Origin of the sequence: Paenibacillus sp. PastM-3, from assembly GCF_029893965.1 — a bacterium.
Lineage (GTDB): Bacteria > Bacillota > Bacilli > Paenibacillales > Paenibacillaceae > Paenibacillus_AQ.
Window position 1 is genome coordinate 402687 of sequence record NZ_JARXXP010000003.1, and the last position, 57671, is coordinate 460357.

General features: G+C 52.8%; 56 protein-coding genes (2 of these 56 cut by a window edge). 50 read left to right on the plus strand and 6 right to left on the minus strand.

Annotated elements, in window-relative coordinates:
• The 14 genes from hisC to M2108_RS08580 all read left to right on the plus strand — a co-directional run.
• Positions 1-73, plus strand: partial view of a histidinol-phosphate transaminase gene (gene hisC, locus M2108_RS08515; protein WP_277468398.1) — the 3' portion only. 1025 nt of this gene lie to the left of the window's left edge; only the last 73 of its 1098 coding nucleotides appear in the window; its start codon lies beyond the left edge, outside the window; it ends in the stop codon at positions 71-73.
• Between the two features lie 48 nt (positions 74-121).
• On the plus strand, positions 122-1216 hold the full coding sequence (locus M2108_RS08520) for a prephenate dehydrogenase (RefSeq protein ID WP_277468397.1): 1095 nt from the start codon (positions 122-124) through the stop codon (positions 1214-1216).
• Between the two features lie 673 nt (positions 1217-1889).
• Positions 1890-2477, plus strand: coding sequence for an RNA polymerase sigma factor (locus tag M2108_RS08525; protein ID WP_090719818.1), 588 nt, complete (start codon positions 1890-1892; stop codon positions 2475-2477).
• Between the two features lie 5 nt (positions 2478-2482).
• Positions 2483-3076, plus strand: coding sequence for an anti-sigma factor (locus M2108_RS08530; protein ID WP_277468396.1), 594 nt, complete (start codon positions 2483-2485; stop codon positions 3074-3076).
• A gap of 153 nt (positions 3077-3229) precedes the next feature.
• Positions 3230-3817, plus strand: coding sequence for a histidine phosphatase family protein (locus M2108_RS08535; protein ID WP_277468395.1), 588 nt, complete (start codon positions 3230-3232; stop codon positions 3815-3817).
• 91 nt (positions 3818-3908) lie between these two features.
• On the plus strand, positions 3909-4997 hold the full coding sequence (locus tag M2108_RS08540) for a hypothetical protein (RefSeq protein ID WP_277468394.1): 1089 nt from the start codon (positions 3909-3911) through the stop codon (positions 4995-4997).
• 11 nt (positions 4998-5008) lie between these two features.
• Positions 5009-5515, plus strand: a complete 507-nt coding sequence (locus M2108_RS08545) for a gamma carbonic anhydrase family protein (RefSeq protein ID WP_277468393.1) — start codon at positions 5009-5011, stop codon at positions 5513-5515.
• Between the two features lie 18 nt (positions 5516-5533).
• On the plus strand, positions 5534-5713 hold the full coding sequence (locus tag M2108_RS08550; protein WP_277468392.1) for an IDEAL domain-containing protein: 180 nt from the start codon (positions 5534-5536) through the stop codon (positions 5711-5713).
• A 90-nt stretch (positions 5714-5803) separates the two neighbouring features.
• Complete coding sequence (locus tag M2108_RS08555; RefSeq protein WP_277506119.1) at positions 5804-6229, plus strand: DUF2487 family protein; 426 nt, start codon at positions 5804-5806, stop codon at positions 6227-6229.
• Between the two features lie 218 nt (positions 6230-6447).
• Positions 6448-7002: a Rieske (2Fe-2S) protein gene (locus tag M2108_RS08560; protein WP_277468390.1), complete on the plus strand. Its 555-nt coding sequence runs from the start codon at positions 6448-6450 to the stop codon at positions 7000-7002.
• A gap of 5 nt (positions 7003-7007) precedes the next feature.
• Complete coding sequence (qcrB, locus tag M2108_RS08565; protein WP_042178168.1) at positions 7008-7679, plus strand: menaquinol-cytochrome c reductase cytochrome b subunit; 672 nt, start codon at positions 7008-7010, stop codon at positions 7677-7679.
• Between the two features lie 28 nt (positions 7680-7707).
• The gene (locus tag M2108_RS08570; RefSeq protein ID WP_277468389.1) at positions 7708-8586 is read left to right on the plus strand and encodes a menaquinol-cytochrome c reductase cytochrome b/c subunit; all 879 of its coding nucleotides are present in this window, start codon (positions 7708-7710) and stop codon (positions 8584-8586) included.
• Between the two features lie 96 nt (positions 8587-8682).
• Entirely contained in the window at positions 8683-9330 is a 648-nt protein-coding gene (locus M2108_RS08575) for a DUF1405 domain-containing protein (RefSeq protein WP_277468388.1), read from the plus strand.
• 56 nt (positions 9331-9386) lie between these two features.
• Complete coding sequence (locus M2108_RS08580; protein ID WP_277468387.1) at positions 9387-10223, plus strand: sporulation protein YpjB; 837 nt, start codon at positions 9387-9389, stop codon at positions 10221-10223.
• Between the two features lie 810 nt (positions 10224-11033).
• Here M2108_RS08580 and M2108_RS08585 read toward each other — a convergent pair.
• Positions 11034-11903: a YitT family protein gene (locus M2108_RS08585; RefSeq protein WP_277468386.1), complete on the minus strand. Its 870-nt coding sequence runs from the start codon at positions 11901-11903 to the stop codon at positions 11034-11036.
• Between the two features lie 158 nt (positions 11904-12061).
• Here M2108_RS08585 and M2108_RS08590 point away from each other — a divergent pair, with 158 nt between their 5' ends.
• The 23 genes from M2108_RS08590 (at position 12062) to M2108_RS08700 (ending at position 34464) form a co-directional block, all read left to right on the plus strand.
• Positions 12062-12391 carry a nucleotide pyrophosphohydrolase gene (locus M2108_RS08590; protein ID WP_068723335.1) on the plus strand — a complete coding sequence of 110 codons (330 nt, stop codon included), beginning with the start codon at positions 12062-12064 and terminating at the stop codon, positions 12389-12391.
• Positions 12392-12450: 59 nt separating this feature from the next.
• Positions 12451-12972: a tetratricopeptide repeat protein gene (locus M2108_RS08595; protein WP_277468385.1), complete on the plus strand. Its 522-nt coding sequence runs from the start codon at positions 12451-12453 to the stop codon at positions 12970-12972.
• Positions 12973-13007: 35 nt separating this feature from the next.
• Positions 13008-13811 (plus strand): 4-hydroxy-tetrahydrodipicolinate reductase, encoded by an 804-nt coding sequence (gene dapB / locus M2108_RS08600; RefSeq protein ID WP_277468384.1) that lies wholly within the window; start codon positions 13008-13010, stop codon positions 13809-13811.
• Between the two features lie 17 nt (positions 13812-13828).
• Positions 13829-14251: a methylglyoxal synthase gene (mgsA, locus tag M2108_RS08605; protein ID WP_277468383.1), complete on the plus strand. Its 423-nt coding sequence runs from the start codon at positions 13829-13831 to the stop codon at positions 14249-14251.
• Entirely contained in the window at positions 14251-14961 is a 711-nt protein-coding gene (bshB1, locus tag M2108_RS08610; protein WP_277468382.1) for a bacillithiol biosynthesis deacetylase BshB1, read from the plus strand. Before mgsA ends, bshB1 begins: the two co-directional genes overlap by 1 nt.
• Positions 14962-15045: 84 nt before the next feature.
• Positions 15046-16203 (plus strand): N-acetyl-alpha-D-glucosaminyl L-malate synthase BshA, encoded by a 1158-nt coding sequence (gene bshA, locus M2108_RS08615; RefSeq protein WP_277468381.1) that lies wholly within the window; start codon positions 15046-15048, stop codon positions 16201-16203.
• Positions 16204-16213: 10 nt separating this feature from the next.
• Positions 16214-17497, plus strand: coding sequence for a CCA tRNA nucleotidyltransferase (locus tag M2108_RS08620; protein ID WP_277468380.1), 1284 nt, complete (start codon positions 16214-16216; stop codon positions 17495-17497).
• Positions 17487-18287, plus strand: a complete 801-nt coding sequence (locus M2108_RS08625) for a biotin--[acetyl-CoA-carboxylase] ligase (protein ID WP_277468379.1) — start codon at positions 17487-17489, stop codon at positions 18285-18287. Before M2108_RS08620 ends, M2108_RS08625 begins: the two co-directional genes overlap by 11 nt.
• A gap of 327 nt (positions 18288-18614) precedes the next feature.
• Entirely contained in the window at positions 18615-19481 is an 867-nt protein-coding gene (gene panB / locus M2108_RS08630; RefSeq protein ID WP_277468378.1) for a 3-methyl-2-oxobutanoate hydroxymethyltransferase, read from the plus strand.
• Between the two features lies 1 nt (position 19482).
• A complete protein-coding gene (panC, locus tag M2108_RS08635; protein ID WP_277468377.1) occupies positions 19483-20373 on the plus strand; it encodes a pantoate--beta-alanine ligase in 891 nt (296 codons plus the stop codon).
• Positions 20366-20749, plus strand: coding sequence for an aspartate 1-decarboxylase (gene panD / locus M2108_RS08640; protein ID WP_068728666.1), 384 nt, complete (start codon positions 20366-20368; stop codon positions 20747-20749). The genes panC and panD overlap by 8 nt, the downstream gene beginning before the upstream one ends.
• A 114-nt stretch (positions 20750-20863) precedes the next feature.
• On the plus strand, positions 20864-21505 hold the full coding sequence (locus tag M2108_RS08645; RefSeq protein ID WP_277468376.1) for a tetratricopeptide repeat protein: 642 nt from the start codon (positions 20864-20866) through the stop codon (positions 21503-21505).
• A gap of 115 nt (positions 21506-21620) precedes the next feature.
• Complete coding sequence (gene dinG / locus M2108_RS08650; RefSeq protein ID WP_277468375.1) at positions 21621-24479, plus strand: ATP-dependent DNA helicase DinG; 2859 nt, start codon at positions 21621-21623, stop codon at positions 24477-24479.
• A gap of 117 nt (positions 24480-24596) precedes the next feature.
• Positions 24597-25250, plus strand: a complete 654-nt coding sequence (locus M2108_RS08655; RefSeq protein WP_221797995.1) for a redox-sensing transcriptional repressor Rex — start codon at positions 24597-24599, stop codon at positions 25248-25250.
• A complete protein-coding gene (locus M2108_RS08660) occupies positions 25237-26538 on the plus strand; it encodes an amidohydrolase (RefSeq protein ID WP_277468374.1) in 1302 nt (433 codons plus the stop codon). Before M2108_RS08655 ends, M2108_RS08660 begins: the two co-directional genes overlap by 14 nt.
• Before the next feature lie 56 nt (positions 26539-26594).
• Complete coding sequence (locus M2108_RS08665) at positions 26595-27113, plus strand: cell wall elongation regulator TseB-like domain-containing protein (protein ID WP_277468373.1); 519 nt, start codon at positions 26595-26597, stop codon at positions 27111-27113.
• 507 nt (positions 27114-27620) lie between these two features.
• Positions 27621-28163, plus strand: a complete 543-nt coding sequence (locus M2108_RS08670) for a hypothetical protein (RefSeq protein WP_277468372.1) — start codon at positions 27621-27623, stop codon at positions 28161-28163.
• A complete protein-coding gene (locus M2108_RS08675) occupies positions 28156-29658 on the plus strand; it encodes an AAA family ATPase (protein ID WP_277468371.1) in 1503 nt (500 codons plus the stop codon). Before M2108_RS08670 ends, M2108_RS08675 begins: the two co-directional genes overlap by 8 nt.
• 132 nt (positions 29659-29790) lie before the next feature.
• A complete protein-coding gene (locus M2108_RS08680; RefSeq protein ID WP_277468370.1) occupies positions 29791-30663 on the plus strand; it encodes a 3-hydroxyacyl-CoA dehydrogenase family protein in 873 nt (290 codons plus the stop codon).
• A complete protein-coding gene (locus M2108_RS08685; protein ID WP_277468369.1) occupies positions 30660-31868 on the plus strand; it encodes an acetate/propionate family kinase in 1209 nt (402 codons plus the stop codon). The genes M2108_RS08680 and M2108_RS08685 overlap by 4 nt, the downstream gene beginning before the upstream one ends.
• A gap of 21 nt (positions 31869-31889) precedes the next feature.
• Positions 31890-33185 carry an asparagine--tRNA ligase gene (gene asnS, locus M2108_RS08690; protein WP_277468368.1) on the plus strand — a complete coding sequence of 432 codons (1296 nt, stop codon included), beginning with the start codon at positions 31890-31892 and terminating at the stop codon, positions 33183-33185.
• Between the two features lie 22 nt (positions 33186-33207).
• Positions 33208-33939 carry a DnaD domain protein gene (locus M2108_RS08695; RefSeq protein WP_277468367.1) on the plus strand — a complete coding sequence of 244 codons (732 nt, stop codon included), beginning with the start codon at positions 33208-33210 and terminating at the stop codon, positions 33937-33939.
• Between the two features lie 303 nt (positions 33940-34242).
• Positions 34243-34464, plus strand: a complete 222-nt coding sequence (locus tag M2108_RS08700) for a hypothetical protein (protein WP_277547183.1) — start codon at positions 34243-34245, stop codon at positions 34462-34464.
• A 238-nt stretch (positions 34465-34702) separates the two neighbouring features.
• On the opposite strand, the gene proC is transcribed toward M2108_RS08700, so the two are convergent.
• From proC to proB, 3 genes are all read right to left on the minus strand, one after another.
• Positions 34703-35578 (minus strand): pyrroline-5-carboxylate reductase, encoded by an 876-nt coding sequence (proC, locus tag M2108_RS08705; protein WP_277468365.1) that lies wholly within the window; start codon positions 35576-35578, stop codon positions 34703-34705.
• A gap of 211 nt (positions 35579-35789) precedes the next feature.
• The gene (locus tag M2108_RS08710; protein WP_277468364.1) at positions 35790-37037 is read right to left on the minus strand and encodes a glutamate-5-semialdehyde dehydrogenase; all 1248 of its coding nucleotides are present in this window, start codon (positions 37035-37037) and stop codon (positions 35790-35792) included.
• 44 nt (positions 37038-37081) lie between these two features.
• Positions 37082-38185 (minus strand): glutamate 5-kinase, encoded by a 1104-nt coding sequence (proB, locus tag M2108_RS08715; protein WP_277468363.1) that lies wholly within the window; start codon positions 38183-38185, stop codon positions 37082-37084.
• Positions 38186-38624: 439 nt separating this feature from the next.
• Between proB and M2108_RS08720 the strand changes: the two genes are divergently transcribed.
• Positions 38625-38822 (plus strand): hypothetical protein, encoded by a 198-nt coding sequence (locus M2108_RS08720; RefSeq protein WP_277468362.1) that lies wholly within the window; start codon positions 38625-38627, stop codon positions 38820-38822.
• A 134-nt stretch (positions 38823-38956) separates the two neighbouring features.
• On the opposite strand, the gene M2108_RS08725 is transcribed toward M2108_RS08720, so the two are convergent.
• Entirely contained in the window at positions 38957-39868 is a 912-nt protein-coding gene (locus M2108_RS08725) for a LysR family transcriptional regulator (RefSeq protein ID WP_277468361.1), read from the minus strand.
• Between the two features lie 106 nt (positions 39869-39974).
• Positions 39975-40544: a hypothetical protein gene (locus tag M2108_RS08730; RefSeq protein ID WP_277468360.1), complete on the minus strand. Its 570-nt coding sequence runs from the start codon at positions 40542-40544 to the stop codon at positions 39975-39977.
• A gap of 220 nt (positions 40545-40764) precedes the next feature.
• On the opposite strand from M2108_RS08730, the gene leuC reads away from it, so the two are divergent.
• From leuC to M2108_RS08790, 12 genes are all read left to right on the plus strand, one after another.
• Positions 40765-42189, plus strand: coding sequence for a 3-isopropylmalate dehydratase large subunit (gene leuC / locus M2108_RS08735; RefSeq protein WP_277468359.1), 1425 nt, complete (start codon positions 40765-40767; stop codon positions 42187-42189).
• Between the two features lie 33 nt (positions 42190-42222).
• Complete coding sequence (gene leuD / locus M2108_RS08740) at positions 42223-42828, plus strand: 3-isopropylmalate dehydratase small subunit (RefSeq protein WP_277468358.1); 606 nt, start codon at positions 42223-42225, stop codon at positions 42826-42828.
• A 190-nt stretch (positions 42829-43018) separates the two neighbouring features.
• Positions 43019-44623 carry an N-acetylmuramoyl-L-alanine amidase family protein gene (locus M2108_RS08745; protein WP_277468357.1) on the plus strand — a complete coding sequence of 535 codons (1605 nt, stop codon included), beginning with the start codon at positions 43019-43021 and terminating at the stop codon, positions 44621-44623.
• Positions 44624-44785: 162 nt separating this feature from the next.
• Positions 44786-46228 (plus strand): N-acetylmuramoyl-L-alanine amidase family protein, encoded by a 1443-nt coding sequence (locus M2108_RS08750; protein ID WP_277468356.1) that lies wholly within the window; start codon positions 44786-44788, stop codon positions 46226-46228.
• Positions 46229-46338: 110 nt separating this feature from the next.
• Positions 46339-47007 carry a GerMN domain-containing protein gene (locus M2108_RS08755; RefSeq protein WP_277468355.1) on the plus strand — a complete coding sequence of 223 codons (669 nt, stop codon included), beginning with the start codon at positions 46339-46341 and terminating at the stop codon, positions 47005-47007.
• An 80-nt stretch (positions 47008-47087) separates the two neighbouring features.
• The gene (locus tag M2108_RS08760) at positions 47088-49838 is read left to right on the plus strand and encodes an S-layer homology domain-containing protein (protein WP_280767971.1); all 2751 of its coding nucleotides are present in this window, start codon (positions 47088-47090) and stop codon (positions 49836-49838) included.
• A gap of 188 nt (positions 49839-50026) precedes the next feature.
• The gene (gene nth, locus M2108_RS08765) at positions 50027-50737 is read left to right on the plus strand and encodes an endonuclease III (protein WP_277468353.1); all 711 of its coding nucleotides are present in this window, start codon (positions 50027-50029) and stop codon (positions 50735-50737) included.
• A gap of 2 nt (positions 50738-50739) precedes the next feature.
• The gene (locus tag M2108_RS08770; protein WP_042178089.1) at positions 50740-51006 is read left to right on the plus strand and encodes a hypothetical protein; all 267 of its coding nucleotides are present in this window, start codon (positions 50740-50742) and stop codon (positions 51004-51006) included.
• 80 nt (positions 51007-51086) lie between these two features.
• Complete coding sequence (locus M2108_RS08775; RefSeq protein ID WP_277468352.1) at positions 51087-51482, plus strand: hypothetical protein; 396 nt, start codon at positions 51087-51089, stop codon at positions 51480-51482.
• An 860-nt stretch (positions 51483-52342) separates the two neighbouring features.
• Positions 52343-56038 carry a dynamin family protein gene (locus M2108_RS08780; protein ID WP_277468351.1) on the plus strand — a complete coding sequence of 1232 codons (3696 nt, stop codon included), beginning with the start codon at positions 52343-52345 and terminating at the stop codon, positions 56036-56038.
• Between the two features lie 149 nt (positions 56039-56187).
• On the plus strand, positions 56188-57378 hold the full coding sequence (purT, locus tag M2108_RS08785; RefSeq protein ID WP_277468756.1) for a formate-dependent phosphoribosylglycinamide formyltransferase: 1191 nt from the start codon (positions 56188-56190) through the stop codon (positions 57376-57378).
• Positions 57368-57671 carry the 5' portion of a GNAT family N-acetyltransferase gene (locus M2108_RS08790; RefSeq protein WP_277468350.1) on the plus strand. Its footprint extends 161 nt past the window's final position, so 304 of the gene's 465 nt are visible here — the first part of the coding sequence; its start codon is at positions 57368-57370; its stop codon lies off the right edge, out of view. The genes purT and M2108_RS08790 overlap by 11 nt, the downstream gene beginning before the upstream one ends.

Below are 57671 nucleotides of genomic sequence, written 5' to 3' on the forward strand. Positions count from 1 at the left end.
TTCAGCGGAACAGAACAAGGCTTTTATCAGTGCACTGGAACAGACGCTGTCTGAACAGGAAGTACGGGCTTAAACAGATTCGGAACAAGACGAAATAACAGAAGGCAGGTAGTACAAAGATATGACGACAAAAATAGCAATCTTCGGTGTCGGTCTGATCGGAGGCTCACTGGCCCTTTGCTTCAAAGGCAAGGAGGGCCTGACCGTCGTCGGCCATGCCCACCGTCCTGAATCTGCGGTGAAATATGTCAGTAGGGGAGTGGTGGATCATGCTACTCTGTCTGTTGAGGAAGCGGCGCTTGACGCCGATTATATCTTCCTGTGCGTGCCCGTCGGCATGCTGGAGGGGTACCTGCAGCAGCTGAGCAAGCTTCCGCTCAAGCCGGGCTGCATCATTACGGATGTCGGCAGCACCAAGGCCAGCATTGCAGCCTGTGCAGTTTCCCTCGATATTCCCGGCGTCCATTTCATTGGCGGCCATCCGATGGCCGGCTCGGAACGTTCCGGTGTGGAAGCTGCTTCTTCCCTGCTGTTCGAGAATGCCTACTATGTGCTGACCCCGCCGCCCGGAGTGCCGGAGGAAGCCTATGAGGCACTGAAATCCCTGTTATTACATACGAGAGCACAGATCGTCCGGCTTGATCCGGAACGTCATGATGAAATTGTCGGGGCCATCAGCCATTTGCCGCATATTATCGCTGTAGCTCTTGTGAATCAGATTCATGCCTATGATACAGAGGATTCGCTGTACAGCACACTGGCTGCAGGGGGATTCCGGGATATTACCCGGATTGCCTCCAGTGATCCGATTATCTGGCGCGACATTCTGCTGAATAACCGTGAAGTGATGCTGCGGCTTCTGAAAGACTGGAATGAGGAGGTTTCTTCCTTCATTCAGATGCTGGAGAGCTCAGATGGCGCCGGTATCGAGGAGGCTTTCCATGAAGCGGGCGGCTTCCGCAGCCAGCTGCCCGAACGCCGCAAGGGTATGATTGCCCCGCTGTTCGATTTGCACATTGATGTTCCCGATCATCCGGGGATTATCGGCCGCATCGCCACTGAACTCGGGGATCAGGGGATTAACCTCAGCAACGTCCAGATTATTGAGAGCCGTGAGGATGTGCCGGGGATCATGCGACTGTCGTTCCGCCAGGAGAACGACATGGAGCGGGCCAAGGTGCTTCTGCAGCGTAGCGATTACACAGTATACGTATAGACAGCAGCACTGCTGCCAGGATCATTTAAGTGCAGGAGACAGAAGCTGTCCATGAGAAACAGCGCGTGCCGGTTAAGCCGGTACGCGCTGTTTTTGATTATAGCCTGAAAGCTTGAGAAGCCTCCGGGTAGCAGAGGGTAAAAGGTTTTTAACAAAAAAAAGAACCGCTTACAAAGTAAGCGGCTACAATTCACAATGGATATTGGAATCGTACAGTGTTTGGATAGGAGTGGAGAGAAACCATACTGTACTTTTATTATATGTATCCGTTTACATTTTGTCAACACTTTATTTAAAACTAATTTGAGTCCAGCGGCTTCTCCGGATTTCGACTTTTCCTGCCATTTGGTAAAGAATAGGTTTACAAAAGTCTACTAATTTCATCCTGATAGAATGTATGCTATACTGGTTAAGTATGTTTATAGATTACATTTGGAAATATTTGAATGTGCATTTATATTTCTGTATTTACATACAGCATTTCTTAATTGCCGGAACGCTGAATATACATAGGAAGTATTGCGTTATTAAGTTAAACTTACCGATTTTAATTTTAGGATTTACGGAATTGCAAATTTGGAGGATTCACCGCAACTTTTTTACCCCAGGCCGGTATATACAGTTACGGACCTGACGGGTTAATCGTGCAAGGGCGAGGAGGGCTAAACTCACCATGACGGATTCCCAGTTGATCCAGTTAATCAAGCAAGGAAACACAGAACTATATTCGGAACTGATGCGGAGATACCAGCGAAAGATACTGGCTTTTGTATACCATATGCTCAAGAATTCGCATATGGAGCTCATTGCAGAGGATCTCTGCTCGGAGACATTCTACAAAGCATTCCGGAGCCTGCATTCCTTCCGTGAAGTGGATGCTTCGTTCTCAACATGGCTGTACACGATCGCCCGCAACACCGTGCTCAGTGAACTGCGCAAGAACCGTGCAGGAAATGTCTCACTCGAAGAGAGCGGCTATACGCCTGTAGCACCGGCGGAGGTGGCACCAGAACAGGCTGCACTGCGCAAGGAACGGATGAATCTGGTCCGTGAAGCAATCAATAATCTCCCGGAGAAGCAGCGCTCGGCGCTGATTCTGCGTGAATATGATCAGATGGACTATCAGGAAATTGCCGTCATTTTGGATCAGAGTGTCAGCTCCGTGAAATCACTGTTGTTTCGTGCAAGGAGCAGTGTGAAGCTCCAACTCGAATCCTATTTTTATGAGCCTGAAGTGGAAGAGCAGGCTGAGAGGGTGTAAGGCCTATGAACTGCAGGGAAGCGCAGGATTTCATTCCGCTTTTGTGGGATGCTCCCCCCACTGATCCTAAGCGGATTGAGCTTGAAAGACATATCGCGGGTTGTTCTTACTGTGCCGCTGAATGGGCTATCTGGCAGGAGAGCAACGAGCTTATGCAGGACCTGAGAATGGAGATCAGCGCGGAACGCGCTGAGGCCGTCAATCAGAAGGTTATGGAGCGGATTTATCTGGAGAGCCCGTGGCTGATGCCGGGGGACGGGAAATCTGCCGGCAATACTGCTGTTTTCCGCCGCAGGCTGAGCCTGTGGATCGCCTGCTTTCTGGCCGTGTTTTTATCGAGCTTCTTATATTTCACCTTGTTCAAAACATCTTCCAATACAAGCTCGGCACAGAGCGGTATTATTGATTCAGGTGTAGCCGGACTTACGCTGGAATGGTCTTCATCCTATCCTGCTACAGAGTCCGGGGGAAGAATTATTGAGCCGCTTGTAGTGAGCATGGGGCCCACGCATCCGCAATACTGGATGGTATTATCCATGCTGGGCGTAGCGCTGTCCATCTTTCTGCTGACAAGGCTGAACCGTTACCGCAGACAATGACAAGGTCCCTTTACCCCGGGTAAAGCGGACCTTTTTGTTGCTTCCGGCACTGAACCCCCTTCAAAGATGTTCATAATACATCATAAAGAAGACATTTGTTTGCATTCATGATACATTATTAAGCAAACATACTGGATGGAAGGGTGATAGGCGATGCTGGTCGGCTTGATACGCCATGGACTGACGGATTGGAATGCAGCAGGCAAAATACAGGGACAAAGTGATATTCCGCTTAATGATGAAGGCCGGAGGCAGGCTGAAATGCTGGGTGAGCGGCTGCTGGATGAACCCTACCGCTGGGATTTCTGCATAACAAGCGGTCTGTCGCGGGCAGAAGAGACGGGGAAGATTATTGCCGGGAAGCTGGGTATCCCTCTGATCGAGCCGGATGAGCGGATCCGGGAACGTGCTTACGGACAGGTGGAAGGGATGACGGCTCTGGAGCGAGAGGCCCAATGGGGCAAGGACTGGAATCTGCTTGAGCTGGGACAGGAAACCGATGAGCAGCTGCAGCTGCGGGGGCTTGCGTTTATGGAGGACATTACCGCCCGCTACCCTGACAGTAATATACTGGTTATCTCCCATGGCGGATTTCTCGCCCAGCTCTATGTAGCGTTATACAAAGACAAGTACACAGAACGTCTCGGCAATCTGTCCCTGACCATTATTGAGAAAAGCGAACAGGAATGGAATGCGCTTTTGTATAATTGTACTCGCCATATTTTACAGAATCAGCGGTGACCCGAGCTTTCGGGTTATTTTTTTTTGAGAAAAAAGGAATAAAAAGGGCTGTATTTCCCATAATGGTAGTAAAACAGTGAGGCGATGAATGATGAATCTGGCGGATATGCTCACATACGCGGACATTGGCCAGCTTACCGCGATAGCGGGACGCTACCAGTGCGATTGCAAACGAAACTCGAAACATGATTTGATCCAGAGTCTTCTCATCCTGCTTGGAAGCCGGGATTTCATGGATTCTCATATCCGGAGCTGTAAACCGGAGGAATTGCGGTTTCTGAACACACTGCTTTTTGATGAACGCAGCCACTTTAGTCTCGAGGATCTGCTGGCAGCAGCGAAACAGGCATCCTTTGATATTCCGGACGGCAAAGACGGCGGATATCGTGAAATGGTCAGCCGTTTCAAAAATGGAGGCTGGCTGTTCAGCGGTACCTCACAGCAGAGCAAGTATCTGTTTCAGGTTCCGGAGGATTTGAAGCGCCGTTTCATTGAACAAATGGGCAGTTATATCAGGGGAAAAGTAGTGTACGCCAGTGAGCCTGGCGTGTACCGGTCCGAAGGGGATTTACTGGCTGGCGATCTGCTGCTGTTTATGCGTTATGTGAAAGAGAATGAGCCTGAGCTGAACCAGGAGGGTGCACTCTATAAACGTTATCAGCAGGGGCTGATGAATGCGCTCCAGATACCCGAGCCGTTGCTTAGCAAAGGCGGATGGAGATTCGGTTACGGCAGAGCGTGCGAGCACTATCCGCCCAGAATGGCCCTTTTGTATGATTATGCCAGACACCGCCGTTATATTTCCGAAGAGGGCTTCCGTTTGACGCTGGCTGCTGCCGGAGAGACACTGCTCGCCGAAGGAAAAACCGAAAGACTGATGCAGATATTCTTCTTTTGGTTAAAACTCTATAAAGGTGCTGTTCCCAATCTTCCATCAATCGTATACTGGATTAGTAAGAGCGCCGGAGAGTGGGTAAGCATCTCTTCCTTGACGGAAGGAATAGGCTGGCTGATCAAACCGTTCTACTATGACGATGCGGCCTCCATTCTGGAACAGCGTGTTCTAAGGATGATGCTTCATCTGGGGATGGTTCGGCTGGGGGAGACCCCTGACGGCCCGGTCATTATGATGACCCCATGGGGAATGGAAGCGGCCACTCCAAGGCGGCTGCCTAAGTAAGGGGGAGGAATATGCGGATTGCTTACGGGAATTACATACCGCGGACTGACGAATCTGTATACGTGGCGGAAGGCGCCAAGCTGGTAGGCGATGTGACGGTAGGGCAGCAATCAAGCATCTGGTTCAATGCAGTGCTCCGGGGAGATCTTGCTCCGGTAGTTATCGGGGAACGCTGTAATATTCAGGACGGGGCTGTAGGGCATGTCGGCAATGGCTTGCCGCTGATTCTCGAGGACGGGATATCGGTCGGACATTCCGCAATCATTCACGGCTGCAGGATAGGCAGGGGCACATTAATCGGAATGGGTGCAATTGTTTTGAACGGAGCAGAAATTGGTGAATATGCTTTAATAGGAGCCGGTTCAATTGTAACCGAAAACAAAAAAATCCCGCCGTATACATTGTGTTTAGGTTCTCCTGCAAAAGTCGTCCGCGAGCTTACGGAGCAGGATCTGCTCCGGATGAAGCAGACCAGTGAAAGTTATGTAATCAAAGCAAAAGAATATGGAATCTTCTAAACAGCGGAGGTGTATCGAATGGACAAAATGAAGGCTACCTATGAAGTGATGCTAGGACTTGCGGCAGAAATGGTGTGGGATGAAGCGCTGCGAAAGCGTCGTACCGACATCTTGTACCGGGAGATCGACACGGCGCTGGCGGCCGGAGATAAAGCGGCATTCTGTTATCTGACTGAAGAACTGAAGAGTCTTGCATAAGAAATGCGCTTAGCGCATTTCTTTTTTTGACTTATCCGGCAAGTCCATATTAAATAGATTAAAAGGAATCCATGTGAAGGGATGATCACGTTGAAATTCAGTGAATTTACAGAGGAAAGCTGGAAAGAACATGGAAAATACTTTGATACCTGCCTGCTGCCGTTCACCGGACTGTCGGGTGAGGAGAGCCCGCCTGAGGCAGCAGCCGTGCTGGAGAAGCTCCGTGATCTGCTGGATCTGATCGAGCAGCCGTTCCGGGGCCGCGTAGTTGTATATCCGGCTATACAGTATGCAGCAGGTCAAGATACAGACTATTTGAACGAAGTGTGCAGGAAAGTCAAATCCAGTCTCTTCCAGTATGTGGTTGTTGCTTCAGCCGTTCCCGGAATGTCGGCAGAAGATATTTATGAAAGCGATTTAGTCTTTGCTGTGTCTGGATTCGGACCGGATTGTAAAGGCCCGGAAAAGTCCGAAATAAATGAAAAAATCCATACTTTATGGCAAAGTGCAACATGAGTTAATTGTGACAAAAAATCAACAATTTAATAAAAGAGAGTGCAGATGCCTGTCACAAAATAGACAAAATTCTTGACGGGTATTGGGGCCTAAGCTATGATAAGGGTGAATTGATATGACATGTGATTTATGTCATTGTAACCGGATTCTTTACATTAAATGACTATGCAAGACCTGCAGGTGCCTTCTCCATTTTTGAAAAGGGGGTTACACACCGTATGAGCAGTTACATTGAAGAGCCTGAAGTTAATCCGCCCAAACCGCCCAGCCGCAAGGAGATGTCCCGCAGGCAGTTTCTGACCTACACCCTCGGCGGAGCCACCGCATTTATGGGAGCTGGAGTCCTTCTTCCCATGACGCGGTTTGCTGTAGACCCTATTTTACATAAGCGGGGGGAAGGGGATTTCATCAAGGTTGCAGAAGTCTCGCAGATTACCGATGTTCCGCAGGAGTTTAACTTTGAGCTCAAGCAGCAGGACGGCTGGTATGCCAGTACAGCTACACTGACAGCGTGGATCCGGAAAGATGAGGGCGGAAATATTTATGCGCTTTCACCGATCTGCAAACATCTGGGCTGTACGGTAGGCTGGAACAATGATAAGGCTTTTCCCGACGAATACCATTGTCCCTGCCATGGCGCACGTTACACGAAGCTGGGCAAGCAGCTGGCGGTTGCAGCTAAGCCGCTCGACCAGTACAAGACCAAGATTGAAGGCGGATGGGTGTATCTGGGTGATATTGTACCTAATACCGAAGCCAATAAGGAGGCGTAGCCCTGATGTTTAAAAATATCTATAACTGGATTGATGAACGTCTGGATATTACGCCGATCTGGAGAGATGTTGCGGATCATGAGGTCCCCGAGCACGTCAACCCGGCCCATCACTTCTCGGCATTCGTGTACTGCTTCGGCGGTCTTACCTTTTTTATCACCGTCATTCAGATTCTGTCAGGCATGTTTCTGACTATGTATTATGTACCGGATATTATTAATGCCTATGCCAGTGTGGAATATCTGCAAACCAAGGTTGCTTTCGGGCAAATCGTCCGCGGTATGCACCACTGGGGGGCAAGTCTGGTTATTGTTATGATGTTTTTGCATACGATGCGCGTTTTCTTTACCGGCTCGTACAAAGCGCCGCGGGAGATGAACTGGGTAGTGGGGATGCTGATCTTTTTTGTCATGCTGGGCCTGGGTCTGACCGGTTATCTGCTGCCTTGGGACAACAAAGCTTATTTTGCTACCAAAGTAACGCTGGAAATCGCCAATTCCGTGCCGGTTATGGGTCCTGTGCTAAAAGAGCTGATGCAGGGCGGAACGATTGTCGGTGCAGAGACGTTGACCCGCTTTTTCGCTCTTCATGTATTCTTCCTCCCCGCAGTGCTGCTTATACTGCTCGTTGGACACTTTATTATGATCCGCAGACAGGGTATATCCGGACCGCTGTAAGCCAAACGACGAAAGGAGGGAGAACGGAATGGTACATAAGGGCAAGGACGAATCCGGGGAAAAGGTAGTGTATGTCGGCGACTCCCGTGTAAGAAAGGGCAGCGGATTTATTACGCCGCCTGACTATACGGCTTACCCGGGGAAATCGGAGGCGTTCATTCCGAACTTTCTGCTCAAGGAATGGATGGTCGGGGTAGTTGTGCTGGTAGGCATTCTTGTGCTCACGATTTCCGAGCCTGCGCCGCTGGGATTCCCGGCAGACGCCAGAGCTACCGTTATTCCGATTCCTGACTGGTATTTTCTGTTTCTCTATCAATATTTGAAGCTCCCTTATGCATCGGGTGATTATATCGTGCTGGGAACCCTGGGAGTCACGGGTGTGGCGTTCGGCGCTTTGCTGCTTGCCCCTTTTCTGGACACCGGCCGGGAGCGGCGCTTCTATAAGCGGCCGATTGCCTCTTCGCTGATGCTCCTGTCACTGGCGGCGATCGTCTATTTAACCAATACGGCCTGGACTGAATACAAGCATGAAATGGCCGAAACCGGCCAGATCCCGGAAGATGTGCAGCGTGAGGAGAAAGCAGCTGAGAACAGGGCCAAAGGCTTGCCCACCACCAGTGCGGTACAGACTGAGGATATCGCAATCGTGGACAAGGATGATCCGGCAATGGCACTATTCAAGCAGGCGACCTGCGTTACCTGTCATGCTGTGGACCTGAAGGGCGGGGGCGGACCTTCGCTGCGCGGGGTAGGAGATACCCACGATCAGGCGGCTATTCTGGCCATTATCAAAGAGGGCCAGGGCCAGATGCCGCCGATGTATGAAACGGCGCTTGGTGCCGGGCTTACCGACCAGGATATCGACTCTCTGGCGGCGTGGCTTGCCAAACAAAAAAGCGAACAGTAAAATAATGATAACGCGAACCTGATCGTATTCTTGCGGTCAGGTTTTTGTCTGTGTAGTGGAAGTGATATGTTCCTACTCGGGAGGGAGAAACTGTGTATGCCGGTTAATATGTTAGACAAGCTGTTCAAGCACCGGGGAGTCATATGGCTGCTCTTTATCGTCAATGTCCTCGGAACGATTTACGGATACATATGGTATGGCAATCAACTGGAGTATACTGCGCAGAACTATCCGGCTTGGCTGCTGCCGTTCGTGCCGGACAGCCCGACAGCCAGTCTGTTTTTTACAATTGCGCTGTTACTGCTGCTGTATCCCCCGAAAGGCTTGAAGGGAACGCTGGTGCGTGAGCTGATCGAAGCGCTGGCTGTAGTTACTTCTGTCAAGTACGGCATATGGGCGGTTGGCGTTATTTTTGCCGGTGGATATCAGGGAGATACAGTCAGCTGGAAGGATTGGATGCTGGTGGTGTCGCATACCGGAATGGCGGTAGAGGCCTTGATCTATGCCCGGTTCTTCTCGTTCCGGCGGATGCTGCCGGTGGCTCTGCTCTGGACGCTGGCTAATGATATGGTTGATTACTCAGCAGGAGTCTATCCTTGGCTGCCGTCAGTATTGGAAGACGATGTTACCCAGGTGCAGAATCTCACGATTCTCCTGACTCTGCTGAGCGCTGCGGCAGCCTGGGCAGTGGGTCCGAAAGCAAGGCGGCACGAGACCCTGCAGCGGACCGGGATCCGGCGCTGACAGGCTGTTCTAACTCTTGTCCTTCTGCCATAGATTAAGGGTAGGAGGGATGTCTCATGCCGCGCAAGTGTTATATGGTGCTGAGTGGATTCATATTGTGCTGGCTGCTTGCCGGTATGATCGGCGGGAGTGTATCTGCAGGGAGCGGAGCCCCGGCGCTGACCGGCAGGAACGGCGCAGAAAAGCTGGAACAGGCGGCGGAAGCGCTGTACAGCTATGTGCTGGAAGGTGATGTGGTTAAAGCAAGGCAGAAGAGCGCGGAGATCTCCGAGATCTTTGTGTCTTCCTCTTTTGAAGGGCTGACTTCGGTTGAAGGAGTCAATGCGCTGTCCGGGGTAATTATGGACCTCAAGGCGACCCTTGCGGCTGCCCAGATCGATCCCGGGAAGTGGGAAGCGGCTGCAGCCAGAATGAGGCTTGCCGCCAACAGTCTGAGCCATCCGCGTCAGCCGATGTGGCAACAGTATTATAAGCTGATCCGTGAGGATCTGAACGATATGGAGCAAAGCGCTGCGGCCGGCAACCCGGAAGGCTGGAAAGCTGCCGTCTCCCGGCTGCAGAGCAGATATGATACGATCCGACCGGCGGTCGTCATCTCAAGCCGGCCGGAAGCAGTCAGCGCCTTTGACTCCTGGCTGTCATATGCAGCCGGGGTTACGGATTCCTCTCAGCCTCCCGGACGTTCGCGGCTGCTGGAGATCGTCTCCTACGGCCAGGATGCGGTGAGAGTGTTATTCGGCAAGGAACGCGATGAACCGGCATTATCCCTTCCGCTTGCCCCTGCAGAATATGGAGCCTGGGGACTGCTGGCAGGTGTCTTCATCATCACAGCTCTGGCCTATGCCGCTTTCCGCAAATACCGGGGCGAGCGCGAGGATCTGAGGCCGGTATAGGCGCAGAGGAATACTGGAGGAAGTGGAACTGAAGTTAGTGAAGGCATAGACGTTAAGCTTTCATGCTGGCTTGCCTGCACAAGCTGGCAGGGGTGTTGCGGTTAATTGCCTGCTGATTCTAAAAAAAAGCTCTCCTTTCCATTAGACACGGGAAGGGGAGCTTTTGCTCGTATTATCTTTATAATAATCTTGTGCGATGTATCGTAGAGTGAGGCTTATCGCAGGTATGGGTGAGCCAATGTGTGTGTTTGGCAGATTCTTTGAGGGTTAGCCAACTATGCGATTTTAAGGAATAAGTGTATTTTATACAACTAAAAAGCACAAAAAGCCGCCCAATTTAGAAATAACTGTATTTCATGCAATTATAATCGGCCGAAAATGCTATTTTACCTAAAAAGACCGGATATAGTTGCACGGAATACACTTATAGTTACTGCAAGCCCATAATCGTGGAGTATAGTTGTACAAAATGCAGTTAATCGGTTGAGGTGCTGATTATGTAAAGGTAAAACAACTCATTCTAACTCGCTTAACGCACTCAGATAACATACAAAACTTACCAAACCCCTCAAACTCATCAAACTCATCAAACTAGTCAAACTTAACTTACCAAACACACCAAATCCACCAAATCCGCCAAATCCACCAAATCCACCAAATCCACCAAATCACCAAATACACTCTACTCAATCTAACTCTAGACAACCAAATCTGCTCAATATGCTAATCATACTAAGTTTAAAAAAGCTTAAATCAGACAAAAATTCAAACTCAACGAACCAATATCAACCAACCCTCAACCTTCCGAACTCAGGACTCCCGGAAGCCCTCGCCCATTACATCGTGTACATCGCTGATAATAACGAACGCTGCAGGATCGACGGATTTGACCAGCTGGCTGAGCCGGCGGATCTCCTGGCGGGAGACGACGCAGTAAACCATGTGCTTTGCCTGTTTGGAATACGCGCCGATGGCCGGAATCAGTGTTACACCGCGCTCCATCTCGGCAGTAATCAGGTCGGCAATCTGCGGCGCATCATCGCTGATTATAGTGAAGGCTTTGGCAGCGTATGCCCCCTCCTGGATAAAATCAATGACCCGCGATGCGATAAAGACGGCCACCAGAGTGTATAAAATCTTTTCACGGGGTATGTAGAGCAGGGATGCGCCGATAATGATAACATCGACAACGAGAATGATCTGGCCCATGCTCCAGCCAAATTTGCGTCCCAGGATGCGTGCCACGATATCAACCCCGCCGGTAGTCCCGCCGTAACGGAAAACAATGCCCAGGCCAAGGCCGAGCGTAACGCCTGCATATAATGAAGCAAGAATAAAATCATGCTCGGTAGTGAACGGGACGAGCCAGCCCTTGTCTATCGCCTGTTCGAATACCCAGAGAAAAAAAGTCAGGGAGCCGATGCCTAGTCCGGTATAGACAATCTGATTGGAGCCGAGCACTTTCCAGCCCAGCAGGAACAGCGGAAGGTTCAGCAGCAGTGTCGTTAGGAAGATTGGGATGCTGAAGGCATAATTGAGCAGGATGGTGATCCCGGTTACGCCGCCCTCCATCAGCTGGTTGGGTACAATAAAGTACAAAAGCCCGAATGCATAGACCGCTGTTCCCAGCATAATGGGTGCTATGGTTTTACCAATATTCATGACCTTTAATGAGTTCATTTAATCCCTCGCCTAAGCCCTTATACGGGCAGAATGTTCTAACCTGGCTTTCATGAGGTGAAGCTGTAAATATAAAAAAGATTTGTCTTCAAAACGTCTTTACGATAACATAGGGGCAAACATAAGGCAAGATCATAGAGGGGGCGCAGCTGCAAATTATGGAAAAAAGTCTAGCCGAGATTCAGCGTGAAGTTGACGCTTATATCTCACAGTTTAAGGAAGGTTACTTCAGTCCGCTGTCCATGCTGGCCCGGATGTCAGAGGAAGTCGGGGAGCTGGCGCGCGAAGTGAACCATCAGTTTGGTGAAAAGCCCAAAAAAGCCGATGAAGCAGACAACTCCATTGAACTGGAGCTGGGTGACATTCTGTTCATTACGGTTTGCTTTGCGAATTCACTGGGGATTGATCTGACCGAGGCTCACAATAAAGTGATGCACAAGTTCAATACCCGTGACGCCGGCCGCTGGACCCTTAAAAACACCGATTAGGCCCTTATATCATATGCTGTACCAAACGAACGGGATTTAGCCGTAAGGATGGTGAGTATATGGATCATAACGATTATGTCAAGGCCGCATACCGTTCCATTCTGCGCAGCGATTTCGCACAGGCGATTGAATCTTTTGAGGCTGCCATTTCGGCCAGTCCGGACGATGCCGAAGTCAGATACCGCTGCTCCATTACCTACGCCCGCAGCGGGATGGTGGAGAAAGCGCTGGAGCATGCGGTCGCTGCGGTGAGGCTCGATGATACGAAACCCGAATACCGGCTGCATCTCCAGCATCTGCAGGCGCTTCAGCTTGTGCAGAAGGCCAAACATCTGCTGGAGGATGACGCGGGCGGGACATCCAATCCGTATCATCCGGTTACACTTCTTAAAGCAGCAATTACGCTGGACCCCTTATACGGAGACGCCTATGTATGGCTGGCCATTGCGCACAGCCGGATGAATGAGCATATACAGGCGATCGCCGCCATGAAAGAGGTTATTGCCCTTCATCCGGATGATAGCGGATTGCGCCAGCTGATGAAAGACCTGCAAAGGTCATTGCAAAAATATATCCATTAATGAATGGAACCAGTAAAAGCGAGGAGGATTTAAAGGTGAGCGACAAGATCAGAGTGATTGTCTCCGGAGCAGGAGGCAGAATGGGTAAAGAGGTTGTAAAGCTGGTGCTGGAGGATGAAGAGCTGGAGCTGGCAGCAGCAGTAGACCGTTCCGCAGGCGAGCGTGATGCGGGCCGTATGGTAGGGCTGGAGGAATGCGGAATAACCGTTACTTCCGATCTGGAAGCTGCCTTAGCAGGGAGCCGCGGAGATGTGATGGTTGATTTTACGATTCCGCAATCGGCTTATGCCAATACTTCGCTTGCAATCAAATACGGGGTGCGGCCGGTTATCGGAACAACCGGATTCACTCCGGAGCAGATTGCCGAGCTGGACAAGCAATGTCAGGAGCAGGGAATCGGCGGGCTGATTGCCCCGAACTTCTCGATCGGAGCGATTCTGCTGATGAAATTTGCTGCACAGGCAGCGAAATATTTCCCGCATCTGGAAATTATCGAGTATCATGGAGATCAGAAGCTGGATGCTCCTTCAGGTACAGCAATCAAGACAGCAGAGATGATCTCTGAAGCGAGAGAAGAGCTCCGCCAGGGCCATCCTCATGAGGAAGAGCTTATTGAAGGCTCGCGCGGAGGTTACTATAACGGCTTCCGTATTCACAGCGTCCGTCTTCCGGGCGTGTTTGCCCAGGAGGAAGTGGTGTTCGGCGGATATGGCCAGTCGCTCAAAATCCGTCATGATTCGTACGAACGGGCAGGCTATATGCCTGGGGTTAAGCTGGGAGTCCAGAAGGTAATGGGGTATACCGGACTGATCTACGGCTTCGAGCATTTTATTGAATAGACAGGGGAGAAACCAACATGCTAAAGATTGCCTTTATCGCACATGACCGTAAAAAAGAAGAAATGGTCAATTTCGTTACCGCCTATGAAAATGTTTTTACCGGGCTGGAGCTGTATTCGACGGGAACAACGGGCCAACGTATTATGGAAGCAACCGAGCTGAAAATCAACCGGTTCATGTCCGGTCCGCTGGGCGGCGACCAGCAGATCGGCTCTCTGGTAGCGCAGGATGAGCTGGATCTGATTATTTTCCTGCGTGATCCGCTGATGGCCCAGCCGCACGAGCCGGACATTACGGCACTGCTCCGTTTGTGCGATGTGTACGGCATCCCGGTGGCAACCAATATCGCGACGGCGGAAATTCTGGTGAAGGCAATCGACCGCGGGGATTTCGGCTGGCGGGAGCTTGTACATAAATACAAACCAGGTGTGGACGAGTAATGAAACTGGACATTCTTGTATTCGGGGCGCATGCCGATGATGCCGAGATCGGTATGGCCGGAACCATTGCCAAGCATACGGCTGCAGGGCTGAAGGTAGGCCTGTGTGACTTGACCGCCGCCGAGATGTCATCAAACGGTACAGTGGAGCGCCGCAAGCAGGAAGCGCAGCAGGCTGCCGATGTGCTGGGTGCTGCTGTGCGCAGTAATCTCGGGCTGCCTGACCGCGGCCTGTATATGACAGAAGAGCATCTGGCGGCGGTGACCGCAGAAATCCGCCGGTTTGCCCCGGCTGTCGTCTTCGCACCTTACTGGGAGGACAGGCATCCGGATCATATCGCCTGCAGCAAGCTGGTGGAGGAGGCTGTATTTAATGCCAAGCTGCGCAAATACATGCCGGACAAGCCTGCGGTGCCTGCGCCGCTGCTGTATTTTTACTTCATCAACGACCTGGGCCGTACCGACCTGATTGTGGATGTAACAGAGCAATACGCTGTGAAGGAGCAGGCACTGTCCTGCTACCGTTCCCAGTTTGAAAAAGCACCCGGCGAGGATGTGGTATCCACCCCGCTTAATGAGGGATACATTGAACGCGTCCGCTCACGGGATATGCTGCTTGGCCAGCGCAGGCTCATTCCCTTTGCCGAAGGCTTTGCCACCAGGGTTCCCCATGCTGTTGACCTGTTCCTTAACGGGGGCAAGTCGGAATAAGCTTTATTTTGTTGTGTGATGCAACTATAATAAATCAATGACATTACTTAAAGTAAGAGAACAGTCTACGAAGGGGACGGAGCTATGAACCGGCTAAAAATAGGCATCACCTGTTATCCGTCTCTGGGCGGCTCGGGCGTAGTGGCGACTGAACTGGGCAAGCTTCTGGCGGAAAAAGGCCATGAAGTCCATTTTATTACACACAGTATCCCGTTCCGGCTTGGAACGTTTCAGAAGAATATATTTTATCATGAGGTTGAGGTTAACGATTACTATGTGTTCCGTTACCCCCCTTATGATCTGGCGCTGGCGACCAAAATGGCCCAGGTAGCCAAAATGCAGGGGCTGGATCTGCTTCATGTCCATTATGCGGTACCGCATGCCGTCTGCGCATTTCTTGCCAAGCAGATGCTCGGCAATGATATGAAGGTCGTTACTACCTTGCACGGCACCGACATCACGGTGCTGGGGCAGGATGAGTCACTCAAGGATCTGATCCGGCTGGGCATTAATGAGAGCGATGCGGTTACCGCCGTTTCAAAGGATCTGATCAACGAAACCCGAAAGGTTCTGGATATTACAAGGGATATTGACCTGACTTATAACTTTGTTGACAAGCGGGTCTATTATCCGCGGGATGTAACAGACCTGCGGGGCGATTATGCCGATCCCGATGAGAAAATCCTGATGCATATCAGCAATTTCCGCCCGGTGAAACGGGTGGGCGATGTGGTTGATGTTTTTGCCAAGGTGAGCCGGGAGATCAAGGCGAAGCTCCTTCTGGTAGGGGAAGGCCCGGAGCTGCCGAAGATTCAGGCCAAGATCAACGAAATGGGTCTTGAGCACAAGGTCCGCTTCCTCGGCAAGCAGGATGAGATTGCCCAGGTAATCTCGCTGGCTGACCTGCTGCTGTTGCCTTCGGAGAAGGAGAGCTTTGGGCTGGTAGCGCTGGAGGCGATGGCCTGCGGCGTCCCGACGATCGGTTCCCAGGCCGGCGGCATTCCAGAGCTGGTTCAGCATGGCAAGACCGGCTTCCTGGCGCCGATTGGCGATACGTCTGCTATGGCTAAATATGCCGTGAAGCTGCTGTCGGATGAGGCATTGGCCGAGCAATTCCGCGAGGCTTGTCTGAAGCGTTCCTGCAATGACTTCAGCCGGGACAGCATTACGAACCAATATGAGGATATTTATTACCGTGTGCTGGGGCGCAAGGTGCTCGGAATGGATGCCATCCGGGGGTAAGGAGAACGATATGGAATGGACAATGGCACCGGACGGTATGGCGGCGGCAGCCCGCAAGGTGATTACAGGGCTGCTTGAGAGCGGCCGTGAGGCCTATTTCGTCGGAGGTTGTATCCGCGATGAGCTGCTGGGCCGGCCGGTTCATGATATCGACCTGACCACTTCGGCGCTGCCCGAGGAGGTTATGGCCGTCTTTCCGCGCTGTGTCCCGACAGGGCTTGCCCACGGGACGGTTACAGTGCTGCAGGACGGCTTCAGCTTTGAAGTGACGACTTACCGGACGGAGAGCGGCTATGCCGATCACCGCCGTCCGGAGCATGTCTCTTTTGTAAGCGATGTTAAGGAGGATCTGCGGCGGCGGGATTTCACCATCAATGCGATCTGCTGCGGGCTGGACGGGAAGCTGGTTGATCCGTTTCTGGGCACGCAGGATTTAGGCGCCCGGCTGATCCGCTGCGTAGGCAGTGCGGAGGAGCGCTTCGACGAGGATGCACTGCGCATGCTGCGCTGTGTGCGGTTCGCGTCGGTGCTGGATTTTGCCGTCGCCAAGAATACGTGGCGGGGGCTGCTGCGCCAGCGCGACAAGCTGGCGCATATCGCCGTCGAGCGCGTGCGCGCCGAGACGGAGCGCATCGCCCTGGGGCCGCACCCTGTGCGCGGCCTCGGCCTGCTGGCGCGCAGCGGGCTGCTTGCGCGCGGCAAAGCCCCGTTCCCCTGGACCGGCGAAGATATGGCGGCAGCAGCCGCCATGCTGGCCGGGATCGGGGAACTGGACAGCGCCCGCCTGCGGTGGGCGCTGCTCCTCCATGCCCTGGGGCAGTCGGCCGAAGCGGCCGACAAGCTCCTGCGGGCATGGACGTTCCCGGGGGCGGCGCGCAGCTCCGTCGCCGCCGTGCTCCGCGTCCGCGAGGCGTGGGACGCGGCGCTGGCCTCAGTAGCGCCGGATTCTCCGGGCGCTACTGAGCAGCTGCGGCGGCGCTGGATCGCCGCCGTGCTATCCATCGGCGCGGAAGCCGCCGATGGGTGGGTGACGCTGCTGGCGGCGCTGCCGCAGGCCGCCGCGCACATCCCGCCCGCCACGCTGCGCTCATGGACGGCAGAGATGCCAATCCGCTCGCTTAGCGAGCTGTCAGTTTCCGGCAAGGAGCTGGCTGGTCTGCTTGGGAAGCCTCCCGGGCCGTGGCTCGGCGGACTGCTGAATAAGCTGCTGCTGGCTGTAGCGGCGGGGGACTGCCCGAATGACCAACAAGTATTGCTTCAGGAAGCAAGAAGGATGGATATAGATGAATCATGACAATAAGCCTGTGTTCGGCCTTCCGGCACGGGAGAGCTTCGTGTCAAGCTGGCAGGATCGGCTGCAGCTGCTCGACTCGGTGATTTCGACCCAAGAGGAAGCAAAGAAGCTTGCTGAGGCAGGTGCCCTTGAAGGCACAGCCGTCCGGGCCGAGGAGCAGACCGGCGGCCGGGGTCGGATGGGCCGGAAATGGCATTCGCCGAAGGGCAAAGGCATCTGGCTGAGCATTGTGCTCCGTCCCAGCCTGCCGCTGTCTCTGACGCCGCAGCTTACCCTCTTGGCCGGGGTGGCAGTCTGCACTGCCATACGTGAGGTGACCGGTGTGCCGGCCGGAATCAAATGGCCGAATGATCTGCTGGCCGGCGGACGCAAAATCTGCGGCATCCTGCTGGAATCCTGCCTCCGGGAAGGCGGCCTGCACTATGCTATCGCCGGCATCGGTATTTCCGCCAACCTGACTCCGGAGGACTATCCGGATTACCTGCAGGAGGTCGGTACTTCTCTCCTGATTGAAGGCGGAGGCATCCCGGTCGACCGTGAACAGCTGACCCGGGCTGTGCTGGCTGAGCTGGAATATCTCTACTGCCTGTACCTGGATCAGGGCTTCCGGCCGGTGAAGGAGCTGTGGGAATCTATGTCGGTGACGCTCGGACGCCAGATTTCCTTCAACACGCCTCAGGGCCGCTGTGAAGGCAGGGCTGTGGGTCTGGATGAAAACGGCGGACTACAGCTGCAGGATGAGGCTGGCAACATCACCAGCATCCTGTCAGGGGAGATAGAAATGATCTGATATGACAAGGGTTCCATCCCTTGTCATATTTTTTTTCGTGTAATTTGGGGCAGGTTTTGGTATACTATGGACAGAGACGGTATCGCCATGGTGCGAACTGTACTCCGGCTAGGCTTTTAATAACTGAGTAATTGCTTTTGGATGTACCTTCATAACTGTACTACACGGTTACGTTGGATTCTGCTCTGAGCCGTAAGGACCGAGACAGAAGGGACGATCGCGAGTGACTCTTTTTTGCCCTTCGGACCTATTTAGCCGATTATGCTAAAGGGTTTTTTTGTTTGCGCGTTTACGCGTATTTTAACTGCGAAAAGGGGAATGGAGAGAATGGCTGACAAACATGCACTGAACATTGTAAAAATGAAAAAAATGAAAGCGGAGGGTGTGCCCCTGAGCATGCTGACCGCTTATGATTATCCTTCGGCACTGCTTGCCGAAGAGGCGGGGATTGACCTGATCCTCGTCGGTGATTCGCTGGGAAATGTAGTGCTTGGCTATGATACGACACTGCCGGTAACGATCGACGATATGGTCTACCATACCCGCTCTGTCGTCCGGGGGGCGCAGAACACTTTTATCGTGGCGGATATGCCGTTTATGACCTACCACGGTGGTGTGGATGAGACGCTGCGCGGTGTACGCAGACTGATGCAGGAGGGCCGTGCCCATGCTGTTAAGATGGAAGGCGGGCTGGAAATCTGCGAAGCCGTGTCTGCTGTCACGAAGGCGGGAGTGCCTGTTCTCGGACATATCGGCCTGACTCCGCAGTCGGTCAATATGATCGGCGGCTACCGGATTCAGGGGAAGGACCCTGCGGATGCACAGCGGCTGATGAAAGAGGCTAAGGCACTTGAAGCGGCAGGAGCGTTCGGGATTGTTCTGGAGCTGGTAACTGAAGAAGTGGCGGAAGCCATTACAAAGGCGCTCAGCATTCCGACGATCGGCATTGGAGCTGGACGATACTGTGACGGTCAGGTGCTCGTGTTCCATGATCTTGTGCGCTATGCTTCACCATACCGGGAGAAGCGTTTCGTCAAAACCTATGCCGACGTCGGCAGCATCATCCGCGAGGGGATCAGCAGCTATGTCAAGGAAGTGAAGGAGCGTTCCTTCCCTGCCGAGGACCATGTTTTTAATGCGGATGAGCATGTACTGGAATCTTTATACGGCGCTGCCGGAAAAGGAGTGAAATAAGATGAGAGTGGTCAGAACAGTAGCACAATTGCGCGAAGCGCTTGATTATATGCGTCAGGGAGGGCATACTCCGGTCGGTTTTGTGCCGACTATGGGATACCTGCATGAAGGACATGCCAGTCTGCTGCGCAAGGCCGGTGAGAAGAGCAATACGGTGGTGATGAGCATTTTTGTCAATCCGCTGCAATTCGGGCCGAATGAGGATTATGCCTCTTATCCGCGTGATGAAGCACGTGATCTGGAGCTTGCCGAACGTGAAGGTGCAGATATTGTCTTCATTCCGAGTGTGGAGGAAATGTACCCGCAGCCTACACTTACCAAGATCTCGGTATCCTCTCTGACTACCCGGCTCTGCGGCGCTTCACGTCCGGGGCATTTCGACGGTGTAACCACTGTTGTTAACAAGCTGTTCAATATGGTGCAGCCTGATTATGCATTCTTCGGTCTTAAGGATGCCCAGCAGGTGGCGGTACTGCGCCGCATGGTATCCGACCTCAATATGAATGTTGAAATTATTGCCTGCCCGATCATCCGCGAGAATGACGGACTGGCGCTCAGCTCGCGCAATGTCTATCTATCCGCAGAGGAGCGCAGCCAGGCGCTTGTACTGTCCCGTTCACTGAAGGCTGTTCGCCAGGCAATGGACGAGGGTGCGGTCCGTACTGCTGATGAAGCCCGGATGCTTCTTGTCTCGGAAATTTCCTCTGCTCCGCTGGCCGTGATCGATTATGCGGAAATTCTGACTTTCCCTGATCTGGAGGCGCTGGAACCCGGATCGCTGCTTACTTCCTCCGGCAGTGAGATCATCATTGCGCTGGCAGTCAAATTCGGCAGAACCCGGCTGATCGACAATAATGTATTTATTCCGAAGGAGGCTCCTGCCCTTGTTTAGACATATGATGAAATCCAAAATTCACCGTGCGACGGTGACTGAGGCCAACCTTAATTATGTAGGCAGCATTACGATTGATGAGGATCTGATGGAAGCGGCCGATCTGCTTGAGAACGAGAAGGTACAGATTGTGGACAACAACAACGGCTCCCGGCTGGAAACCTACGTCATTCCGGGCCCGCGCGGCAGCGGCGTCATCTGCCTGAACGGGGCGGCGGCCCGCCTGGTGCAGCCTGGCGATACAGTCATCATTATCTCTTATGCAATGCTGTCCGCTGATGAACTGGCCGGCCACAAGCCGACGGTTGTGTTTGTGGACGCAGACAATAAGCCGGTCAAGCTGGCTGACCATGAGCTGCACGCTACAATCGCCTGATAAGGCAGCTGCAGGCCATGTAATCAATGGCAGGGATGAACCGCCCCGACTTTGCTAAAAATGAAGGCAGGCAAGCTTAGGCTGATTTCATGTTCAGTAAAGGGGGATGGCCCGATGTTTCAACATTTATTTGCTGAAATGATCAAGATGCTCCAGGAGATTGCCCGTGACTACCCCTCTTCGGAGGGGGAGTACCGGAATGAACTGATCCGCAAGTACAACATGCTTCACAGACTCAGTGATAAAGTGATGGATGAGTGGCTGGCCTTTGCCGAGCAGCTGAGCCAGTTCCGGGAACAGACTGAGCTTTCGCTCGAGCCTGAGGAAGAAGTGCCGCAGCAGGAGGCACCCGAGCTTGCCATGGATTCTTTTGTCCGGGGCCAGGGGTATTATAAGCTCCTGATGTACAGCAAATGTATCCAGCAGTTTCAGGAAGTAATCCGGCGGTATCCTGACAGCCTGGCCGCCCGGCTGTATCTGGCCATGGCTTATCTGCAGGAAGGGGACGGGGAGACGGCCTGGAGCCATCTGAACCATATGCTCGCCCTGATCCGGGAGAGCAAGCTTAAGGCGATGATTTATAATGCCCTGGGCTGCATCAGGGCCTCACAGGAGCGCTTCCTTGAGGCAAGTGAACTGTTCGGTTTGTCTTTGCAGCATGATCCGGCTCTGCCGGAGCCGAATGTCAATCTGGAGGTCTGCCGCAAAAAGGGCGGTAAGCTCCAGTTCGGGGACCAGCTTGTTTCGCTTTTGTAATCATAGCCATTCATTTAGGCGATGCATCCACTTGAACAAGCGGCTTGCATCGCCTTTTTACGTAACTTCTGTTATGCTGATATGGAGTCTCAAGTGAAAGGGAATAGAACTTACAATGAAATTTGCCGTGCTTGATTTTGAAACTACGGGAACCCAATCTGTGGGTGAGATTATCCAGGTTGGCCTTGCCATTATAGAAGAAGACCGGTCTGTTTCCCGGGTATATGGGTCCTATGTCAAGCCCGGAACATCGATTCCTCCTTTTATTACAGGCTTGACCGGCATAACCGACGCTGATGTTGCAGATGCGCCGGAGCTGGATGAAATGATGATGGAGCTGGTCCCGCTGCTGGATGATGTTGTGCTGGTAGGGCATAATGTCGCATTTGATTTCCACTTTTTACAGAATGCCCTGGACCGCTGCGGCTATTTGCCGTTTCAGGGCCGGATTCTCGATACGATTGATTTTCTCAAAATATGCTTTCCGTCGCTGACCACCTATCAGCTCGGTGCAGTCAGTGCACATTTCAAGCTGACGCATGAGCGTCCGCATCAGGCTGACAGCGATGCGCTGGCCACTGCGCTGGTGCTGCTTAAATGCCTTGACGAGCTGTACAGCCTGCCGCTGCTGACCATTCAGCGCCTGAATGAGCTGTTTGCCGGCGAGGACAGCGATCTGGCCTGGTATTTTGATGGCCTGCTTCACGAGCGGGAGATGGAAACCTTCCAGCCGGAGGGCGAGCTGACCTTTCACCGTCAGCTGGCACTTGCGGTCGGCGACTGGAATGAGCTTGTTTCACCGCGCGAGGAGGGTTCCGGCAATCCTTTGGAGAATGTATCCTTTGAGGACTACATGGCTGAGGTAACAGCCAGACTGAAGGATACGTTACCGCAGTATGAGACGCGGGAATCACAGGAGATTATGATCGGCGAAGTAAAGACCGCCTTTCAGGAAGAAAAGCATCTGCTGATTGAAGCGGGTACCGGCACCGGCAAATCGCTGGGCTACCTGCTGCCGGCTATTTATCATAGCGTGCGTACAGACCAGAAGGTGATGGTGAGCACACATACAATCAATCTGCAGGATCAGCTGCGGGAGCGCGACATCCCCCTCCTGACTACAGTGGTCCCGTTTCCGTTCAAGGCTGCCGTCTTTAAGGGAAGAGGGCACTATTTGTGTCTACGCAAGTTTGAACATAAAATAAATAATAAGGATTTCGTAAGTACCAGGGAAGAAACGCTCACAGCAGCACAAATGCTTGTGTGGCTTACCCAGACGCAGTCCGGTGACGATGAGGAGCTGAATCTCAGCGGCCGCGGCGGCGACTTCTGGGAAAGTGTCGCCAGCGACACCGACTCCTGTCTGGGCCGGTCCTGTCCTTGGTTCCGTAAATGCTACTACCACCGGGCCAAGCATGAAGCCGGAATTGCCGATGTGGTCATTACGAATCATTCCAAGCTGTTCGCAGATGTAAAGGCCGGGCATCAGCTGCTGCCTGCCTATGAGCATCTCGTGATTGATGAGGCACATCATCTGGAGGATGTGGCGGGCAAGCATCTGGGCATGCAGATGAAGTATTTCACTGTAGCCCATACGCTGACCCGGCTGTATAAGGACAGTAAGAGCGGCCAGCTCCCCGCGCTGCGCCAGACCCTGCAGTCTTCGGGAAGCGAGCAGGCCTCCGAATGGAGCAGTGTCATCGACCGGATCTATCCGGATCTGCTGACCGTCAAGGAAACCTGGGATGTGCTCAGCGACAAGCTGTTCGGATTGCTGCCAGACCGCAGTGATGCCGCAGCGGGTGAGGCCGGGCAACTGGTGTCACGCCTGCATCCCGGCAAGAAGCCAAGGGACTGGGAAGAGCTGGCTGCGCTGGAGAACACGCTGAATCTCAGCCTCAGCGATATTATCCGCAGGGGCGACAAGATGCTCAGTGAAATGCGCGATACCGACAGCCAGTCCTCCTCGGACAGTCTGGTAACCGACATCGGCGGCCTGTTTAAGGATCTGGCCTCGATCCGCGAGCAGATCCGTTTCTTCATGGGCCTGAATGATGAGAATGTTGTGTACTGGATGGAAGGGAGCAGCAATTACCGCGGCAAATCCCTGCAGCTGTATGCTGTACCGGTAGATGTCAGTGCCCAGCTGAAGGAGCTGTTCTTCGACAAAAAGAAAAGTATAACGCTGACCTCCGCAACGCTGTCTGTGGATAAATCCTTCCAGTTCATGATCGATAATCTCGGCCTGGGCGAGGCTGCGGAGCAGGAGCGGCTGATGACCGCACTGCTGCCTTCACCGTTTAATTACCGTGAGCAGGCACTGCTTGTGATACCGCGTGATTTTCCGAGCGTGAAGGGCAGTGTAGGGGATGCCAGGTTTGTTGACAAACTGGTGCACTCGCTGGCAGAAGCCGCTGTAGCAACCAAAGGCCGCATGCTGGTGCTGTTTACTTCCTATAAAATGCTGAGGCAGGTCTACGACCCGCTGAAGGAGGCACTGGCCACAGAGGACATCGCTGTTCTTGGGCAAGGTGTAGAGGGGGGGAGCCGCAGCAAACTGATCCGGCGTTTTCAGGACAGTTCTGCAGCGGTGCTGCTCGGAACCAGCAGCTTCTGGGAAGGCGTGGATATTCCCGGAGATGCGCTCACCTGTCTGGCGATTGTCAGACTGCCGTTCCAGCCCCCGAACCACCCGCTTGCAGAGGCCAAAGCCGAGCTGCTGCAGGCACAGAAGAAGAACCCGTTCATGAAGCTGTCGGTACCCCAGGCGGTTATCCGCTTCAAGCAGGGCTTCGGCCGGCTGGTTCGCACCGCCCAGGATCGGGGAATTGTTATTGTATATGATACCAGGGTTATCGAGTCTTACTACGGGAAGTATTTCCTGTATTCGCTGCCCGGCCCCAAGATGGAGCATATGCTGACTGAGCAGATGGTTCCGAGAATCGAGGAATGGCTGGAGGGCGGCATTTCCTAAAATGCATTCATTTCATTCTTAATCTAGTTCCGCATCTGCTTCCTGTCTGTTTGAGTAACGGGGAGCGGTGCGGCTTTCATACACATCCGAGTGATACTAAATTTAGGAGGAGAAGACATGAAATCGGACAAAATATCGGAGGCTGTCGTACGCAGGCTCCCAGTGTATCTGCGTTTCCTGAATGATCTCCAGAAGCGCGAAATTGCAACCGTTTCTTCCCAGGAGCTGGGACAGAAGCTTGACCTTAATCCGGCACAGATCCGCAAGGACCTGGCTTATTTCGGCGACTTCGGCCGGAAGGGCATCGGTTATGATGTATCCTATCTGATTGAAAAAATCCGCCATATCCTCAAGCTTGACCAGCAGATCAACGTGGCTCTGGTCGGTGCGGGGAACCTGGGCCATGCCCTTTCCAATTATAATGCTTATCTGAAGGATACGATGAAAATCACTGCCGTATTCGACTCCTACGCACCCAAGGTCGGCCAGAAAATCAACTCCCTGACGGTTCAGCCGATGGAGGAGCTGGGCCAGACCATCCGTGAGCAGGGAATCCGGATCGGCATTATTACTGTACCGGACAGTGAAGCGCAGAATGTAGCCGATATTCTGGTGGAATCGGGCATCGAGGCTATTCTAAATTTTGCTCCGGTTATTCTCAAGACTCCGCCGTCGATCCGTATTCATGCGGCCGATTTTACGACTGATCTGCAGAGCCTTGCCTACTATTTGCATGACGGAAAGGAAGAAATTACCGATGAGCAGCAATAAAACGATAATCGCGAACGGCCGGTTTCTTGTACCTGGCTCGCTTCAGCCTGTCCTGAGCGGTTATATGACCATAGAAGATGATCTGATCACATACATAGGGGAAGACAAGCCTGCAGCCGAAGATGGTGTTCTGACGGTTGACGGCAGCCGTCTGCTGTTCATGCCGGGACTGGTCAATACCCACGGCCATGCGGCGATGTCGCTGCTGCGCGGGTATGGTGACGATATGGTGCTTCAGTCTTGGCTGCAGGAAAAAATGTGGCCGATGGAAGCGAAATTTACCGGAGATGATGTGTACTGGGGAACAGCCCTGTCCGTTCTGGAAATGCTCAAGGGCGGAACAACAACTTTCCTTGATATGTATGATCATATGGACCGGGTGGCCGAGGTTACAGAACAGTCGGGTATCCGTGCTGTACTGATGCGCGGCGCCATCGGCCTGTGTCCTGAGGATGTGCAGAACCAGAAGCTTGCGGAAGCCGTGGAATTTGCCCGTAACTGGCACGGCAAGGCGGACGGCAGAATTACGGCAATGCTCTCGCCACACGCGCCTTACACCTGTCCGCCGGACTTCTTCATGAAATTTGTCCAGGCGGCTCATGATCTGGACCTGCCGATGCATACGCATATGTCCGAAACCCGGCATGAAGTGGAGCAGAATGTGGCCGATTACGGCCTGCGCCCGGTGGCGCATCTGGAGAAGCTGGGCATGTTCACCCGCCCATCCCTGATCGCCCACGGTGTTCATCTGAATGATGAAGAAATTGAAATTCTGGCCAAATACAATGTCGGAGTATCCCATAATCCGGGCAGCAACCTTAAGCTGGCGAGCGGGGTAGCCCGTGTACCGGACCTGCTTAGAGCGGGAGTCAAAGTCTCACTCGGCACTGACGGAGCGGCAAGCAACAACAACCTTGACATGTTCGAGGAGATGCGGCTGGCCGCGCTGATCCATAAAGGCGTCAGCGGCGATCCGACTGCCGTACCTGCGCCGGAAGCGCTGCTGATGGCAACGGAATACGGGGCAGCTTCCATCTACCTGAACAACGTCGGCCGACTGGCTGCGGGCATGAAAGCTGACTTTATCGCCATTGATATTGACCAGCCCCATCTGCTGCCGCATTCCGATCTGCTCTCCCATGCCGTCTACTCGGCAAGTGCAAAGGATGTTGAGCATGTCTGGGTTAACGGCAAACAGGTTGTAAAGCACGGCCAGTGCCTGACACTGGATGAAGAGGAAGTCCGCCGCAAAGCGCAGGAAACCTTTGAAAGCCTGCTTAAAAGATAATATTATGCAAATTAAACGGATAACACCGTCAGTTATTTAGGAAAGGGAGCTGCACTTTGAGGAAAAGGAAAAAATGGCTTCCGCTGGCGATCAGTGCGGCACTGCTCCTTTTGTTCGGACTGGGGCAGTTCTATGCCTATATTATGAAGGATCAGTGGGCCGAGCGCAGCGCAGCCAGGGAAGTGGCCAGAAGCCGTGCGGGACTGACTGAGGTGACCAAGGCCCAAAAATCCGTCTGGGATGAAAATGCAGCCTACTGGGTGCTTACAGGAAAGAATGAGGCGGGCACCGAGCTGATGGTCTGGGTCCGCTTTACACTTGACGGCAAACCGGCAGGAGGCGACAACGATATTTATGCGGCAGAGCTGTCGCAGGGTACCTCGGAGCAGCAGATCCGGGAGAAGCTTGCTTCTGAGCTGCCCGGTGCAGATATCAGGCGGCTTTTGCCCGGCGTATTTAACGGAGAATATGCATGGCAGGTCTTCTACAAGCAGGAAGGACGGTATTATTACCGGTTCTACCGGTTCAGCGATGGTACGGCAATCGGGGACGGCTATAGCCTGCCGAGTAAATAATACAGCGGGAAACGGCATAAGCAGCAGGTGGACGTAATGGTCCGGCTGCTGTTTTTGTTATGCGCAACCTTCAGAATATGATGAGCATGCATTTTTTTGATATATAGCTTGTATAGCAATCATGATACTGAAGCGTAGTTGCTCAAACTTTAAAAAAAGGGAGAAATTACAGGGGATACTGAACGTTATCTTAGTCAGGCTGTGGATTTGTTTGAGGAAATTCTGGCGCTTGGTTATCTGCTCGAAAAAAAGTTTGTTCAAAGCAGGCTCATCATTTATGTCTTTTTTGTCGATATGAAATAGAAACAAAGGAGTATATCCAAAAATTAGTACCAAAAATTTTAAATATATTCACAAATTTATGCGGAATCGTATATACACCTATGATATACTAATGCATGTACTTAAGACATGCGAAAGAGCATGCCGGATAATAAGTTATCGCTAAACATGCTATCTTAACTATTTATTTAATATATTGTCTTACATCTGAGAGGAGGACGTTGCTTGAAATTACGTCTTGTACCTGTGCTGTTAACGTCTCTGTTGTCTGCGGCGCTGTTGTTTGGGGGCTGGTATGCTTACCGCCAGTTCGCTGTCCAGGAGCCGCTTCAGAAGATTGTATCATCCTATGAAGGAGTAAATAAATCACATATTAGTATTAACCGCAATGAAGTGACTTTGAAACTTAATCTTGAACCTGGAACGAAATTGCGTGAGCTTGTGCAGTATGTTAATAGCGAAGGAAAGTCAGCAATCGGCAGCCGTACGCTCAAGCTTGATGTTGACCAGAACTCCAGTGCATTGCTTGATGAATATTGGGACAAGGCAATGTTTTCCGTCGCAGAAGCGATGGAGAGCCGTAAATATACACTGATTCCGGCCAAGCTTGACGGACTCAAGGCACAAAGCTCCGAGTTTCAGAATGTGACGGCAACGACAGAAATCGATGATAATAACGTCTACGTGAGCCTGAGTGACGGTAAACAGAGCAAGTTTATTATTTTACCGCGGGTTCCTGCAGCGATGGGAGTGTGGAATAATGCCTAAGTATTGGAAGGAAGTCCTCGCCGGTTTTGCACCGGTGCTGCTTGTTTTTATGGCTTTTGTCGGCATTAATATTTTTCCGGTTGTTATCGCTGCGGGCATGCTCGGCGCCCTGCTGCTGATTGCCCATCTGCGCGGCGGTTTGACAGTCAATGCCGGTGCCGACAAGAAGCGTAAGAAGAACGGCCCGTCGAAGCTTACCTTTGAGGAGATCGGCGGCCAGGACAATGCCAAGCAGGAGCTGCGTGAAGCCCTTGACTTTCTGATCCGTCATGAGGAGATCAGCAAGTTCGGGATCCGCCCGCTCAAGGGGATTCTGCTGACCGGACCTCCGGGGACAGGGAAGACGCTGATGGCCAAGGCTGCGGCACATTATACCAATTCCGTCTTTGTTGCGGCATCAGGCAGTGAGTTTGTGGAAATGTATGTAGGTGTCGGGGCCGGACGTATCCGTGATTTGTTCAAGGATGCCCGTACCCGTGCCGTTAAGGAAAACAAGCAGAGCGCCATTATTTTTATCGACGAGATTGATGTTATCGGCGGAAAGCGTGAAGGCGGACAGCAGCGCGAGTATGACCAGACGCTGAACCAGCTGCTGACCGAGATGGACGGGATCTACAATAACGATGCACCGCGGATTCTGCTGATAGCTGCAACGAACCGTAAAGAAATGCTTGATTCCGCACTGCTGCGTCCGGGCCGGTTTGACCGCCACATCCAGGTGGATATGCCAGACAAAAAAGGGCGTAAGTCCATTCTCGACCTTCATGCCAAGAACAAGCCGCTGCATGCCAGTGTTGATCTGGACAAAATCTCAGAGGAAGCCTACGGGTTCTCCGGTGCGCAGCTGGAAAGCGTCATGAACGAAGCAGCGATATATATGATGCGCGAAAATCTGACCCAGGTGGAGCAGCGCCATTTATCCTCAGCGATCGACAAGGTGATGATGGGCGAGAAGACAGACCGTGAGACCAACCAGGAAGAAAAGCGCCGGGTGGCGATTCACGAATTGGGCCATGCGATTATGGCAGAGCTGCTGCGTCCGGGAAGCGTCAGCCAGGTAACACTGACTCCGCGGGGACAGGCACTCGGTTATGTGCGCCACAATCCGCAGACTGAGCAATACCTGTATACGAAGGATTATCTGGAGCACCAGATCATGATTGCGCTTGGCGGCGCAGCCTCTGAGGAAATGTATTACGGGGGACGCAGCACAGGCTCACGCGGTGACTTTGATCAGGCCCTGAATATTGTAGAGACCATGATGAAATCAGGCCTCACCTCTCTGGGAATCGCAAATCTGCAAATGGTTACCACAGAAGAGCTTATGAAGGAAAATAGTAAAATACTGGATGAGCTTATGATCCGTACGCGTGAACTGCTGGAGGATCAGCGTAACATATTTGATTACTCCCTTGACATCCTTATGAAGGAAGAAGTTCTCTCCGGAGAGCAATTTCGTTGTCAATTTCGTGACAGTGTAAAATTACCGGCATAAATATTTATGCCGGTTATTTTTTTTTACTTTTGAGACATGCTAAGATATTATTATATGTCGTGCTACATATTTTTTTCGACAGACAAGGTACAATACAAAAGTATAGATACCTGAAAGGATGGAGGCTTTTACATGAAGTTTAAAAAGATTGGTGTCATCGGCGGTGGCACAATGGGACAAGGGATTGCCGAAATGCTGGCAGCCAAAGGCCTGGATGTATTACTGGTGGAGAAAAACGCAGAAAGACTGGACTACTCCTATGAGATGATCGAGACAAATCTCGATAAGCAATTGGAGAAATGGGCAATTACCCAGGCTGAGAAGAAACTGATTCTGAGCCGTATCCAGAAAGTAACACACTTCGCTGAGCTCAGCTCCTGCGATATGGTCATCGAAACCATTACTGAAGATCTTGAAGATAAGCAAAAAGTGTTCAACCAGCTTGACCAGGTATGTCCAAGCCACATTATTCTGGCCAGCAACACTTCCACACTAAGCTTGACTGAGCTTGCCAGCTCTACAATGTACCCTGAGCGCGTTATCGGCATGCATTTCATACATCCTGTCGGCAAGGTGGATCTTGTCGAAATCGTGCGCGGTCTGAAAACCTCTGACAGCACTTTTGAAGATACCAAATCCTTTGTTGATGAAATCGTTGAGAAGAAGGGCGTAATGATTTATGAATCCCCGGGATTTGTAACTTCACGCCTCATTTGCCTGTTTATAAACGAAGCTATGCACGTCCTGCAGGAAGGTGTTGCTTCACCTGAGGATATCGATGACGCAATGCGTATCGGTTACCAGTTCCAGCACGGGCCGCTTGAAATGGCAGACCGTTTCGGCCTGGATTCCGTACTTGCCGCACTTGAGAACATGTTCCGTGAATATGGAGAGCTGAAATACCGTCCATCCACGATTCTTAAGAAAATGGTGCGTGCAGGACAACTGGGTGCTAAATCGGGCGAAGGCTTCTTCAAGTATGACAAGGATGGTGACCGTGTATGAACGTTCTAGTAATTAACTCCGGAAGTTCTTCTTTGAAATATCAGCTGTACAATATGACTGATGAGTCTGTTCTGGCCAAAGGTCTGGTAGAGCGCATCGGGATGGATTCCTCCATTCTGACTCATAAGCCGACCGGCAAACAGGAAGTAACCGAAGTCAGCGAAATTCTGGAGCACAACACTGCAATCCGCAAAGTGCTTGCCTGCCTGACTGACAGCGAGCATGGTGTAATCAGCTCCATTGAAGAAATCAATGCCGTTGGTCACCGTGTTGTGCACGGCGGTGAGTTCTTTAAGGAATCCGCCCTGGTGGACGGCGACGCCAAGTCCAAAATCCGCCAGCTGTTTGACCTTGCACCGCTGCATAACCCTGCTGCAGTAATGGGGATTACAGCAACTGAAATCAATATGCCGGGTGTACCGCAGGCCGTTATTTTTGACACTGCCTTCCACCAGACTATGCCGGAAAAAGCCTATATGTACGCCATTCCGAGAGTGCTGTACAACAAATACAAAGTCCGCCGCTACGGCGCGCACGGTACTTCACATGACTTCGTAAGCAAAGCTGCTGCCGAGTATCTGGACCGTCCGCTGGAAGATCTGAAGATCATTACCTGTCACATCGGTAACGGTGCCAGTGTAACTGCGGTTCAGGGCGGAGTGTCTGTTGACACTTCCATGGGGATGACCCCGCTGGAAGGCCTGATGATGGGTACACGCAGCGGTGACCTCGATCCGGCTATCGTTCCTTATGTAATGAACAAGGAGGAGCTGTCTGTCGGCGAAGTGAACTCCATGCTGAACAAGCACAGCGGTCTGCTGGCTATTTCCGGCGTGAGCAGCGACATGCGTGACATTATCGACGGAGCGGAGAAGGGCGAAGCCAATTCCACGCTTGCTTTTGAAATGTATGAATACCGTCTGCGCAAATACATCGGTTCTTATGCAGCAGCTATGAACGGTGTAGATATTATCGTCTTCACAGCAGGTGTTGGCGAGAATGCCTCACTGCTGCGTGAACGGGTACTGAACAATTTGACGTTCCTGGGCATCGAGCTTGATGCTGAGGCTAACAAGGTCCGTTCCGGTGATCCGCGCCGCATCTCCACTGCTGATTCCAAGGTGCAGGTGCTGGTGGTTCCGACAAACGAAGAGCTTGTCATTGCCCGCGATACCTATCGCCTGGTGCAAGGAATTAACGGCTAAATTAGAGGAGAGATTTCAGGCATGGCTAACAAAAGTGTGATCAAGAATGTGAATGAGCATGTGGGAGAGAGTGTTGTCATCGGCTGTTGGGTGAACAACAAGCGCTCCAGCGGTAAAATTCAATTCCTGCAGCTTCGGGATGGTACAGGCTATATCCAGGGTGTTGTGGTGAAATCGGAAGTGCCTGAGCAGGTCTGGGACGATGCCAAGAGCCTCACCCAGGAAAGCTCGCTGTATGTAACCGGCATTATCCGTGAGGAGCCGCGCAGCCAATCCGGGTATGAAATGACTGTTACCGGTATCGAAGTACTGCATCTCACTGAGAATTATCCGATTACCCCTAAGGAGCATGGCGTTGACTTCCTGATGGATCACCGTCATCTCTGGCTGCGCTCTTCTAAGCAGCGTGCGGTACTGGTAATCCGTGCGGAAATTATCCGCGCGATTCAGCAGTTCTTTAACGAAAACGGCTTTACCAAGGTGGACCCGCCGATTCTTACTCCAACCTCGGCTGAAGGAACCACCAACCTGTTCCACACGAAGTATTTCGATGAGGATGCGTACCTTACACAGAGCGGACAGCTGTACATGGAAGCTGCAGCTATGGCGCTGGGCCGGGTCTATTCCTTCGGGCCGACCTTCCGTGCCGAGAAATCGAAGACCCGCCGCCATCTGATTGAGTTCTGGATGATTGAGCCGGAAATGGCCTTCACCGATCATGAAGAGAGCCTTAAAGTGCAGGAGAATTTCATCAGCTTTATCGTGCAATCCGTATTGACGAACTGCCGCGCCGAGCTTGAAGCGGTGGGCCGCGATGTATCCAAGCTGGAGAACATCAAAGCGCCGTTCCCGCGGATTACCTATGATGATGCGATCAAGTTCCTGAATGATAACGGCCATGAAATTGCCTGGGGCGATGACTTCGGTGCACCGCATGAAACGGCGATCGCCGAAGCCAACGACAAGCCGGTATTCATTACGCACTATCCGGCATCATTTAAGGCATTCTATATGAAGCCGCACCCTGAACGTCCAGAGGTTGTGCTCTGCGCGGATATGATTGCACCTGAAGGCTACGGTGAAATCATCGGCGGTTCGCAGCGTATCGACGATCCGCTACTACTGGAACAGCGCTTCAAAGAGCATAATCTTTCCATGGATACTTACAAGTGGTATATGGACCTGCGTACCTACGGTTCCGTGCCTCATTCCGGCTTCGGTCTCGGACTTGAGCGCACAGTAGCCTGGATCTGCGGTCTGGATCATGTGCGTGAAACGATTCCGTTCCCGCGTACACTGTACCGTCTATACCCTTAAATAAAGTGAAAGGGGCAGAAGTATGGACGGCAGAGGATGGAATACCTGGGGTGAGGGCGCAGCGTTTGGCCTTCAGCACGGGATGGCCGTCATTCCTTATGCACTCTTAAAATATTACCGGAAGCTGAACCTCAGCGGCGACGAAGCCATGCTGCTCATCCACCTGCTGTCTTTCCGGCAGGTGGAGGGCATTGATTTCCCGTCGCTGGAGGATCTGCAAACTGTGACCGGCCGGAGTATATCCGTAATTGCCGGAGAGCTGCAGAAGTTGATGAAGGAAGGCTTTATCAGCATTGACGGAACCAATGACGAGCTTAGGGATTTTCATTACGAGCAGTACAATTTTACAGGATTGTTCAACAAGCTGGGAGCTGTTCTGGCTGAAGCCGCTCAAGAGGATGCTGAGGGCAGATCTGCCGGATCTAATCATACCAGACATGCGTCAACGCGGATTGCCGCAAGTCCTGCTGCTACAGCAGCTGTGGAGGCGGAGAGCCGCAATCTGTTCAGCATCTTCGAGAAGGAATTTGGCCGGCCGCTGTCGCCAATGGAGTGTGAGACCATTTCCGGCTGGGTCGATCAGGACCGGTATCCTGAGGAGCTTATTCTGCTGGCGCTGAAAGAGTCTGTTTTTGCCGGCAAGGTTCATTTCCGCTACATTGACCGAATTCTGCTGGAATGGTCACGCAACCGGGTGAAGAATGCCCAGGACGTGAAGAACTATAACCAGAAATTCCGGGGCGGCGGAAGATAACGTTCTGGACAACAATATAAGCCTGCCGCCTTGGACAACCAAGTACGGCAGGCTTTTTTTTGTTTTTGTACAAAAGCATCCGCTGCAGTTTAATGAAAGGCAACACGTCGGAATTGCGCAGACAACACTTCAGAATGGTGTAAGTACCATCTCTTTTTTTTGAAGCGAGACAAGTAAGAATGACAAGCTTGCGGGGAACAGGGGGGAAAGGTAAAATTTAACTATCGCAGAACGGAACGGATGTTCAGGTTTTACTGACTGTGGCTTGCTATTTTTCGTTACCGATGGAGGGACTATTTACTGGTGATGAAAGTTGAATCAGATCAGGAGTATAAGCTTGAAATCGGCATTATGTCTGTCTCCAGCAACCAAGTGTATAGTGAGGTGGTTCCGGGCGGGACGGGGGAGATCAAGATTACGGTGCCGGCGGACGGAGATTACCGGGTGTATATCAAAAACCATGCGGCAAAAGAGGCACACTTCCGCCTGATCCTGGACGAGCCGCTCACAGGTCCGCTTGTATGACTTGATTCGATACAGGTAGGGGCAACCAATAGAAACTCCCCAGCCAGACATCCTTGAAGATGCTAACGGGGGAGTTATTGCAGCTATATGGGGAAACAGTGGAAAATAGCTGCTGTTAGTTGTACAGGATACACTTACACCAACAGTCAAAATAAAGCTACCACGGGCTGACTGATACATTTGTAGGACAACAGCGTTTCATGGACTTTAGATCAGCTGCTTAGAATCATCCAAGAGCTTACTGGTTTTTAAACAGCTCTTTTTCCACGGCTGCCCCCATCTCGCGGGAGCGTTCTGCGCAGCGGTTCACTGCGGCGATGACCGTTTCGAAGAAGTCACCTTTGTCCAGCGTTTCGATCGCTGCCTGGGTGGAGCCGTTTGGCGAAGTGACCTTTTTGCGCAGGGATGCCGGATCTTCTCCGGTCTGCTGTACCATCCGGGCAGCTCCCAGTACACTCTGCACGGTCAGCTCTAAGCTCTGCTCAGCTGTTAATCCGCCGCGGATGCCCGCAGCAGTCATCGCTTCCATCATGTAATAGATGTAGGCCGGTCCGCTGCCGGAGATACCTGTCAGAGTTTCCATCCGTTCCTCTTCGATGACGGAAGTGATGCCCACCGATTCGAAGATATTTAGTGCCAGACGCCGGCCGGCCTCGCCGACCTCCTTGGAGAAGGCGATGCCTGTTGCGCCGAGTCCGATCGTGCTTGAGGTGTTCGGCATCGTGCGGATCACCGGCTGAGGCGTGCCAAGCAGACCCTGGATGGTGCGAATTGTAAGACCCGCAATAACGGAGACGATAAGCTGGTCCGGCTGGAGCAGCGGAGCCAGCCCGCGCAGCGCTTCAGCAGCATCCTTCGGTTTCATTGCCAGGACGATAACCTGGGCATTCTTCAGGATTTCCGCTGTTTGCTGCGGATCATTGCTGCCTTGCACGCCATAACGGCTGCGCAGTTCGGCCAGACGTTCGCTGCTGCTGCGGTTGAGCATGGTGATGCTGTCGGAAGCAATAACATTGCGGGCAATCATGCCCCGCACAATAGCTTCCGCCATCGAGCCTGCCCCGTAGAATACGATATGTTCCTTAATAAGCGGAACGGATGGTTGCTGACACATGTTATGAGTCCCCCTAAAAGTTTTGTGAGCTTAACCCCACTGTATAATCCGCGTACAAAACTCGCTTCGTAAGCATAAGCCTAAGTTTTGTGAGCTTAACCCCACTGTATAATCCGCGTACAAAACTTGCTTCGTAAGCATAAGCCTAAGTTTTGTGAGCTTAACCCCACTGTATAATCCGCGTACAAAACTTGCTTCGTAAGCATCTACGTTATCCCCGGATTTGTCCGGTTCCGCGGATGATATATTTGCAGGAAGTCAGTGCAGGCAGACCCATGGGTCCGCGGGCATGCAGCTTCTGGGTACTGATGCCGATTTCGGCGCCAAAGCCGAATTCGAACCCGTCGGTGAACCGGGTGGATGCATTATGATACACTGCTGCAGCATCTACCTCCTGCAGGAAACGTGCCGCATGCCCGGCATTTTCGGTAACAATGCATTCTGAATGCTTGGTGCTGTATTCAGCGATATGACGCAGCGCTTCATCCAGCCCGCCGACGATACGGACATTAAGAATGTAATCATTATATTCGGTCGCATAATCCTCAGCGGTTACCGGTACCGCCCAAGGAATCAGGGCTACCGTTTCCGGGCAGCCGCGAAGCTCAACGTTAACCTTGCGGAAAGCTTCAGCCAGCGCCGGCAGATGCCGAGCGGCATACTCACGGTTGACAAGCAAGGTTTCCATGGAGTTGCAGACAGACGGCCGCTGGGCTTTGGCGTTAACGCTGATCCGTTCGGCCATTTCAGGCTGACAGCCTGCATCCAGATAAGTATGGCATATGCCTGCACCTGTTTCAATTACAGGGACTGTGGCGTTCATTACAACATTCTGGATCAGTGAGCTGCCGCCGCGCGGGATGATTACATCCAGCAGGCCGTTAAGCTTGAGCATCTCGTCAACAGAAGAACGGTTAGGATCTTCAATCAGCTGTAAGGCTGCAGCCGGAATGGACGTTTTGGCCAGCGCCGTATGCAGCACTTCAACGATTTTGCGGTTGGAGGAGAGGGCAGAGGAGCCGCCGCGCAGAACCACGGCGTTGCCTGTCTTCAGGCAAAGACCGGCGGCATCTACCGTTACGTTCGGGCGGGCTTCATATATAATGCCGATAACTCCGAGCGGGACGCGGATTTTTTCTATAGACAGGCCGTTTGGACGCTCAAATTGTTCGAGTGTATCTCCAACCGGATCAGGCAGCACGGCAATCTGCTGCAAGCCTTCAGCAATTGCGCCGATCCGGCTGACATCCAGTGCAAGGCGGTCGAGCATGGACTCCGGCGTACCGGCCTTACGCCCGCGCTCCAGATCTTCGGCGTTGGCGGCGATAATGGACGGGGCCTCCTGACGCAAAGCATCAGCCATGATAAGCAATGCTTCATTTTTCTGGCCGGTGGTCAAGCTTGCTAGAACTCCTGTAGTCTCTTTGGCTAATGTGGCTTTGTTAATCACTTCACTCATATTGTTTCCCCCTGAAAGGTAGTGTATGTTAATTGCTTTATCTGTCAGCGCAGTGTGATCCATTCATCGCGGTGGATGACTTCAAGCCGGTGGACTTCACCAAGCTTGGGAACGATCTCCCGGCTCGGCAGGCCTTGAATGCTGCGGAGCTGGGTATCATCGTAGTTGACGATCCCCCGGCCCAGCAAGGTTGCATCTGGTCCAAGGACCTCAACGACATCACCGGAGTGGAAGCTGCCCTCGATCCGTTTGACACCTACCGGCAGCAGACTGTGTCCTCCATGGAGCAGGGCTTCAACTGCTCCGTCATCGACAAAAAGCGAGCCGAGCGGTGTTGACATGAAGCCGAGCCACTGTTTTTTGACCGGCAGGGAGGCGAGGGTAGTGTCAAAATAAGTGCCTTTCCCCGTGCCTGCTGCAGCCAGGTGCAAATCTCCGGGTTCAGAGGCGCGGCCGATGAAGACCGGCACCCCGCCGCGGGTTGCAATTTTGGCGGCATCAATTTTGGAACGCATACCGCCTGTACCGACGCTCGAGCCGGCTCCACCTGCGTAGGCATAGATTTCCGGCGTAATCTCCGCCACCCGGCTGAAGCGGACCGCTTCGGGATTCTTCCGCGGGTCTCCGCTGTACAGCCCGTCCATATCGGTCAACACCAGCAGGCGCGAGGCCTTCAAAAGATTGGCAACCAGTGCTGACAGTGTATCATTATCCCCGAATTTCAGCTCGTCGACCGATACCGTATCATTTTCGTTAAATACCGGGATGGCACCCTGTCTTAGCAGCTCCTCGACCGTCATCATCGCGTTATTCATTGCGCGGCGGCTGCAAAAGTCGGTACGGGTCAGCAGAATTTGGGCGGTCGGCAGTCCGTGCTTGGCAAAAGCCTCCTGATAAGCCTGCATCAGCATAACCTGTCCGACGGCAGCTGCAGCCTGCTTCTCATGCAGCAGCTTTGGCCTGGACGGATAACCGATGCCGCGGAATCCGGCAGCTACGGCCCCGGAGGTTACCAGCAGCACCTCACATCCGTCCTGCCGCAGTGCGGCAAGCTCAGCAGCGAAAAAGGCTACAGCTTCGCGGTTTAAGCCGCCTTCGGGGCCGGTCAGCGAGCTGCTGCCGATTTTGACTACAATACGTGTGGCCACGTTATCTTCACTTCCCTTTCAGAATATCAGACTTGAAAACGACAAAAAGCCCCCATCCTAAGACTTAGCAAAGGACGAAAGCATGGTTAACTTCCGCGGTACCACCTTCATTGATGAGGGAACATCCGACTTCATTCTCATAACGGGAGTATCCGTCCTGCAGGCAGCAGGCCGCTCGGGGGTAGGATTCAGAAATAACAACCGCGGTAAATTCTCTCAGCCTTCCGGAATTTACTCTCTGCTCACGGATAGAGACATTTCTTACTGGTCCCGTCTACACGTTTCACTATTTGACAATTAGAATACCATGGCGGTGTGCGGTTTGCAAAGGGAGTTTGCAGGAATATTTTTATGCGCTGAAGCTGCAGTGAAATGAGATGTTTATGCCCGGGAGGAACGGGTAATTTACTTATAATCTGTTACCAGGAGGTGCATCCACTTGAGTAAAGACAAGCAAATCGCGCAGGAACAGACTGAAAATGCCAAAGAGGCAGCGGAATTTCAGAATCAGGCGATTCGTGATTTTGTTGAAGAGCGTGCTGCAGACACCGGAAGCAAAGGACCGGTCAATGAGCACACAACCCGCCTGCCGGACAACCAGAACCGGATGATTACTCAGCATAACCGCCAGATGTGATAAGGCTATATGAACAGCCTGTAGGATGATAATTGTCAATGATGAGCTATTAGGTAGTGAATATACGAAAGGCTCCCGGATATCCGCTGACCAGCGAACCCCCGGGAGCCTTTTTATAAGGCTGCAAAACAGATTCAGGCTTCCGCCAGACTGGCCACTGTGTTCTTGAAGGTTTCAATAAACACCTCGGCTGCCTTGGACAGATAGCGTCCCCTCCGATAGGCGATAACCAGTGTACGGCTCGGCACCGGCTCAGCCAGCGGCAGATAGACCGGAACGAATTCACTCCGCGGGGCACGGGCGATAAAATGAGGCACCAGGGTAACCCCCATACCTGTGGCAACGAGGGACTGAATGGTCTCCATATTGTTGCTCTGAAAAACAATCTTCGGCTCAAAGCCGGCTTCCCGGCAGAGCTCCATCGTCATTTTGCGGAAGCCCTGGCCTTCTTTGAGTACAATAAAGGGCTCGTCCTTCAGTTCCTCTAGTGTAGTCCGGATGCCTTCAGCCTTGCGTGAGGCCAGCGGATGGTCCGGCGGTACGGCCAGGTCGATCCGCTCCTCCCCGAGCACCTCATAGGCCAGTGTCGGAATTTCCAGCGGAAGGGAGAGCAGGCTCAGGTCCGTCTGGCCGACGGCAGTCAGCTTTTCCAGGTTCATAGAGGAGTCCTCAAGGAGCGAAATTTCAATATCCGCATAGTTCTGCTTAAACACCGGCAGGACATGAGGAAGAAGATGGGCACCGGTAATCGGCATACTGCCGACAACCACACGGCCGGTGCGCAGTTGTGATATATCCGACATCTCCTGGCGAAGCAGCTCCACCGCAGCTAAAATCGATTCCGCCTGTTCGACGAACCGTTCGCCGGCATGCGTCAGCTCCACTGAACTCGTATTACGCTGGAACAGCATTACCCCGAGTTCCTTTTCCAGCTTGGACAGCTGCTGGCTGAGCGAGGGCTGGGCTACATGCAATTTCTCCGCGGCACGCGAAAAGTTACGCTCCGCTGCGATTTGCAGCGCGTACTGCAATTGTCTTAATTCCATAATCGTACCCCTTGTTTACTTATAATACTTATAAGTATAGCCTATAAGAGGTCTTTTTAATATAGCCTTGGGAGCTGAAGAAGCAAGAGAACCCCGAACGGGGCTCTTATTTTATTTCGGCCAGCGCTTTATCCATCTGCGATTCGCTTTCTTTTACATTATCACTGCCGGCAGTCTCAACTCCGAGGAAAGTATTCTTGGTGTTTTGATAGAACGCGGAAGCGAAATCCTTAATTGGTTCCCCGTCAGTATGTTTGCCTTCAACTACAACAGCTTTGAAGAGATTGGTCAGCATGTACTCGGCATCCTCAATATGAGCCAGATAATTGCCGGCATTGTACTCCTCAACCACTTGCGATTCAAAGTCCGTCAGTTCTTCAGGAGAAGGGGAGTAGGCCTTGGCCAAAACCTCCACAGCATCAGCCTTCTGTGCAGAGTCAGTATCCGATTGGGCGATCTGTTCGATAGCCGATTCCCAGCTCACGGACGGATTGCCGTCCGTCGGTTCACTAGCAGGAGTATCTGCAGCGGGTGCAGCCGTTCCCTGTACTTCCTGTGTAGCGGCAGGAGATGCCTGGTCAGCCGGTTCATTTCTTGCTGCTATCTGTCCGACGATGCTGCCCAGTACAACTACCGCTACCCAGAACAGCCAGTGCTTATAAAATGGTTTTTTCATTACTCTCTCTCCTGTGTCTAGTATTTTTGAAAATGATTTTATCAGAATTCGGAGTGAATTCAAAAATACATACCCCATTAATGCTGCTTATAAGCGCAGGCTATTACTTTTATAGAAATCATATCTTGGAATTATAAACACGGCGATGTTATATTTAGAGCATTCAAGAGAGACTCCACACTCTCTTCCAAATGAACGATTCTACTAATGAGGTGAAATCATGAGCAACAAGACAATGTTTGAGAAAATCTGGGACAATCACGTTATTCATTCTGAGGAAGGCAAGCCGAGCATCATTTATATCGATCTGCATCTGGTGCACGAGGTTACTTCCCCGCAGGCTTTTGAAGGACTCCGTCTGAGTGGCCGCAAGGTGCGCCGTCCGGAGCTTACTTTTGCAACAATGGACCACAACGTTCCGACCAAGGACCGTTTCAATATTACGGACCCTATTTCCAAACAGCAGATCGACACCCTGTCGCAGAACTGCCGAGATTTCGGAGTCAGACTGTTTGACCTGAATGACATTGACCAAGGGGTCGTACACGTTATGGGACCGGAAATCGGCCTGACCCATCCGGGCAAAACCATTGTCTGCGGCGACAGCCATACCTCCACGCACGGCGCTTTCGGCGCACTGGCCTTCGGGATCGGTACAAGTGAAGTTGAGCATGTGCTCGCTACCCAGTGTCTGCAGCAGTCCAAAGCCAAAACGATGGAAGTCCGCTTTACCGGCAAGCGCAATCCCGGCGTAACCGCCAAGGATATGATTCTCGGCGTTATCGCCAAATACGGCACGGACTTTGCAACCGGATATGTTATTGAGTACACCGGCGAAGCGATCCGCGAGTTGTCGATGGAAGAACGCATGACGGTCTGCAACATGTCGATCGAGGGCGGAGCGAGAGCGGGTCTGATTGCTCCGGACGATACTACCTTTGAATATCTGCGCGGCCGTGAATACGTACCGCAAGGTGAAGCTTTTGACGCTGCTGTTGCTTCATGGAGAACACTGGTGAGCGATGAAGGCGCACAATATGACACTGTTGTTGAGTTCGATGTGGAAACATTGATCCCGCAGGTAACCTGGGGAACAAGCCCGGGTATGGGTACAGACATCAACTCCAGTGTGCCTAATCCGGCGGATTTCACTACTGAAAATGAACGTAAAGCTGCTGAAAAAGCGCTTGAATATATGGATTTGACTCCAGGCACCCCGATGTCCGAAATCGGCATCGACTATGTGTTTATCGGCTCCTGCACCAACGGCCGGATTGAGGACCTGCGCGCTGCTGCACAGGTAGCCAGAGGCCACAAGGTATCGGACAAAGTTACTGCGATTGTAGTTCCAGGCTCCGGACGCGTTAAAATGCAGGCGGAGAAGGAAGGGCTTGACAAAGTATTCACCGAAGCGGGCTTTGAGTGGCGCGAAGCAGGCTGCAGTATGTGCCTGGCGATGAACCCTGACGTTCTTCAGCCCGGACAGCGCTGTGCCTCGACTTCGAACCGCAACTTTGAAGGACGCCAGGGACGCGGCGGACGCACGCATCTGGTATCCCCGGCAATGGCGGCTGCCGCTGCCATCAAAGGCCGGTTCACTGATGTCCGTGACTGGAATTACAAGACGGAAGCCGTCAACGCATAGAAACTTTGAGAGAGAGCGGGAGGAAATAACACTATGGAAGCTTTTAAACAATTAAACGGAATCGTTGCCCCGGTTGACCGGGTAAATGTTGATACAGATGCTATTATCCCTAAGCAGTTCCTGAAGCGGATCGAACGGACCGGGTTCGGACAGTTCCTGTTCTATGAATGGCGTTTTGACGAGGCGGGAAATGACAATCCTGCTTTTGAGATGAACAAGCCGCGATACGAGGGAGCATCTGTGCTGATCTCCCGGGCCAACTTCGGCTGCGGCTCCTCCCGGGAGCACGCTCCATGGGCGATTATGGACTACGGCTTCAGAGTGGTAATTGCACCTTCCTACGCCGACATTTTCTATAATAACTGCTTCAAGAACGGTATCCTGCCGATCAAGCTGTCTGAGGCTCAGGTTGATGATCTCTTTAACCGTACAGCTGAGCATGAGGGGTATAAGCTGAATGTAGATCTGGAAAATAAAACGCTGAGCGATGATTACGGGCTGATCATCAGCTTTGAGCTGGATGAGCACCGCCGCCAGTTCCTGCTGCAGGGTCTGGATGACATCGGACTGACCCTTAAGCACGCCGACGAAATCGCTGCTTATGAAGAACGCCATGCTGCCAAGCTTTTCGCCAGATAAGGACAGTATAATCCGTTAACTTTACAAATTTTACACAAAACTTCTATTTCCGTGTACCGGAGATAGAAGTTTTTTTGCTATAATCGATATATTAATTGCCTGCACAGGCAACTTTTGGGGATTTCTGTCGTCTATAGCTTATCTGTGTGTTAGTAGTAGTGTCTATTATTTGCCAAAGGGAGAGTACAGGATGAGAAAAGCCGGACAACGGGTGTTATTACTATTGCTGCTGCTGCCGCTGCTTCTGCTGTCATTCGCGGCCCGGGAAGCCGCAGCAGCCGGAAGCGGTACAGGCAGGATTGTGATGGACAATCAGGAGCTTGCGCTCCCCCAGGGAATCAGCCTTGAAAACGTAAATGGAAGCGTTATGATTCCTATCCGGGTAGTAGTTGAGAACCTGGGCTTTGAGGTGCTGTGGGAACAAAAGACGAAGAAAGTAACGGTGCAGCAGGACGGAAAGACTGTTCAGCTGGCGGTGGGAAGTAAGACTGCTGAAGCTGACGGTGTAACCTTGTCACTAAATGCGGCACCCAAGCAGAACGGAGGAACGGTGCTAGTGCCGATCCGTTTTGTAAGCGAGCAGTTCGGGCTCAAGGTCGGTTGGGATAACAGCGACAAGACCGTCTATCTGAGCGGTGGACAGACGAGCGGTACTGCGCCTTCCGTTGACCCGCTCCCGGCAGCTACTGCAGCTCCGCAGCCTGCTGCTACGGCAACGCCTCAGCCTGCCGCCTCGCCAACGGCTGCACCCTCTCCAACAGCGGTGACAGGTCAGGACGATGACATTGCGGGCGGGGTTAACGGCCCGGCATCTACTCCTGTTCCGGGAAGTGCCGGCACTGTGGCTACCACACCTCAGGTGCTGGGAGCGGTGTTCAGTGAGAACCGGCTGATTGTAGCTGCGGCAGGAGGCGCCAAGCCTGCTGTATCCAGACTCAGCGGTCCTGACCGGATCATCGTTGATTTTGCGGGCGCATCCTTTGCCTCTGATTTTGTCGGCAGCCTGCCAAGCGTTGCACCGAACGGAACGCCGCAGGGCAAGCTTGATGTCACCGGGTATCCGCTGGTTACGGAGGTAAGATATGCGCTGTTCAGCACGAGCCCCTCTACCGTCCGGTTCGTGATCCAGACCGTGGGCAGCCAGCCTTATCAGCTGAGCACCGACAGCAGTACAGGACTTGTAACGATTGATCTTAACACAGCAAACAGCGGAGGCACTCCTGCAGCCGGCACGGGGAGCTCTGGTAAACCTGTTGTCGTACTGGATGCCGGACACGGCGGCAAGCAGCCGGGGGCAGTGAGCCCGGGCGGCAAGCTCGAGAAGGATGTTAATTTTGCGGTAGCCAATAAAGTCGGTGCCCTGCTTGCCCAGGACGGCAAGGTAGAGGTTGTGTACACACGCACGACCGATCAGACCCTTGGTCTGCAGGACAGGGTTAATATTGCCGAGGCTGCCAAAGCCAATCTGTTCATTTCATTTCATGGTAATTCACTGGATGTAACCTACCCAAACCGGGACAAGGTTAACGGCAGTGAAACCTATTATTCAAGAAGTGAGAGTCTGCCGCTGGCCCAGATTTTACATAAGCATCTGGTAGCAGGGACCGGCTTTAAGGATAACGGTGTCCGGAGCAAGAGTCTCCACGTGACCCGTGAGACAAGCATGCCGGCAGTGCTGCTGGAGGTTGGGTATCTGACCAATCCCGGCAATGAAACGGCAATGTTCACTGAAACGCTGCAAAATAATCTGGCACGGGAAATTGTGGCCGGAATCTATGAATATCTCGGATTATAACCTTTGAAAAGGCTGAGGAAATGTGGGGGATGCGGATGTTTTCTGGAATTAATTCGCAACTTTTAAGCTGGATAGGCGTCTAATCAATGTCGAAGGTTGTCAGTAGCCAGGTCATCACGAACGCCATTATCTGGCGGAATACTAGATTCTTAGAGGTGAAAGATGAAGAAATTTGCTTTTACACTGTTGTTGATGCTCTTTGTACTGGTGTTGCCGGAGCATGGACAGGCTGCCGCCGCGAACAACAAGATTTTTCTTGACGGAAAGGAACTGACTGCAGGTCAGAGCGCTCCGGTCGAGAATGTGGGCGGATCCGTGATGGTGCCGCTGAGAATGATCTCCGAGAATCTCGGCTACAAAGTAGACTGGGATCAGGCCAGTAAGACGGTCACGATCGGGCAGACAGGCACTACAATGAAGCTGGTTGTAGATCAGACCGCTGCTTCCGTTAATGACAAAACCGTAGTGCTCACTAATGCGCCTTTGAACCGGAACGGGACTACACTGGTGCCTATCCGGTTTATCAGCGAACAGTTCGGGCTGACTGTCAGCTGGGACAACGATCAAAAGATTGTAACTCTTATTACCCCCGAAACCGGCGGGAATAACACAGGCTCAGGGGGCGGAGCCGCTGACGGCGGGTCGACCGTAGTGGTACCTCCGGCAGAGCCGGCAAAGAACCTGACAATGGTGAACGGTATCAGCTTCAATGAAAACCGGCTGACGATTGCCATGGAGGGAAATGCGGTACCTAAGGTATCCAAGGTAAGCGGACCGGACCGGGTCGTAATTGATCTGGAGAATGCCACATTCTCTGATCTGTTCGGAACCGGGCAGGTGCTGAATCCGGATCTCAGCGGCAGTCTTGCCGTAACGGGTTATCCGGATGTGACCTCAATCCGCTACTCCCTGTACAGTACCAGTCCTTACACGGTACGTTTTGTAATTGATACGACCAGTGCCAAGAATTATTCCGTTGAGGTTTCAGGCGATACCTCAAGGCTGGTTGTTATTGATCTGAATGCAGTCAGCACAGACAATCCGTCAACCCAGCCAGGCAACAACGGCCGGAAGCTGGTTGTGCTGGATGCCGGCCACGGAGCCAAGGATTCAGGGGCTGTAGGCGTGACAGGGAAATACGAAAAGAATTTTAATCTGGCTATTGTACTAAAAGCAGCGGAGCTGCTCAAAAAAGAAAATAACATTGATGTTGTGCTGACCCGCAGCGATGATACCTTCCTTGAGCTGAAGGACCGGGCGGCGATGGCCAATAACCTTAACGCGGATCTGTTTATTTCCGTGCATGCGAACAGCAGCGGCTCATCTGCCGCAAGCGGTACAGAAACGTACTACCAGCGGGATTCCAGCAAGTCGCTGGCAAATGTAATGCACAAGTATCTTGTGCAGGCCACCGGACTGAGCAACCGCGGGGTGCGTTACGGCAATTTCCATGTTATCCGTGAAACCAAAATGCCTGCGGTTCTCCTCGAGGTTGGCTATCTCAGCAACAAAGGCGATGAGGCACTGCTGTTCACAGAAAGTTTGCAGAATAAGGTGGCAGCAGGCATAGTCAGCGGAATCAAGGAATATCTGGGATTGAAATAGCAGCCACGCGGCAGATAAGGGCCGCAAAGTCTTGTCTGGCCTCTGCAAGGGCGGTCTGACCAGGCTTTGCCTTCCTGTCTGCCCATATTCATCTATAGGGGGTAATGTTGATGAACAAAAAATTAACGTATGCAGCAGTTTCTGCTGTACTTCTGATGCTAATTGCCGGCTGCGGGGATAAACCGACTGCGGCTCCGGCTGCCGAAGCAGCGCAGAACAACACTGCAGCGGTAAGCGGAGCTGGAGGGAACGCCGGAGAAACACCGGATAACGGGGCTGACAACAGCGGCGGAGAAATCGTGGCGCCGTCTACTGCTCCTCAGGCGGAACAAAGCCCGACTGCGGCTGCAACAGCTGAACCGGCCCAGCCGCAGAAGCAGAGCCAGAGCATTGAGGTATATTACACCGACCCTCAGCAGATGGATCTGGTTACAGGCGCCGCAACAATCAGCTTTGCAAATGATACAGAGAAATATACCGAAAGCTTCAAGGCGCTGCAGACCAGCAGCAATGCGGAGCAGGTGTCGCTATGGGGCGGCATGGAGCTGAAATCGCTTGAGTTCAAGGACGGTCAGGTCACTCTGGATATTCATAAGCCGGATGAAGCGCAGCTGGGCGCCGGCGGCGAAGCGATGGCGATCAGTGCCCTTGCGAAGACGTTCTTCCAATTCGCGGATGTGAAGGCTGTCGAGCTTCTGGTTGACGGTGAGCAGGTGGAAAGCCTGATGGGACATGTCGATCTGGAACATCCCCTGACAAGAGAGAACAGCGGCCTGTAACCTCCGGTGCAGGAAACAAGACACAGGCCGGCGAATCACTAACGGAATCATATTTGGGATACAGAGAGGGGAATAACGCATTGTCCGGTCAAAAAAGATCAAAACATACTCTTAGAGCTTATTCTGCCCAGGCGGCTTCTGCTGTTCTGGCCGGCGCCATCGCGTTTGGCGGAGCAGGTGCGGCGTTTGCGGAGACTGCAGCTGCCCCAACCACTACTTCGGCGACAACAACGCAAGCCGCAGCAGCGGCAGGCAGTATTTTCAGCGATGTGAAGACTGGCTTCTGGGCCGAAAAACATATCTACAAGCTGGCTTCACAAGGAATTGTGGTCGGCAACAACGGGCTGTTCCGTCCTGGAGATTCCGTTACCCAGCAGGAAGCTGTCCTGATGGCTCTGCGGTTTATGAAGCTGAACAACAGCGCAGATACAACAACAGATGTTGTCCTGCCGTCGAATTTTCAGGTCAATAACTATTATAAGCCTTACGTTGTGCTTGCCTTCCAGTCAGGTTTGCTGGACAAAACAGTAGAAATGGCTGCGGACAATCTCAAAACCTCCTGGGGAGAGCGCAAGGCTTCCCGGGAATGGGTGGCTGAGCTGCTAATCCGCGCACTGGGGAAAAGTCCGGAAGCGGCTGCGGCTGCAAACGAACCTACGGGGTTCGCTGATGATGCCAAGGTCTCGGCCAATAAGCGCGGCTATATCAATGCTGCGGTAGATCTGGGGCTTGCAAACGGGCTGGACGGTAACCGCTTTGATCCTCAGGGTGCAGTAACCCGCGCACAGCTGGCGACTTTCTTCAGCCGGGCAGAAGCGCATAATTCACTGCAGTATGACAACACGGTTTCCGGTACCATTAGCGCTTTGAAGGACGGCAAGCTGATGCTGTACAGCAACGGCACTAATGCTGTTTATAATCTGAGTGCATCAACCGCCTATTTTACAAGTGCCTCCGAAGCGAGAATCGGCCTGAATGATGTTCAGCCATATACTAAAGTTACGGTTATCGGGGCAACCTACAATGCCGTCTATGTAGAGGTTACTAATCCAGCGCAGCAGATCGAGAGCGCCGAAGGTACGTTTGCCAAGGTAACACCAGGCGTGATCTGGGTGGATTCCCCAACGGGATATGATCAATACAGCTATGATGAGAACACCGTTTTTGTCGACGTAAATGATGCTGTGATTAATGCTTCAGCGGTGACTGCAGGGAGCAAAATCAAGCTGACACGTGAAACCTACAGCGGTTCCCGGAAAGTGGTCAAGCTGCAGGTGACTTCAGGCATTGTTAACAAAACCGCTGCCGGAACGATTCAAAGCGTTGATACTGCAGGCAAAAAAATCACCTTCAGGAATGCAACCGGAACAGTAGAAACCTTCAGCTGGGAGGATGGCAGCACACTGTTCAGCTCACAGAGCGCAGTACTGCAGCCTGCCGATCTTAAGACCAATTCTGCTGTGAAATATACGGTTAAAAATAATATTCTGACTGCAGTAGAAGTAACCTCTGCAGCAGAACGGACAGTCTCCGGATACATTATGGAGCTGACAGGCTCAACCATTGTATACAAAAAGTCTGACGGTACACGTGAGGTTAAGCTGCTCGCGGCATCGCCGGCTATCGTGATACCTAATGTAACCAGTCCGGCCGCAGCAGATCTTATTGCCGATGCTACCGGAGGGGACAACGTTCAGCTGACACTGAACAGCAGCGATCAGGTTACCATGATTGAAGTGACCAGCCGTCAGATCGAACAATACAGTGGTGCAACGGTGGTCGCTTATAATGCCAAAACCCAGCTGCTTACCTTTACGGACAGCAGCAGCAAAGCGCATGTGGTGCAGTTGAATGCCAGCACCAAGCTTGCTTATGACGGAGTTGCCTCTCCGACGCTGGCAGGCATTGCCTCCAGACTGACGGAAGGCCGCAAGGTGGATGTGAATGCCGTCGGTGACCGCGCCTTGTCAGTAGAAAGTACCACGAAGTATACCGGGACACTGGCCTCACTAAACGCCACTGCACGGACGCTTGTACTGAATCTGGCTAACGGCCAGTCGCTTACACTGCCTTATCCGGTGAGCGTTGATTATTTCGGCAGACCATCGGCCTCCATTGCTGATGTATCCGTTAACAGCCAGGTTACAGCAGTGCTTTCCGGTGGTCAGGACGTGATCTCGGTGCTGCGTGTGCAATCTGCTGCGCAGCTTGAGATTACTACGCTGAACAGTACTGCAAACAAGCTGGGTGTAAAATGGTCTGGAGGTACAAGCGAACTGTACACGCTGACTGTTCCAATGACTAATGAAGCAGGCCAGAACATTAGCATCAGTGACCTGAAGGTGGGCGGCTTCATCAACGTGAAGTTTGACGGAAGCACACCCGTCTCGATCCAGTCAGTGAAGCTAAGCAGCGGTCAGGTAGCTGCGGTCGATGCTGCGGCAGGAACGTTGACTGTCAAGGATTACACAGGAGCTTCACAGACCTTTACGGCCGGAAGCGGTGTACGGGTAGTCCGCGACGGTGTGACGACAACCTCACTGGGCAATGTGACAACGGCGGACCGGGTGGAAGTGCGGAAGGATTCGGATGGCGTTGTTCTCATCCGTGTACTGACCCAGCTCAGCAAGGTATTCTCACGGGTGGATGCAGCGACCAATGAGCTTCAGGTCAAACGTACCACTCTGAACGATGTATACCGCTATACGCTTGCGCCAAATGTATATATTCATCAAGGTGACACGACTTTATCCGTGCAATCTCTCAAAGAAAATGATAATATTATAATGTATTTTAATAATGAAGTTGTGGTTGAAATTGTGAAACAATAATGTTATGGTGGATTTCCGTGTGAAACACCGTCTTGACGCAGTGGATAGACTGACTGCGTCAGGACGTTTTTTTTGAAATATAAGAAGAGGTAAGCTTCTCACCGGATGTATCCTTATATTTCTGCAGATTATGAGTGGATACGCTCGCATGTAAACTTCGAGTGTAAATACTCCGTGGAGGGGACGCTATGAAAGCCGCAGAAGTCCGCCACATTCTGGATACAATTGGGGACTTGTTTCCTGATGCGCATTGCGAGCTGAATCACAAGAATGCCTTCGAGCTTACGATTGCCGTATTGTTATCAGCCCAATGTACGGACGCAACAGTAAACAAAGTGACCGTGGACTTGTTTCAGAAGTATCAAACTCCGCTGGACTACGTTTCCGTTCCCCTGGAGGAGCTGGAGAATGATATCCGGCGCATTGGATTGTTCCGCAACAAAGCCAAGCATATTCAGAATCTGTGTTCGATTCTGATTGAGCGGTACGGTGGGGAAGTGCCGCAGGCGCATGATCAGCTGGTGACCTTACCCGGTGTAGGACGTAAGACAGCCAACGTTGTGGTGTCCAATGCATTTGGAGTACCGGCTATCGCGGTAGATACGCATGTGGAACGTGTAGCCAAGCGGCTGGCGCTTGCCGGCTGGGAGGATTCCGTGCTCGAAGTGGAGAAGAAGCTAATGAAGGCGGTGCCCCGTGAGGAATGGACACTCACGCATCACCGGCTGATTTTTTTCGGACGCTATCACTGCAAGGCACAGAATCCGGCATGCCCTGTGTGTCCGCTGCTCGACGTATGCCGGGAAGGTAAAAAACGTATGAAAACCGCAGCAATCAGGAAAACTAAGACTGAGGCGGGAGCAACAAAGAAGTTAGAGATGAAGAAGAGGATGGGATAGAGATGAAGTGCATTTCTGTGTATACCGATAATTTTGAGACTTTTTCCGATATTTTCGACCGTGTAGTAGAAAGTCCGCTTGAAGAAAATGAAGAGCAGGAAGTGGAAGGCATCACAATCAGCCATTCCGGCGATGTGCCTGAACACTATCTGGAGCGGATGTCCCAGAAGCCGGAGGTTGTCGTTATGAAGGACAAGTCCCGCGGTCTGACGATTCTCCAGCACGGCAAGGTGTTTGAAATTCTGCTTCCGGTTCTGGAAACAGCGTAATATTCATTTGCAACAAGAGCCGGCCCGCAAGGGCCGGTTTTTATATACCCTGACACCGGAAAGTGAGGCCTTAATTCTATATGGGAGATAAATCTGCAGCTGCGTTAAAGTCAGACCAAATCGAATCCTTAAAATCAATGAAATCAACCGTTCGAAAGCTCGAAAACGCCGTAAGCCAAATGACCGAAAGCGGCGCAAATACAACTCTGGTAAAGAAACGGCTCCATGCTGTCAGTGCGGGCTTAGCGCTGCTTGAAAATGCCTGGGAGCAAAAGCCCCATTCGTACACCCCTGAAGATTTAGCAGAGGCCCGCAAAGTTCTTCAAGGCTTAATACTGTCCGTTGAAAACAGTTACGCCAAGTCAAAAGCCGGCAGTCCGCAAAGAACGCTCCTGGAAAGAAGGCTAGTGGGGTTAAATCAGGCCGTTCAGGCGATAGATGATTCTTCCGCAACGCAGGCAGCTGACTCTAAATGAGTCATTTAACTGCAGTTTGTACATCTAAAACCATTGGATTTTTGTTATTTGTCCGCATAAGTGTATTTTGTACAGCTATAATTGGCCGGAAAGTCCGAATTGAGCTTTTTGGGAGCAAATAAGTGTACGGAGTACATTTATTATGGTTTTTTTAAGAAAAATGTGTTTTTTAGCTGTACAGAGTGCAGTTATTTTAACTGGCAACTATATCTATTGAACGGGAAACTTAATGGACCCATTAGTGATAAACTCCCCCAATAAAAATGTGGGGTGAGTGATTGTACAAAGTACAGGAGAAGCATCTTACCTCTCGACTTACCGATACTATATAGCTTGCGGGTTTGCTATTACAGACAATTAACTCAAACCGTGCATCATACTCCAAAAACCAGCCTTGAGCTGACAGCCTGCATAACTTCCTCAAATCCGCCTCTTAGGTATGTGCCAAATTCAACCCTTTAAAATACCTATTTAATTTGCTTAGCACTTTTTTTCAAATGAAAAGTTGTCTTTGGATGGAAGCTGTGCGATATACCTATGCCGGGTCATTGGCAATCTCCGTTCCATTTCAAGCGCAAGAATCTGTTCTCTCGTTTTGTAAGGGATTATAGCTGATTTTGTAAAACGTGATGATTTGATTTGTGACAGACAGGTGATAGAATGTAGGTAATCTGCGACCGATTAAATTTGAAATAATATGTTTTGAAGTATAGCCGGGATGCAATCCATCAGCAATTCAGTCAACCATGCATGATTCCGGGTAATTGAAAGCGGTTATTTACAATAAATGGACATATCCTTATTGAAGTACATAGTTATATAGCTGGGGAAATTTAAGGAAATGGCGGAGGTGGGCACTTGTGCGGGCAGAACAGACGAAGCTGGAACAGAACCAGAATCAGAACCAGAACCAGAATCAGGTAAAGGACTCATCATTAGCCTCATTTAAAGAGCTGATGGATCAGTGGGGGGAAGCTGAAACAGCCAGGGTCATTGCGGATTTGCAGAGTAAAGAGCAGAAGGATGAGCTGACGATTGCTTTTTGCGGACATTTCTCTGCAGGAAAGTCCAGTATGATCAACAAGCTCTGCGGCAGTAACGTACTGCCTTCAGGTCCGGTTCCGACCAGTGCCAATATCGTGTCGATCCGTTGCGGGGAGCCGCGTGTTAAGCTGTATCCCGTGCCGGTCCAGAAGGAGATTCCGGTAATCCCCTGGGAGACTTCACCGGACCAGCTCCAGGAATACTGCCGCAGCGGCGGTGAATACTCAGCCATTGAGGTGTGGGACAAGGTTACGATCCTGGGGGCGCACGGCGTGCTTATGGATACTCCGGGAGTTGACTCTACCGATGACGGTCATCAGGCGGCGACCCGTTCGGCGCTGCATTTGGCCGATGTCGTCTTCTATGTAATGGATTATAATCATGTGCAGTCCGAAAATAATCTGGCCTTCGCCAAAAATCTCAGTGACTGGGGTAAACCGCTGTATCTTATTGTCAATCAGATCGACAAACACCGCCAGCAGGAAATTACAATCGCAGAATACCGGCAGCAATTGGAAAGCGCTTTCGATGCCTGGGGCATTCAAGCGGCCGGACTTTTGTTCACCTCCTTGAAGGTGGAGGAGCATCCGCTGAACCAGTGGGAGGAGCTGCTGAAGCTGATAGCCGCACTGGTGGACCGGCGTGAGGAGCTGCTGCAATACAGCCTGTCCCGGTCAGCCCATCATATTGCAGAAACGATTGTAACCGCTTATGCGGAAGAACAGAGTGAGCAGCGGGAACAGCTGAAGGCTGAAACGCAAGGGGCAGATGAAGCGGAAGTGCAGGCTGCGCTTAAGGCATTGGCAGGGGAGCAGGAAGCTCTTGCCGGCCTGCAGGAAGAGTCGCGGCATCATCTGCGGAGCATGCTGGATACCCTGCTGGGTAACCTCAACCTAATGCCCGCGGATGTCCGGGAGGCGGCTGGTGCTTATGTGGAGAGCCTTGCTCCCGGATTCCGGCGCGGGCTCCTGTTCACTGCCGGCAAGCGGGAGAAGGAGCAGGAGAAGCGGCTTGCCTCCTGGCATAGCCTGCAGAGCCGGGAAATCTCCGGCCAGCTGGATTGGCACCTTCTGCAGGCGGTGCGTGAATGGGCCGAAGGCCTGGATATCTGGGAGGACGGGGCTGAGACCCGTCTGAAGGACAGCTTACCGGCGGTGAGCCGCGAGTGGCTTGCGGCGCAGGTGAAGCCGGGAACGGCCGGCAGCGGCGAGGCGCTGCTTAACTTCTGCCGCGCCCTGGCGGCAGAGATCAAAGCGCAGTACCGCCGCGCAGTACTGGCGGCCGGCGATGAGCTGCTGGCGAAGCTGCCGCCGCTCATTGCTGAGCGGCAGGGCGCTCTCGCGCGCCGCGAAGCCGCCCTGCTGCGCCAGGCGGACGCCGCAGCTAGACTCGCGGCGCTTGACCGCGCGGCGGACGCCCGCGCGGCAGCCCTTGCGGCGCTGCTGCCGCAGCGCCGCGCCCTTACCCCCGGTGCCTTGCCGGGGGTAAGGGCAACTGCGAACGCGGCCGTGCCGGAGGCGGCGCCGCGTGAAGCACAGCCGCGCCGCAGCGCCGCGGCTGGCCCTTCCGCCGCCCCGGCCTCTCCGGCGGCGGGGTCGCCGGCGGGCGGACGCCGCCGGCTGGGCAAGGCCGCAGCGGTGCTGGACGCTGCGGCGGAGCTGCTGCGCGGCGAGCCGGCGATGGCCTCGGCGGCGCGCAGCCTGGCGGCGCGGGCCCAGACCATCGCCGCCGGCCGCTTTACGCTGGCGCTGTTCGGAGCGTTCAGTGCCGGCAAGTCCTCCTTCGCCAACGCCCTGCTGGGCGAAGACGTGCTGCCGGTGTCTCCGCATCCCGCCACAGCCGCCGTCGGGCGCATTCTTGCGCCGGAGGGTGAATACCGGCACGGGGATGCCCTCGTAACAATGAAATCGCAGCAGGAATTCTGGGATGATATTGTCCATTCGTTTCATGTGCTGCAGCTGCCGGTGCCGCAGCGGGAGACCTGGATCTCCGTCGCAGCTAACCTGCAGGCCGGCGGCCTGCATCCGTCGGCGCTGCCGCATATCGGTTTCCTGCGGGCTGCAGCGGCAGGCTGGCAGAAGGCGGAAGCGCTGCTCGGTACGGTGCGGACGGTGGACCTGCAGGAATACCGCAGTCTGGTCGCAGACGAGACACAAGCCTGCTTCATACAGGAGACGGATTTGTACTATGACTGCCCGCTTACCGCAAGCGGCATTGTCCTAGTCGATACGCCGGGGGCGGATTCCCTGCATGCCCGCCATACCGGGGTAACCTTCGGCTATATGAAGAATGCCGATGCCATCTGCTTCGTGACCTATTACAATCACGCCTTCTCCAAGGCGGACCGGGGGCTGCTGGCCCAGCTCGGCAGAATTAAAGACAGCTTCGCACTGGATAAAATGTTCTTTATCATTAATGCCTCTGACCTGGCCGGAAGTGAGGAAGAGCTGGAGGAGGTCAAGGCGCATGTAGCCGGCAACCTGCGCGCAGGCGGCCTGACCAAGCCGCGGATTTATGCCTTATCCAGCCTGCTGGCTCTGGAAGGCAAAACAGGACTCGACCGCAATCGGTATGAAGCGTCACGCTTTAGCAGCTTTGAGGACGCGCTGGCCCGGTTCGCCGGCGGGGAGCTGCCGCAGCTGTCGCTGCACGCCGCCAGGGACAGCATAGCTTCGGTGCGGCAGCAGGCCGAGGAATGGCGGGAGCTGGCAGCTGCCGAGGCAGGCAGACGGGAAGCAGGGCTGCAGGAGCTCCAGGCCCGTAAAGAAGCTGCCGGCAGGCGGCTTGCCCTGCTGGCGGCGGAAGAACGGCCGGCCAGTGATCTGCGGCGCGAAGGTGCAGAGCTGATCTATCATGTCGGCCAGCGGATCAGCTTCGCGCTGGGACGGTTCTTTCAGGAATCCTTTCATCCTTCCCTGCTGCGTGAGGATGCGCGTAATTTGAAGGAGATCTTTACCGCCTGCGGGCGGGAGCTGGAACGTACACTGCAGCGGGAGCTGGAGCAGGAGCTGTGGGCCACGACCTTACGGCTGGAGGCAGCCGGGAGGCGGCTTGCCGGCCAGGCTACCCTGGCAGCGGCAGAGGAACTGGCTTTATCCGTCCGGGGTCTGCTGGAGAGCGGGCAGGAGCACTGGGCTGCGCCGGAGAAGCTGGAGGCCCGGCTGAGCCCGCTGGACTGGCCGGCCTTCTGGAGCCGGTTCAAATCACCGCGCCATTTCTTTGAAGGCCCGGGCCGTTCAGAGCTGCGTGCGGAAGCAGAGCCGCTGCTCAAAGAGGCTGTCACCAGGGCGGCTGAAGCGGAACAGAAGCTGTTGCTGGACTTCTATGCTGATGCCCTGAACTCGGAATTAGGCCGTGCTGCATCCACGCTGCAGGAAGCCTTGCAGGAACGGGAGGAAGCGATGTCAGAGCTGCTGAGAGGGGGTGATTCAGCGGAGCACTGGAGTGGAATTGCCGCACAGCTGCACCGGCTGGAACAGTCTTTCGGAGAACTTCTCAACAATGATCTGTGAAGTTTGTAGGAAAATGTCGAAGAACACTTGCAAATTAACCGCTGATGGAAGAAAATAAAGAAGCCTGGAAATTTACATTGAAACTGCTGTCCGTTTACAGAAACCTTGAAAATCAGCAGTTAAATTTGCGAAAGAGGTTGGAATCGACAATGTGGGGAGCTCCTTTTTCAGCCCAAAGCCGTAAGCTGCTGCTCCTGGGCAGCGGAGAATTGGGCAAGGAAGTCATTATCGAAGCTCAGCGCCTTGGCGTAGAGACCGTAGCAGTAGACCGTTATCCGGATGCCCCTGCGATGGGCGTTGCTCATCGTTCTTATGTCATTGATATGCTCGACGCAGAGGCACTCCAAGCATTGATCCGTAAGGAGAAGCCGGATCTTATCGTGCCGGAGATTGAAGCCATTGCCACACACGCCTTGCTTGAGCTGGAGGCGGAAGGCTTTAATGTCGTCCCTACAGCCCGTGCAGCCCGGCTTACGATGGACCGTGAAGGCATCCGCCGGCTGGCAGCCGAGGAGCTTGGCCTGCCGACCGCGCCATACCGGTTCGCAGACAGTCTGGAGGAGCTGCGTGCAGCGCTTGAGGAGCTTGGCACACCTTGTGTGATTAAGCCGATCATGAGCTCGTCCGGCAAAGGGCAGAGCATCTGCAGACAGCCTGAGGATGCCGAGAGCAGCTGGAATATTGCACTTGAAGGCGCCCGTGCCAAAGGGACACGCGTCATCGTCGAAGGGTTCGTTACGTTTGAGAGTGAAATTACCCTGCTAACGGTCCGGACGGTAAGCGGCACTGTATTCTGCCCGCCTATCGGCCATATCCAGAAGGACGGGGATTATGTTGAATCCTGGCAGCCGCATCAGATGAGCCCTGAGCAGCTGGCGGAAGCACAGTCCATTGCCCGTACAGTTACCGATCAGCTTGGCGGACTGGGGATTTTTGGAGTTGAGCTGTTTCTTACGGAGCAGGGAGTATTATTCAGCGAAGTATCTCCAAGACCGCATGATACCGGCATGGTTACAATGATTACACAGGATTTATCGGAATTTGCTCTGCATGTCAGAGCCATTCTTGGATTTCCGCTGGACTCGGTGACGTTAATGACACCGGGGGCATCGGCTACCCTGAAGGCGGAGGCTGAAGGACAAGCCTTTACAATCTCCGGTATCGGTGAGGCGCTGGCACTGCCGCGCACACAGGTAAGGGTATTCGGCAAACCTGAAATCCGTCCTGGACGGCGGATGGCAGTAGCCTTAAGTGCGGCGGAAGATGTGAATATCGCGCGGACGGCAGCTAATAGGGCGGCGTCTATGCTAAAAGTGGAGGTATATGAGGATGAACAGTAGTACTCAGGAGCAGGTACTGCAAATTCGCAAATGGGGTGCAAGTGATCTGGAGAGAGTTACAGCCCTTTTGCGTGAATTCGGCTATCCGACAACGCTTAGCGTGATGAAAGAGAGAATGGAAGGCATGGAGCATGATCCGTTCCATTGCACAATGGTTGCTGAGCTGGATAATGAAGTTGTGGGAATGATTGATCTTCATCAGGTTAAATCCTATTATAAGCAGGCAGACTGCATTACGGAAATTACCGCGCTGATCGTATCAGAGGAGCTCAGAGGACAAGGTCTTGGCAAAA

Bases quoted from the DNA above. Each gene is read 5' to 3' on its own strand.
- M2108_RS08520 (WP_277468397.1), top strand. From the start codon at position 122: ATGACGACAAAAATAGCAATCTTCGGTGTCGGTCTGATCGGAGGCTCA.
- M2108_RS08525 (WP_090719818.1), top strand. From the start codon at position 1,890: ATGACGGATTCCCAGTTGATCCAGTTAATCAAGCAAGGAAACACAGAA.
- M2108_RS08530 (WP_277468396.1), top strand. From the start codon at position 2,483: ATGAACTGCAGGGAAGCGCAGGATTTCATTCCGCTTTTGTGGGATGCT.
- M2108_RS08535 (WP_277468395.1), top strand. From the start codon at position 3,230: ATGCTGGTCGGCTTGATACGCCATGGACTGACGGATTGGAATGCAGCA.
- M2108_RS08540 (WP_277468394.1), top strand. From the start codon at position 3,909: ATGAATCTGGCGGATATGCTCACATACGCGGACATTGGCCAGCTTACC.
- M2108_RS08545 (WP_277468393.1), top strand. From the start codon at position 5,009: ATGCGGATTGCTTACGGGAATTACATACCGCGGACTGACGAATCTGTA.
- M2108_RS08550 (WP_277468392.1), top strand. From the start codon at position 5,534: ATGGACAAAATGAAGGCTACCTATGAAGTGATGCTAGGACTTGCGGCA.
- M2108_RS08560 (WP_277468390.1), top strand. From the start codon at position 6,448: ATGAGCAGTTACATTGAAGAGCCTGAAGTTAATCCGCCCAAACCGCCC.
- qcrB (WP_042178168.1), top strand. From the start codon at position 7,008: ATGTTTAAAAATATCTATAACTGGATTGATGAACGTCTGGATATTACG.
- M2108_RS08570 (WP_277468389.1), top strand. From the start codon at position 7,708: ATGGTACATAAGGGCAAGGACGAATCCGGGGAAAAGGTAGTGTATGTC.
- M2108_RS08575 (WP_277468388.1), top strand. From the start codon at position 8,683: ATGCCGGTTAATATGTTAGACAAGCTGTTCAAGCACCGGGGAGTCATA.
- M2108_RS08580 (WP_277468387.1), top strand. From the start codon at position 9,387: ATGCCGCGCAAGTGTTATATGGTGCTGAGTGGATTCATATTGTGCTGG.
- M2108_RS08585 (WP_277468386.1), bottom strand. From the start codon at position 11,903: ATGAACTCATTAAAGGTCATGAATATTGGTAAAACCATAGCACCCATT.
- M2108_RS08590 (WP_068723335.1), top strand. From the start codon at position 12,062: ATGGAAAAAAGTCTAGCCGAGATTCAGCGTGAAGTTGACGCTTATATC.
- M2108_RS08595 (WP_277468385.1), top strand. From the start codon at position 12,451: ATGGATCATAACGATTATGTCAAGGCCGCATACCGTTCCATTCTGCGC.
- mgsA (WP_277468383.1), top strand. From the start codon at position 13,829: ATGCTAAAGATTGCCTTTATCGCACATGACCGTAAAAAAGAAGAAATG.
- bshB1 (WP_277468382.1), top strand. From the start codon at position 14,251: ATGAAACTGGACATTCTTGTATTCGGGGCGCATGCCGATGATGCCGAG.
- bshA (WP_277468381.1), top strand. From the start codon at position 15,046: ATGAACCGGCTAAAAATAGGCATCACCTGTTATCCGTCTCTGGGCGGC.
- M2108_RS08620 (WP_277468380.1), top strand. From the start codon at position 16,214: ATGGAATGGACAATGGCACCGGACGGTATGGCGGCGGCAGCCCGCAAG.
- M2108_RS08625 (WP_277468379.1), top strand. From the start codon at position 17,487: ATGAATCATGACAATAAGCCTGTGTTCGGCCTTCCGGCACGGGAGAGC.
- panB (WP_277468378.1), top strand. From the start codon at position 18,615: ATGGCTGACAAACATGCACTGAACATTGTAAAAATGAAAAAAATGAAA.
- panC (WP_277468377.1), top strand. From the start codon at position 19,483: ATGAGAGTGGTCAGAACAGTAGCACAATTGCGCGAAGCGCTTGATTAT.
- M2108_RS08645 (WP_277468376.1), top strand. From the start codon at position 20,864: ATGTTTCAACATTTATTTGCTGAAATGATCAAGATGCTCCAGGAGATT.
- dinG (WP_277468375.1), top strand. From the start codon at position 21,621: ATGAAATTTGCCGTGCTTGATTTTGAAACTACGGGAACCCAATCTGTG.
- M2108_RS08655 (WP_221797995.1), top strand. From the start codon at position 24,597: ATGAAATCGGACAAAATATCGGAGGCTGTCGTACGCAGGCTCCCAGTG.
- M2108_RS08660 (WP_277468374.1), top strand. From the start codon at position 25,237: ATGAGCAGCAATAAAACGATAATCGCGAACGGCCGGTTTCTTGTACCT.
- M2108_RS08675 (WP_277468371.1), top strand. From the start codon at position 28,156: ATGCCTAAGTATTGGAAGGAAGTCCTCGCCGGTTTTGCACCGGTGCTG.
- M2108_RS08680 (WP_277468370.1), top strand. From the start codon at position 29,791: ATGAAGTTTAAAAAGATTGGTGTCATCGGCGGTGGCACAATGGGACAA.
- M2108_RS08685 (WP_277468369.1), top strand. From the start codon at position 30,660: ATGAACGTTCTAGTAATTAACTCCGGAAGTTCTTCTTTGAAATATCAG.
- asnS (WP_277468368.1), top strand. From the start codon at position 31,890: ATGGCTAACAAAAGTGTGATCAAGAATGTGAATGAGCATGTGGGAGAG.
- M2108_RS08695 (WP_277468367.1), top strand. From the start codon at position 33,208: ATGGACGGCAGAGGATGGAATACCTGGGGTGAGGGCGCAGCGTTTGGC.
- proC (WP_277468365.1), bottom strand. From the start codon at position 35,578: ATGTGTCAGCAACCATCCGTTCCGCTTATTAAGGAACATATCGTATTC.
- M2108_RS08710 (WP_277468364.1), bottom strand. From the start codon at position 37,037: ATGAGTGAAGTGATTAACAAAGCCACATTAGCCAAAGAGACTACAGGA.
- M2108_RS08725 (WP_277468361.1), bottom strand. From the start codon at position 39,868: ATGGAATTAAGACAATTGCAGTACGCGCTGCAAATCGCAGCGGAGCGT.
- M2108_RS08730 (WP_277468360.1), bottom strand. From the start codon at position 40,544: ATGAAAAAACCATTTTATAAGCACTGGCTGTTCTGGGTAGCGGTAGTT.
- leuC (WP_277468359.1), top strand. From the start codon at position 40,765: ATGAGCAACAAGACAATGTTTGAGAAAATCTGGGACAATCACGTTATT.
- leuD (WP_277468358.1), top strand. From the start codon at position 42,223: ATGGAAGCTTTTAAACAATTAAACGGAATCGTTGCCCCGGTTGACCGG.
- M2108_RS08745 (WP_277468357.1), top strand. From the start codon at position 43,019: ATGAGAAAAGCCGGACAACGGGTGTTATTACTATTGCTGCTGCTGCCG.
- M2108_RS08750 (WP_277468356.1), top strand. From the start codon at position 44,786: ATGAAGAAATTTGCTTTTACACTGTTGTTGATGCTCTTTGTACTGGTG.
- M2108_RS08755 (WP_277468355.1), top strand. From the start codon at position 46,339: ATGAACAAAAAATTAACGTATGCAGCAGTTTCTGCTGTACTTCTGATG.
- nth (WP_277468353.1), top strand. From the start codon at position 50,027: ATGAAAGCCGCAGAAGTCCGCCACATTCTGGATACAATTGGGGACTTG.
- M2108_RS08770 (WP_042178089.1), top strand. From the start codon at position 50,740: ATGAAGTGCATTTCTGTGTATACCGATAATTTTGAGACTTTTTCCGAT.
- M2108_RS08775 (WP_277468352.1), top strand. From the start codon at position 51,087: ATGGGAGATAAATCTGCAGCTGCGTTAAAGTCAGACCAAATCGAATCC.
- purT (WP_277468756.1), top strand. From the start codon at position 56,188: ATGTGGGGAGCTCCTTTTTCAGCCCAAAGCCGTAAGCTGCTGCTCCTG.